The sequence below is a fragment of the Allobosea sp. CCNWLY174 genome, from assembly GCF_037120455.1.
GTDB classification, from domain to species: domain Bacteria; phylum Pseudomonadota; class Alphaproteobacteria; order Rhizobiales; family Beijerinckiaceae; genus Allobosea; species Allobosea lupini.
Genome location: NZ_JBBBBQ010000012.1, coordinates 114,028 through 169,355, shown reverse-complemented (window position 1 = coordinate 169,355; position 55,328 = coordinate 114,028). Strand labels below are relative to the sequence as shown.

Sequence of the window (55,328 nt, the reverse complement as noted above, 5' to 3'; positions counted from 1 at the left end):
GCGCCAACGACTGCTGCGCCGATGAGCGATCCGACGACCAAATATCCCAAGCCGCCCTTCCAGAAGCAGTCCCAGCCCTGGCCGGGCCTCGCCAGCAAGATGGAGCCCCGGCCGGATCATGGCGAGACGAGCTACAAAGGTTCCGGTCGGCTGGCAGGCAAGAAGGCCCTGATCACTGGCGGCGATTCCGGCATGGGACGGGCGGCCGCCATCGCCTATGCCCGCGAAGGCGCCGACGTCGCGATCAACTACCATCCCGATGAGGAGCCCGATGCGCGCGAGGTGGTCGCACTGATCAAAGCGGCGGGCCGCAAGGCGGTGGCACTGCCGGGCGATCTGAGGGATCCGGCCTTCTGCGCGAAGCTCGTTACTGACGCTGTCGCAGGGCTTGGCGGGCTGGATATCGTCGTCAACAACGCGGCCCGCCAGCAGACCAACGCCTCGATCCTCGACATCACAAACGACGAGTTTGACTGGACGATCAAGACGAACATCTACGCGCCGTTCTGGATCATCAAAGCCGCGCTGCCCCATCTGAAGCCAGGCGCTGTGATCATCGGCACGACCTCCGAGCAGGCGACGAATCCGTCGGCTGACCTCTACGACTATGCGCAGACCAAGGCCGCAACGACGAACTATGTGCTCTCTCTCGCCAAGCAGCTCGGCAAGAAGGGCATCCGCGTGAATGGCGTCGCGCCCGGCCCGATCTGGACGCCATTACAGGTCAGCGGTGGTGCGACGGATGAGAAGCTCGAAAAATTCGGGGGGATGACGGCTCTCGGAAGGCCGGGCCAGCCAGCCGAATTGGCTTCGATCTATGTTCAGCTTGCGGCGGAAGACGCCAGCTTCACGACCGGCGGGATCTACAATGCCCATGGTGGTGGCACGGTGAGCTGACAAATCCTCAATTGGGCCAGCCGCGCGGAATCCGTTGCGCTGCGCTCTCTAATCAGTGTTGCCGGCGGCGGCCGCAGCCCGGAGCTTTTCAACCAGGAGGCTGGCAGGAAGCGACAATCCCCTGTTCCTTATCGAGATGACAAATTGGCGGCAGGCCCAGGAGTCGGTTAGCGGGACAACCGTCAGACCCAGCGCCCGCTGAACGGCGCGCGCTTCCTCGCCGGGGACGATGGCGACAGCCAGTCCAGCGGCGACGATCCGGTAGGCAGCATCCACTGTCGACACCTGGATCCGGTGGATCAGCTGCTTTCCGGCAGCTCCTGCAGCACTCCGTTGTCTCTGCTGCAAGATGCTGCGAGCCAGGATATCGACGTGCTCGTAGTCCAGAGTCTCGATGAAGGCGACCGCGTCGCGGCTAGCAAGCGGGTGCCCCTCGGGTACCACGACGGCGAGGTGATCCCGGTGATAGGGAAAGACGGTCAGATCCCGGAAATCCACCGCATCCCAGCAAACGCCGATATCGGCTCGTCCCTCTTCGACGCCCCTTACAACCTCCCAGATTTCCCGCTCCTCCATGCTCACTCGGACGTCGCGGTAAATCTTGGCGAAGCGGCCGATGTCATTGGGTAGGAACTGGGCGAGCGCCGACTTGCTGCCGAAAACGCGAACCTGGCCCTGCACGCCCTGCGCAAAGGCGCCGAGCTCCGATTTGATCCGGTCCAGCATCTGCAGCGACTCCCGCGCATAGCGCCAGAGCGCCTCGCCCGCGGCCGTGACCGTCACGCCTCGACGACCACGCTCAAACAATCTGACGCCGGCTTCGCTTTCCATCTGGGCGAGGCGCTTGCTTACCGCCGAGGGCACGATCGCTTCCCTCTGGGCGGCGGCCGCGATGTTGCCCTCCTCGCAGACAGCGACGAACAGGCGCAAGGATACGGGGTCGAAACTGCGCATGAAGCCTCCCGCGGAGTTTTACAGACATCTCCAAATGGAACGGCTGTGATGAATAATGACCACGCCAGAGGTGGCTGATATTGCCTTCGGCTCGCTCTATCGTCCCGTCAACCAAAAACGGGAAGGCAACGATGGCGAAACTGGCTCTTGGCATGTTGCTGGCGACGGCGATCGCGACGCCAGCTGCGGCGCAGAATTATCCATCACGGCCGATCACGATGATCGTTCCCTTTGCCGCTGGGGGGCCGACCGACACGGTCGCTCGTGTGACCGCGGAAACAATGGGCCGCATTCTCGGCCAGAACATCATCGTCGAAAATGTGGCCGGCGCCGGCGGCACGACCGGCAGTCATCGCGCCGTCCGCTCCGATCCCGACGGCCACACCATCCTGCTCAATCATCTCGGACTGGCGACGGCCGTCACGCTCTATCGCAAGCTGCCTTTCGATCCGACGGCCGATCTCAGGCCCGTCGGGGTCGTCTCGGATGCCAGCATGGCGATCATCGCCCGGCCGGGATACCAGCCTGAATCGCTCGCGGATCTGATCAAGGACGTCAAAACGCGCGGGCAGGATGTGACCTTTGCCCATTCGGGCCTGGGCGCCTCCTCGCAACTCTGCGGACTGCTGTTCATGGCGGCCGTGGACAAAAAGCTCACTCAGGTGCCTTTCCGGGGCGGCGGGCCGGTGCTGCAGGCGCTGCTGGCGAACCAGGTCGACCTTGGCTGCGAGCAGGCCACCACTGCCGCGCCCCAGCTGCAGTCGAAGAGCATCAAGGGCTATGCTGTCACGAGCACGCACCGCATCCCTGCGCTTCCCGATGTGCCCACCGTCGGCGAAGGCGGTCTTCCCAACATGGACATCAGCGTGTGGCACGGCCTTTTCGTACCTGCGAAGACCCCTGACTCCGTAATTCAGACGTTGTCGGCAGCGTTGGCGAAGGCTCTGCAGGACCCCACGCTCGCCAGACGCTTCATTGACATCAGCACCGTACCGACGCCGGAAAAAGCCACCCCGCACTCCCTGGCGCAGACCCTGAAAAGCGACATTGGCCGCTGGCGTCCGCTGATCCAGGCCGCCGGTCAGTTCGCCGACTGAACCCAGCCGATCTCCTCCCATAGGAAGCCATTTTAATGCGTATCGTCGACATCCGGGAGCGCACGGCTCCGATCGCCTCGCCCATCGCCAATGCCTTCATCGACTTCTCGAAGATGACGCTGAGCCTGGTTGCCGTCGTCACCGACGCCGTCCGCGACGGCAGGCCGGTGATCGGCTACGGCTTCAACTCGAACGGGCGCTATGGCCAGGGCGGGCTGATCCGCGAGCGCTTCGCGCCGCGTATCCTCGAGGCGGCGCCCGAGAGCCTGCTCGATGCCGAGGGCGGCAATCTCGACCCCGGCAAGGTCTGGGCCGCGATGTTCACCAATGAGAAGCCGGGCGGCCATGGCGAGCGCTCCGTCGCGATGGGCACGATCGACATGGCGGTCTGGGATGCCGTCGCTAAGATCGCCGGCAAGCCGCTCTTCCGTCTGCTGGCGGAGCGTGCCGGCGTTAGCGCCGATCCGAAGGTCTTCGTTTATGCCGCCGGCGGCTACTATTATCCCGGCAAGGGGCTGGAAGGGCTGGCGGCCGAGATGCAGGGCTATCTCGACCGCGGCTACACGGTGGTGAAAATGAAGATCGGCGGCGCTTCGCTGGCCGACGACTGCAAGCGCATCGAGACCGTGCTGAAGATGCTGCCAACCGGCTGCAGGCTCGCGGTCGATGCCAATGGCCGCTTCGATCTCGACACCGCCATCGCTTATGCCAAGGCGCTGCGGCAATACGATCTGTTCTGGTACGAGGAGGCCGGCGATCCGCTCGACTACGACCTTCAAGCTCGGCTCGCCGAGCATTATCCCGGCCCGATGGCGACCGGCGAGAACTTGTTCTCGATGCAGGACGCGCGCAACCTGATCCGCTATGGCGGCATGCGCCCGGACCGCGACTGGCTGCAGTTCGACTGCGCGCTGAGCTACGGCCTCGTCGAATATCTGCGCACGCTGGAGATGCTGAGGCAGAATGGCTGGTCCTGGCGCCGCTGCATCCCCCATGGCGGCCACCAGATGTCGCTGAACATCGCAGCGGGCCTCGGGCTCGGCGGCAATGAATCCTACCCCGACCTGTTCCAGCCCTATGGCGGCTTCCCCGACGGCGTGCGCGTCGAGGCCGGCCACATCGTCATGCCGGAGCTGCCGGGCATTGGCTTCGAGGGCAAAGCCGACCTTATCGCGGAGATGCGTAGCCTCGCCGCGTGAGGCTATGGCTTCGTTATCTGACCAACGCGCCGTCCTTACTGTGCCAGAAGAGGCGGCCCATATGACGAAGGGCGCGCAACAGTGCGGCCCGCAATCACGCTGAGGATCTGCTCTCGGTCGCATGAGCAGCCCCCCGCAAAATCTGGAGCGGACGCCGGTTCGTCACGCCCGTCGCGAGAAGGACGGAGCGGGCCGACCACGATGCATCAAGTCATCGCGCCGTGAACCCCGAGGGCGTTCGTCTGATGTCGTCGATCCGCCCCTCGATCAGGTCGGCGCCATACCGGCGCGCGTGCTCCCTCATTCGCGCCAGGAGGTCCTGGCCAGATATCCCATCCGGGAAACCCGGCACGTTAAGGCTTTTGGGGATCAGGAGGGCGCGGCTTCCACCCTCGTCCACGACCGACACATGCAGGTGGAAGCGAGCAAGGTAGATCGCTGCCGTGAGACCCGCCGGCCCGCCGCCAACGATGAGGCAGTCCAGTTGCCGCATGATTATTCACGCCACTCTTCCAGGATCCGGGCCGTCTCTGCGGTGAATATCTGCTGGCAGAACCGTTGCTTGAAAAGGTCGAGAAGCGCGTCGTGTCCGGCATCGGAAAAACTGCAGACCGCGTCCGTCGCAATGAGGCATGGAGTCCATGATCTACCGCGCCCAGCGCCGAGCATAGCACGCAGATGTCGGTCTCGGCTCCCGTCAGGAATGACCGTGTCGACGTCACGATGCTGCTGATGGGCGACAAGTTTCCGCCCTGCGAAGGCTGAATAGACCGGTTTATCGAAGACCAGCGCGGGGGGCACGAAGGATGCGAGCTCCGGGACGAGCTCCAGCAATGCCGGGTCTATCCGTGCGCGCGTGGTTCGGGCCAGCGGCGATAGAACTCCTTCCAGGCTCCCTCGGCCGTCCGCGCTGACCGGTGTGACGAAGCGCGTGATCGTCGCCTCCGGCCGGTACCGCGCCAGGGCCACGCACTGCGGCACCACCTTGAGGAGCCAGGGTGTCGACCAGGGGCCATCGTGCGAGAACAGCCGTTGCATGTCGACGCAGACGTGAGCGGTGCGGGAGGTCAAACGAGGTACCACCTGGTCCATCGCCCATCCTTTTTGGCTGCGACCATGCCGCGGCAAAAGGCCCCCGGATTTCTCCGGAGGCCTGGGTGTTCGTAGGCGTGGTAGGTCAGACGACTGGCGGCGTCATGCGGCCGGAAGCGGTCGCCTGGCGATCGTAGGGATCCGCGTTCTCGTCGAAGCGGGTCCAACCTTCCTGACGATACTGCGCCGTGCGCTCGGCGCGATCGAGCGGTGTCGCACCGTCGAGGATGGCCTCCACCGCCGCCTCCTGCGTGGGCTCGGCGCGAACCGAGACCACCGATCCGCCGCGCCGAACCGTCTCGGCGTAGTAGTGGGCCTCGTCCTCGTCATGGCCCTCCTTGACGAAGGAGCCGACCAGGCCGCCAGCCGCTGCGCCGGCGACTGCGCCGGCAGCTGTCGATGCTAGCCAGCCTGCCGCGACGACCGGGCCGATGCCCGGAATGGCCAGCATGCCCAGACCGGCAAGCAGGCCGGCTGCGCCACCGACGCCCGCGCCGATCCCGGCGCCTTCCTCGGCGTTGGTCTCGCCGTCGCCGTTGCGGCCGACGATGCTGACGTTGCTGCTTGAAATTCCGGCTTCCTCAAGCCTCTCGACAACCGAGCGGGCGGTTTCGTAGTCGCCGTAGGAACGGGTGATCGTGCGGGTCATGTTGGTCTCCAAAGGTCGTGGTGAGAGGGACCTCAATCAGTTGCGGGTGATGTTGCCGCGGTAATCGACCGAGACGTTGACCTGGGCGCCGGCGTTGGTGGCCTTGCCCTTCCAGACGCCGTTGTCGTCCTTCTTCAGGTCCGTGACGTTGGTGTAGCCGTTGGCTTCGAGCCGGCTCTTGGCTTGGCCTTCGGTGAAGCTGTTGGCGCCTGGCAGCGGGGCGTTCGCGTCGGCAGGGGCAGGCGTCGGGGCCGGCGACGTAGTGGACGTCTGGGCCATGGCGCCGCAGGAGGTCGCCGTGGCGATCAGGGAAGCTATGATCAGCTTTTTCATGGTGGTCTCCCGATGGATTGCGGCTGTGCCGCGATGCCCAGGAAAACGGCGAGTTGCCTAAGTTAGTTCCATTCCAAATCACGGATGCGTGAGGAACAGGAACGGTTCTCCCTCGTTGACCGGATATTCCAGTCAGCCACTAGGAGAAGCACCATGGCGACCGAACCCAAAGTCCTCGACGACATGTTCCACGACATGCTCAAGGACGTCTATTACGCCGAGAAGCAAATCCTGAAGGCCCTGCCGAAGATGGCCAAGGCGGCCAGGTCGCCCGAACTGAAGAAGGCCTTCGAGACCCACCGTACCGAAACCGAGGGCCATATCGAGCGTCTCGGCGACATCTTCGAGGCGATCGGCAAGGCGCCCCGTGGCAAGACCTGCGACGCCATCCTCGGCATTCTGGAGGAAGGCAAGGCGGTCATGGAGGATTACGCCGACAGCCCGGCCCTCGACGCCGGTCTGGTCGCCTCGGCGCAGGCGGTCGAGCACTACGAGATGACTCGATACGGCACCCTTAAGGCCTGGGCACAGCAGCTCGGCCACAAGGAGGCGGTGACGCTCCTAGAGGCCACGCTGACGGAAGAGACCAAGACGGACCATCTGCTGACCAAGATCAGCACGTCGACCAATTCCGCGGCGGTGGCAAAGGCCAAGACCGCCTGATTGCCATGCAGCGAAGAGCCCGTCGAGTGTCAACTCGGCGGGCTTGTGCCGACAAGCGGACGTTCTGCGGAGGAACAGTCAGCCTCGAACGCCGAAACCTTACTGCTATTCGACGAGGGACCGGATATACGCCTTCAACGAGGTCGGACCCTTCTCTGTTTCGCTTTCGGGCGTCACCGGTCCGTCAATGGCCATTGCCGTCATGCGAGCATAAGCATCGGCAGCGGGCTCGGAAAAACCTTGTGACCTGAAGGCTTCTACCCAACGATCGCGCGGCGTGGTCACGGCGCGGACTTCGGCCCTGAGCGCTTCGGCGAAGGCATCAGCGACATCACTGAACGTCGGGCGTGTCGGGCCTTCGATCGATACGATGCCGACATCGTCAAAGCCTGAAGTCAGGCGACGCACAGCGACCTCGCCAAGATCGTCGGGCGCCACCATCGGCAGTCGAAAGTCTGCCGGGAACATCGTTCGGAGTTCGCCTGTCTCGCGCATCTGGCCAATCTGCATCGCGAAGTTCGACAGGTAATAGGCGCCACGGTTGATCGAGGTGGGAATCGGCAGCGAGAAGAGCCCCTGCTCGAATTCGTACAGCACGCTTGAATCTCCGGTGCGAGGCAGGAGCGCGGGACCCGCAGCGGCGCCCATTGTCGAAGCCGCGACAACTTTCTCCAGTCCCGAACCGTCGAGCGCCTGCAGGATGGCTCGAACGGTGTAGGTCTCCTCGGCGTCTGTGTCCGTCGAGGGCGCAGCTGGAGGGTTGAGCAGGAAAGCCCGGCGACCGCGCTTGAATGCGGCTCTCAGGGCGCCGGGATCGCGTGCGTCGACGACAAAGGTCTTCGCTCCCTTGCTCTCCAGCCCGGCCGCCTTCTCCGGCGAATGGAGAAGAGCGAGGACAGCTTTCTTTTTAACAAGCAGGCCCTCTACTATGACCGAGCCAAGATGACCGCTCGCGCCCATCACCACGAACATAGACAGCCTCCTGATTCTCCCTAAGGAACGGGCTGGGCAGCGGCATGGTTCCGGCAAAAGGTACGCTTAAACGTCGTTAACCGCAGCTAGCCGCGGTCTGCGCCAGCTGAACTTGCCACGATCGTTCCCAGGGCGCTTGAGTGTCGCTTACCGCGCTGCGCCATAAGCGGACTCCAGCTCCCTGCCCGAAAGCGGACCCATTTTGCCCGCGCAATGGCGACCGAAACCGACGCTTAGCTAACCGTCCCTCCACTTTCAGAAGCTAATGGCGAGGTTTGCCTTACGTGGTCCTGTGCGTCTTCGGCGAGCTGCGCGATGTCTGAGCGCAACATTTCCCGCGAGCCCCTGTTCCACCAAAAGGAGGCAATCTGGAATGCACAGCTTGCCCACATCGAATTGGAACTTCGCTGACACCTCCGAAACAGCGAGCGTCGGATCCGTCTTCACAACGGCGGCTGCCATCGCAGTGAAATGGAGGCAGCAAACGGCCGCGCCAAATAGCGTTGCGGCGATCAATCTGTGCCGACGCCTGTTGGCGAGATGTTCTATGAAGATGGCGGCGCTGAGCAGCAGGACAGCGGAGCTCACGGAGAGCGCGACCAGAGCAGGTTCCCAAGCGAACGTACCCGCGAACACCAGTGCTCGCATGCCGGTGAAGTGCATGGCAGCAATAGCCGCGCTGAGTACGATAGCGCCGACGAGTGCGCATGGGAGAGCCGTTGACATCAAGAGGGGCATTGCGCTGCCGGCGATCACGACGCTCAGTAGCGCGGAGGTAACCGTCAACGTGATATCGTAGCTGACGGCACTCGCGGGAGCAAAGCCGAGCATCGCGAAAAATGGGTGGACCATATCCCGCCGCCAGCCACGCAAGCAGCTATGAGCGACCAGCCGTGCCGCGGTCCGCCTTGTTGCGCGCGGGCGTGGTTGAGAATCGCACAAACGGTGAATCCAGATATGAGCGAGACGAGAACCGCCAGAAGAACGAGTTGGGGATCATGGTCCGTTCGTATGCAATCCAAAATCCGGATGAACATGCGCAGCCTTGCCGTTAAAGCAGTTGACCCCAAGAATCGGCGCCCGGCCTTTCGGCTCGATTTGAAGCTTGACGATGCGGTATCACAGCGCAGCTAAAAGTTGTTGATCAATGAAATATTGCAGGAAAACGTACAAGATATTTACCGGTAACTTCATGCTGAGTTTGAGATTTACCAGAAAATCAGAAACCGTTTTTCTTGTGGATCAAACGCCCTCAGAGGAGACCCTGACGGCGACAGCATTGCAGGTCTACCGACTGGCTCGGCAATGCGCCAACTCCTGCGTGACGCCTGGCCAAGAAGCGAATATTTGTGTTGGCATCGCTTAGGTGTGCGCGCTCCCGAGGCAGGGCACCCGGCGGCCCGCCTCGGCCACTCATTCAGGTCACATCAACGACAAAACTTTAACTTCTGCATGCGACCAATTTTCCGGGGGCTGGTGGAGGCGTGGATCGAAACAATGACGGCGCGCAACGGCGCCAGCGATAAGGGGCGGCTGGGCGTCCTATTGCAGCGTTACCATCTGTGGATTGGCCAAAAACTCGGCCTGCCAGACCTCGACGAAACCGAGGCGGGATTGCTGCGGCGCCTGCAGTCTGAAGTTTTCTCGGCAATCTTGCCACCTGTTCTCATCTCCAACATCGCGGCCGCCGTAGTCACGGCGGCGGTAGCGATTTGGCACGGCTGGGTTCTAGCAGCGGTCGGTTGGTTCACTTGCGTCGTTGTAATCGGCATTGCCGGCTTGCGCCGAACTCGAGCGCTTGAGACACGCCAGCGTGCGGAACCGCCCTCAGAGCGTTTCACACGGCGCACGATAGTTGACTCCGCCATACTGGCTTTGCCGTGGCTCATCGCTGGGCTCTGGCTTAATCCGTCCCTCGTGCCGGAAATGGAAACGCTCGTTGCAACGATCCTGGCTGGATTGATCTTCGCGGGTATCTTTACCATGGCGAGCATGCCGGCCGCTGCACTGACCTTTTCAGGCATGATAATGATCGGCCGCCTAGCTCAGGTCATCTATACACCGCTCAATCAGGCAATAAGCAACCTCGCGCTGCTAATTATTTACAGCATCATACTTTTGGTGTCGTTGCGCGCTTTTGCGCGACTTTATATTGACCGTATCCGTTCCGCGCTTGTTGCTTCCAGACTACGGGAAGAGGCGCTTTCACGCGCTGCCCGCGAGGAGGACCGCAGGGAGGCGGCCGAAGCACAGGCGCGCGGCTTCCGCGATGAGGTAGGCGACATCATGAACACCTTCATGAACTCGGCGGAACGCATGACCGAGGCAGCGATAATGCTGCGTACCATTGCAGGTGCGACGCATAGTTCTCTGACCAGAGCCGTCTCGCGAGTTGCTTACGCCAGCGACGATATCTTGTCGGTCGAGATTTGCTCCCGCCGGCTCACAGATAGTGTCGGGCAGATTCGTCGGGAAACCGACACAACGAGCGACCTTGTCGGCGCCGCGGCGGCGGATATCGAAGCGGCCATTGCCATCCGCGCCGAGCTCACCGATGCGGTTCGCGACATCGGCGAGGTCTCGGAGGTGATCCGGGGTATTGCCACGCAAACTAATCTACTCGCCCTCAACGCCACAATAGAGGCAGCCCGAGCCGGCGCTGCCGGGCGAGGCTTTGCGGTCGTTGCAGGAGAGGTGAAGGATCTGGCCGCCCGCACTGCGATCGCAACGCAAGTAATCGGAGCTAGGATCGGGGAGGTGCGAACCGCCACAGAACGGTCTCTGGCCGCCATGCGGAATATCGGTCAGTCGACGGAAGCGATAGTCAACGCGACCAGTGGGATCGTACGCGCCGTCGACGAACAAGCCAGCACAATAGACACGATTGCATCGCTGTTGGCACGCGCGATCGCTCAGGCCGAGGAGGCAACTGGCGCGATGAAGCAAGTGGCTTTCGATGCGGAACGCACATTGAGCAGTGGCGAAGAGATCGCGGATGCCGCAGCGGTGGTCGATGGGGAGGTCACGCGTCTTGGGCAAACCGTGATCCGCTTTTCAGGCCAGATGGCAAGCTAGGCTGGTCGGCTTGCGCCATTGGCGGACAGTTCTCGCCAACCAACCCGGCTGTCAGCCTAGCGCCACAAGCGGACTCTAGCGTACTGCCCGAAAGCCGACCCAACCGAGCTTGGGTCTTGCGCATGACGGAGTGTTTGCCTGGCGCCGCGTAACGCGAGCCTTACATTGTTGCCTTCGTGGCCAACTCTCTCTGAAACCCAGCGGCGAGATGATCGATCAACGCCCGGACCGCCGGTGGCAGACCGCGCCGGGTCGTGAAGACCAAATGCACGATGCCTTTGAGCCCGTGCCACGCTGGCAGTACGCGGACGAGACGCCCGTCGGAAAGCGCCTCACGGCAGACATGATCAGGCAGGATCGCGACGCCCAGCCCGTCGATAGCGGCCTGGCGAACCGCCATCATATCAGCGCAACCCATCCGTGGCGTGATACGGACGGCGCGAGTGCCGCCGTCTTCAGATTCCAGCTGCCATTCCAGATCGTCTGCATCGTCACTGGTCGCGAGGGTGGGCAGCGCGGCCAGCTGCGCAACGTCGGCCACCTGGCTCGCGAGCCGTGGCGCGGCGACGAGAATGCGTGTCGAGAGCCCGAGCGTGCGCATCGTCAGGGCGGCGTCGCTCGTCAGGGCCGCGCGAACCCGCAGCGCCAGATCGATCCGCTCCGCGATCAGATCGACGGGCCGGTCAGTCGCAGCGAGTTGCAGACGCACCTTGGGATATTTGGCCAGGAAGGATGATATCAGGCCCGAGATCGGCTCCAACATGCCGGTGGGACAGCTGAAGCGGATGCGGCCATGCGGTTCCGACTGAGCCTGCATGACCAGCGCTTCGGCCTGCTCCGCCTCCGCCATGATCGCCCGGCAGCGATCGTAAAAGGCAAGGCCCGTATCGGTCACGCGGAAGCGCCGGCTCGATCGTTCGATCAGCCGCAGCCCGAGCCGCTCCTCCAGCGCTGCAATGCGCCGGCTGAGCTTCGATTTGGGTTCGCGCAGAGCCCGGCCGGCCGGGGCGAAGCCACCGTGAGCCACGACCTCGGCGAAATAGGCGTAGTCGTTCAAGTCGATCTTCATCATCGTTCCGTCTGTGGAACGATGAGTGCCATATTCGGCGACTACACGCATCATCGTTCTTGTCCCATTTGAAACGGGCGGCGGCGCTTCGTCGCTTGGTTTCAAGGAGACGAACAATGACGAGCAAGTTCGACGACAAGGTCGTGGTGGTGACGGGCGGGACGAGCGGCATCGGACTCGCAACGGCGAAAGCTTTCGCCACCGAGGGCGCATCGGTGTTCATCACCGGCCGCCGGCAGGACGCGCTCGACGCCGCGGTGAAGCAGATCGGCGGCAAGGTCACCGGCGTCCGCGGTGACATGTCGATGCTCGCCGACATCGATCGGCTTTACGATGCCATCCAGCAGAAGCACGCGCAGATCGACGTGGTCTTCGCCAATGCGGGCGGTGGCGAAATGGCGCCTCTCGGCGCGATCACCGAGGAGCATTACCAGCGCACCTTCGACACCAATGTGAAGGGTGTGCTCTTCACCGTCCAGAAGGCGCTGCCGCTACTGAAGGACGGGGCTTCGGTTATCCTGACCAGCTCGACCACCAGCATTTCCGGCACGCCGGCCTTCAGCGTCTATTCCGCCACCAAGGCCGCGGTACGCAACTTCGCCCGGAACTGGATTCTGGATCTCAAGGATCGGCACATCCGCGTCAACGCGATTAGCCCCGGCGTGACCGATACGGCAGGGCTCGACGAGCTCTTCGGTGGTGGCGAGCAGGCGAAGGGCACCAAGGATTATCTCGCCAGCCTGATACCTGCGGGCAGGGTCGGGCAGCCCGAGGAAATCGCGAAGGCCGTTCTGTTCCTTGCTTCAGATGAAGCGAGCTTTGTCAACGGCATCGAGCTCTTCGTCGATGGTGGCCAGGTTCAGATCTGAGTTGCAGACCATCATTGGATGACCGCAGCCGGCGGCAGCCCTTTCCCTTCACAGACCAGATTCAACAGGTGTTTCCAGTGATGCTGACCAATGAAGACATCATCCGCAGCCTGTATGCCCTTGCAGAGGCTTCGTCCAAGGACACGGACAAGTTCATCTCGCTGTTCGCCGAGGACGGCTATTTCTACGACGTGCCGGGCGGCAGGAAATACTATGGCAAGGAGATCGGCCTGCCCGTCGACGCGATGGTCGCGGCGTTTCCCGACATGCATCGCGAACTGTACGACATCTACGTCAAAGACGACGTGGTGATCGTGGAGTTGGCCCTGCAGGGCACGCATAAGGGCGATTTCTACATGGCCGACGGGATCTTGCCCGCAACCGGCGAGAGGATGGATGCGCCGTGCTGCGACGTGTTCCACCTGAAAGACGGCAAGGTCACCTCCTTCCATTGCTACAACCTGCCGTCGGTCATCCTTCAGCAGCTCGGTGTTCTCGAAAACCTGGGTGCTGCGCTGAAGCGCGGATGAGCGAACTCCAATCAGAAATCCGCGGGCGCAGCGTCTCGGATGTAGGGGACGACGATCGTAACCTGTACAATCGTCCGTCATTCCTTCCAGGGGAATGACGGACTGCTTTGGTCTCTTTTGTCAGCCAGCATTCGCTGCAGCTTCTGCAATGATACCGGGTGTGAACACCGCATCCAAACCTCGCCGGCAAATGCCAATGCCGCTAGGATCTCGCTAGCACTCAGCGCCAGAAGCCGACCTTCGCGCCTTGCCCGAAAGCGGACGCAAGCGGTTCTGGAGCAAGATGTCGGCTCTCACACCCTTGCCGACAAGTCGCCGGCGGTTCGGCAAGGGGGGTGAGGCGGAAGCCTAGCCGAGCCGGTCTCGCCAGTCGCGCAGCGCTTCCAGGAGCTGGCGAATGAAGCCGGCGGTCGCCTCATCGGTGAGCTTGCCGGCCTCGTCGAACTTGGTTTGAGCGGCGCCGATCATCACCTCCGGTTTGTTGAGCGGGAAGGCGTTGAGGAAGATCAGCATCTGCCGCAACTGATATTGCGCCCTTGCCGTGCCGAAGATGCCGCCGCTCGCCCCCATGATCGCCACGGGCTTGTTGTCGAAAGGCTGGCTCGGTGGGCGCGAGGCCCAGTCGATCGCGTTCTTGAGCACGCCCGGAATCGAGTAATTGTACTCCGGCGTCACGAACAGTATCGCATCAGCGGCAGCAAGCTGGTCGCGAAAGCGCTGAGCCTGAGGCGGGTAGCCGGCGATGCGGACATCGTCATTGTAGAGCGGCAGGTCGCCGATCTCGGCAACGTCGATCGTCATTCCCTCCGGCGCCAGCGCGATGGCAGCCCTCAGCGCCGCGGTGTTGTAGGACCCGGCCCGCAGGCTGCCCGAAATCCCCACGACCCGGATCGGGCGGCTGTCTTTCGTCATGTCTTCTCTCCTGAAACGCTCGGTCGGATGTCGGACTCAGCCCTGGCGCCTGATGAAGCCGGTGATCGCGATGCGCTCCCAGATGCCGGCGGTGTGGAACGGATCGGCGGCATTGAAGCGCTCCACGGTTGCAAGGTCCACAGCCTCCACGAGGAAGAGGCTGCCGATCATGGTCGAGCCGTCCTCGGCGACCAGGGGGCCGGACATCACGATCTTCACATTCAGCGCGGAGGTATCTGAGAGAAAGGCTTTGTGTGCGTCGTAGTTGGCGAGGCGGGCGTCGAGCCCGCCCGGCTTGTCGAGGGCGTGGATCACGAACAGCATGCGATGGGCTCCTATCGCGGCCGGGATGACTCCCCGGCCGCCGCGATGGCTGGGATTCAGTTTGGCTTGCTGGCCAGGGCCGCCGCCTCGCTCCAGCTTGGGCAGCTGCGCGATTCCAGCGGGCTGTCATAGGGCTGGAAGTTCGAGGCGTTCACCACGGTCGGCTTCAGCACCACCTCGGTAACGATAGGCTCGTTGCGCAAGGCCCGGATCGCGACCAGCGTGCCGATGCAGCCTTGCAGGAAGCCGTTATAATCGCCCGAGGCGAGCAGCTTGCCGGCCTTGATGGCGTCGACCGCCTCCTTGGTACCGTTGATGCCGACGACCTTGGCCTTGCGGTTGGCGCCGTCGAGGGCCTCGATCACGCCGATCGCCATCGCGTCATTGGCGGCCAGCACGCCGTCGATCTGCGGATGGGACTGCATCAGGTTCTCCATGACCTGGAGGCCCTGCAGGCGCTGGTAGTTGGCCGGCTGGCTGGCGAGCAGCTTGACGTCCTTGAACTCCTTGATCGCGTCGTTGAAGCCGCGCACCCGGTCGATATTGGTCAGCGAGCCCTTGACGCCCTCGAGGATGACGACATTGCCCTTGCCGCCGATCTCCTTGAGCAGGAAGCGTGCCGTCTCCAGGCCGAGGCTGTAGTCGTCAGCCCCGACGAAGGCGAGGAACTTGCCGCCGGCGCTGCGGTCGGTGACGTTGACGATCGGGATCTTGGCATCGTTGATCTGCTCGACGCCCGGCACCATCGCCTTGTAGTCGACGGGGACGAAGACGATGGCGCTCGGCTTCTTGACGATGACGTCCTCGACCTGGCTGAGCTGCTCGGGGATCGAATCCGGCTTGGTCGGGATATAGTGCACCGCCTTGGCGCCGAGCGATTTCGCCGCGACCTCGGCGCCAACCCGCACCGTCTGGAAATAGGGGTTGGTCTGATTCTTGGTGAAGACCGCGATCGTCTCGCCGGCGGCGAGCGCGCCGGTGGAGATCAGGATCGCAGGCAGCGCAGCGACGAAAAGCTTCGCGTTCAATTTCGCTTTGGACATGGTTCTTCCCTCCCTTGGTTTCGTTGCTTGGTTCAGGTGCGCCGGCGGCCGACCATGTCGAACCAGACGGCGAGTATGACGATCAGCCCCGTCACCAGCGGCTGCCAGTTGGCGTTGACGGCGAGCAGGTTCATGCCGTTCAGCACCAGCGTCAGGATCAACGCGCCGATGAAGGTGCCGAAGACGCTGCCGACGCCGCCGAACAGCGAGGCTCCGCCGATCAGCGCCGCCGCGATGGCCGGCAGTGTCATCGCCTCGCCGATGTCGCCCTCGGCCGAGTTCAGCCGGGCGAGAAAGACGATCGAGGCGACGCCCGCCATGGCGCCGGAGAAGGCGTAGACCAGGATCAGGCGACGATCGACCGGGATGCCGGTGAGGCGGGCCGCGACCGGATTGGCGCCGATGGCGTAGATCTGCTGCCCCCAGATCGTGCGCTGGGCGAAGATCGTGCCGGCCAGCAGGAAGGCCAGCATCAGATAGACCGGGATCGGCACGCCGAGGAAATAGCCCGAGCCGATCTGGCGGAAGCCGGGCGGGAAGCCATGGATAGTCTCGCCGGCCATGTAGTAATAGGTGATGCCGTGCAGCACCCAGAGCATGCCGTAGGTGGCGATGAAGGACGGGATGCGTAGCTTGGCCACCATCAGCCCGTTGCAGATGCCGATGGCGAGCCCAGTAGCGAGCCCCGTCAGCGTCCCGAGCACCGGCGAGCCGGTCGCCTTGATCACCGTCGCCGCGAAGCAGGCTGAAAGGCCGATATTGGCGCCGACCGAGAGGTCGAGGCCGCCGGTCAGGATCACTAGCGTCAGCCCTGACGCCAGGAAGAACAGCAGGCTCGCCTGCCGGAGCACGTTGAGGATGTTGTTGGCGGTGAAGAAGGCCTCGGTCGCGACGCTCAGGGCAAGGCAAAGCAGCGCCACCGCGAGCAGGCGATAGGTGAGCTGCTGCGTCTCGCGCGAAAGATGGAGGCCGGCCGGTCGGGAAGCGGCGTCGCTGGCGATGCTCATGACTTTGTGCTCCGTAGGCTGTCGACGAGAAGGGCGGCGATGACGAGGGCGCCGATGCAGGCGACCTGGACGGAGGAGGGAACGGCCATCAGGTTGAGGCCGTTGCGCAGCACGCCGACGGTGAGCACGCCGAGCAGCGTGCCGAAGAGCCAGCCATTGCCCTTGTCGAAGGAGGTTCCGCCCAGCGCCACCGCGGCGATGGCGTCGAACTCCAGGCCGATCGCCGCTGTCGGGTGGCCGGCATTGATGCGGGCGGTCATCAGCAGGGCCGCGACCCCCGCCATCGCGCCGCCGAGCATGTAGACCGCGACGAGCAAGCGCTTCCAGGCGACGCCGGCGAGCGTCAGCGCATCGCGGTTGCCACCGAGCGCGCAGACATAGGCGCCGAAGCGGGTGTGGTAGAGCAGGACGTGGAAGAGCGCGTAGAAGCCGGCACCGATCAGGATCGGCGTCGGAATGCCGAAGGTCTCGCCGGAATAGACCAGTCGAACGAAGCGCGGGATGCCGACGACGCTCTGGCCGTCGCTGACCACGAGCGCGAGCCCTTGCGCCGCGCCGAGCGTGCCCAGCGTCGCGACGAAAGGCGGGATCGACAAGCCCGCAATCAGCCAGCCATTGATGAGGCCGAAGGCGAGCCCGACCGCGAGCGCGCCGATGAGACCGAGCGCCAGCGACTGCGTCGCCACCACGATCAGCGCCAGCACCAGCGAGGCCAGCGTCAGTACCGCGCCCATCGAGAGGTCGAGCCCCTCGGTCATGATGATCAGCGTCATCGGCAGGGCGAGCAGCAGCAGGATGACCGACTGCACCAGCACATTGGAGAGGTTGCCGGCGGTGAGGAAACCGGGGCTCGCCAACGCAAAGAGCAGCGAGAGCCCGGCCAGCGCGACGGCCACACCCGGCACGGCCGGGAGGCGCAGCGAAGGAGAGGAGATCGCCTGATCAGTCATGGTGCATCCCCATTCGGACGATGTTCTCTTCGGAGAGTTCGGAGCGGGAGAGTTCGCCGACGATGCGCTTGCCGCGCATGACATAGGCGCGGTCGCAGACATGGACGATCTCGGCCTGCTCGGAGGAGATCATCAGCACCGCGGCGCCATCGGCGACGAGCTGGTCGATCAGCGCGAAGATCTCGGATTTGGCGCCGACATCGATGCCGCGTGTCGGCTCGTCGAAGATGAACAGCCGCGTGCCGGCGGCGAGCCATTTGCCGATCACCACCTTCTGCTGGTTGCCGCCGGAAAGCAGCGCGACGCTCTGGTTCGGCGACGGCGTCACGATCCGCAACCGCTTGATCAGCTCCTCGGCCGAGCGCCTCGCCTGAGCGGGCGAGAACAGCTTGTTCGGGAAGAGCTTGGGCAGGCCGGCGACGGCGAGGTTGTCGGCGACCGTGCGGATCAGCGCGAGACCTTCGGTCTTGCGGCTTTCCGGGATCAGGCCGACGCCGGCCATGGTCGCGGCGTCCGGCCCTCCCCGCCTGGGCTTTCCGAAGATGCTGATCTCGCCGGCGGTGACCTCGTCGGCACCGAAGATGGCGCGCGCGACCTCGCTTCGGCCGGAGCCGACGAGGCCGCAGAGGCCGACGATCTCGCCGGCGCGTACGGTGAGGTCGATGTCGCGGATGCCGTTCTTCGACGAGAGGCCTTTGACCTCCAGCGCGATCTCGCCGGGCGTCTCCGCGAAATTGCGCGGATAGCTCATATCGACGGTGCGGCCGACCATCATGCGCACGAGCTCGTCCGGCGTGGTCTGCCCCGGCCGCGCCCGGCCGACGAGCTTGCCGTCGCGCAGCACGGTGATGCGGTCGCCGAGCGCGAACACCTCCGCCATCCGGTGCGAGATGTAGACGATGGCCACGCCCTTGGCCTGGAGCTGGCGCATCACCTCGAAGAGGCGCTCGGTCTCGCGGTCGGAGAGCGCGGCGGTCGGCTCGTCCATGACAAGGATGCGCGCGTTCTGCGACAGGGCCTTGCCGATCTCCACCATCTGCTGCTGGGCGACGCCGAGCGTGTGGACCTTGGTCCTGGGGTCGATGTCGAGGCCGATCAGGTCGAGCACGGCCTGCGCCTCGCGGTAGAGCCGCCGGCGATCGACGATCCCGGGAATGCGCGAGGGGAATTCGCGGCCGAGGAAGATGTTCTGCGCCACGTCGAGATAGGGGACGAGCGAGAACTCCTGGAAGATCACGGCAATGCCGAGCTTGCGGGCATCGGCGGGGTTACGGATCTCGACCTTCTCGCCCTTGTGAAAATATTCGCCGGCATCGGCCTGATAGGCGCCGCAGAGCACCTTCATCAGCGAGGATTTGCCCGCTCCGTTCTCGCCGAGGAGCATGTGCACCTCGCCCGGCCAGACAGCGAAGGAGACATCGTCCAGCGCCTTCACGCCGGGAAAGGACTTCGCGATGCCCTTGAGCTCCAGAAGGGGCTTGCTCTCAACCGAGCGCAGCGGCGGCGGCTCGGCGTCGAGGCGGGGCTTGGTTGCGGCCGTCGCGGTCATGCTACGCCTCCCATGGCCGGCGCGGTACGGAAGATCTTGCCCGGGTTCATGATTCCGAGCGGGTCGAGCGCCTGCTTCACCAGGCGCATCGCATCGACGGTCTCGCCCAGCTCCAGCGCGAGGAAATCCATCTTGCCGAAGCCGACGCCGTGTTCGCCGGTACAGGTGCCGTCGAGTTGGATCGCCCGCCGGACGAGGCGCTCGTTGAACGCCTTCACCCGCGCCAGTTCCTCGGCGCTGTCGGGATCGTGCAGGACGAGAAGGTGGAAATTGCCGTCGCCGACATGGCCGACGACCGGGGCGATCAGGTCGCTCTCAGCGATATCGGCGGCGGTGGCGACGAGGCATTCGGCCAGGCGTGAGATCGGCACGCAGACATCGGTGACGAGAGCGCGCGCGCCCGGCCGCAGAGCGAGCCCGGCATAGAGCGTGTTGTCGCGGGCCTGCCAGAGGCGGCTGCGCTCTTCCGGGGAGGTCGCCCAGGCGAAATCCTGCCCGCCGAACTCGCCGGCCAGCGCCTGCGCAGTCTCTGCCTGCTCGGCGACATAACTCTTCGAGCCGTGGAACTCGAAGAAGAGATGCGGCGCTTCAGCCAGACCAAGCTTGGCGTGCAGGTTGATGCCGCGCATCATCACCGCATCGAGCAGCTCGATGCGCGCGACCGGAACGCCCGACTGGATCACCGCGATCGCCGTGTCGACCGCAGCCTTCAGATTGGAGAAGGCGCAGACGGCCGAGGAAATTGCCTCGGGTTGGGGATGGAGCTTCAGCGTCACCTCGGTGATGACGCCGAGCGTCCCCTCCGCGCCGACGAGCAGGCGCGTCATGTCGTAGCCGGCGGCGGATTTGCGGGCGCGCCGGGCCGTGCGGATCACGCGGCCATCGGCGAGTACCACCTCGAGCGCCAGCACATTGTCCTTCATCGTGCCGTAGCGCACGGCCATGGTGCCCGAGGCGCGCGTCGAGGCCATCCCGCCGATCGAGGCGTCGGCGCCCGGATCGATCGGGAAGAACAGGCCGGTGTCGCGCAATTGCGCGTTGAGCTGCTTGCGCGTGATACCGGGCTGGACGCGCACATCCATGTCCTCCGGGCTGGCCGCCAGCACCTTGTCCATGCGCGACATGTCGAGGCAGACACCGCCCAGCGGTGCCGAGGCGTTACCCTCGAGCGAGGTACCGGCGCCAAACGGAATGACCGGCAGCCGGAGATCGCGGCAGATCGTGACGATGCCACGCACCTCCTCGGTGGTTTCCGGGAACACCACGAGATCGGGCGGCGAGGCCGCGTGATAGGCCTCGCTGCGGCCATGGTCGGCGAGGACACCGGCGGCGCGGCTGACGCGTGAGCCGAGCATCGGCGCGAGCCGCGTCAAAGCCGTGTCCGTGGCGCCGCCATCCGGGGATGGTCTGGTCAACATGTCTTCTCCCTCCGCGATGGCCCGCTGGCCGGGCTCTCTCGATTGCGGTCGATGGTCAGCGCCTCAGGCGGCGCGGTGCGCAGCCTCCGAGGCCGGATTGAGCTGGAAGTCGTAGGTCAGGCGGCACCAGGGCCGGTCGAGCGCCCGGCCATCCGGCGCGATGCCCGCCGGCTGCTCGGTGAAGTGGCTGATCAGCGAATCCTTCACGCCGAAGACGGCGTCGGAATCGAGGTATTGGTCACCGGCGACGAAAACATGGGTCACGAGTTTTTCGTGGCCCGGCGCGGCGATCATGAAGTGGACATGGGCCGGCCGCCAGGGATGGCGCCCCTGCGCCTCGAGCATCTTGCCGACCGGTCCGTCATGCGGGATCGGATAGGCCGCCGGCTTGATCGACCAGAAATGGAAGCGTCCCTGCGCATCGGTCCGGAAGCGCGCCCGGGCGACGAGATCGGCGGCGTCCTCCGAATGCTGGACGTCGTAATAGCCGTCCTCGTCGGAATGCCAGACATCGACGATCGCCCCGGCGAGCGGGCTGCCATCGGCCGCAGCGACCGAACCGGAAACATACATCGGTTCGCCCGGCAGATCGCCCGAGATGTCGCTGCCCAGTGCTGCTTCCGGCGGTCCTTCGACATAGAAGGGGCCGAGCACGGTGCTCTCGGTGACCGCGCCTTGATGGTCGTGGTTGATCGCATCGACGAGCATGGAGACGCCGAGCGTATCGGAGAGCAGGATGAATTCCTGCCGCGCCCCGGTGCACATCTGGCCAGTATCGGTCAGGAAGGCGACGCCCTTGGCCCATTCCTCCTGAGTTGGGCGGACCTCGCGGACGAAATCGTGGAGATGGCGGACCAGGGCCTCGCTGATCTGCTTTGTACGCGCGTCCGGAGCGGCGGCGACGCGCTCCAGCACCGCCTCGGTGATGCTGTTCTGGTCGAAGTTCCTCATCCGAGCCTCCCTTCCTTCTTGTCGAGATCGGGCTCGCCGAGGCCGGCGAGCCATTCGGCGAGGCGCACCGTCGAGATGAAATCGGCCTCGCCCTCGCCGCGCCCGATCAGGGCGCCATAGGTCTCACGCGTCAGGCTCGCCAATGGCAGCGCCATCTCGGCGGCCTGGCCAGCGCCTATGATCAGATCGAGATCCTTGGCCATCTGCCGGCAGGAGAAGGTCGGCGAGAAGTCGCGCGTCTCCAGGCTCCTGGCCTTGTAGTGGACCATGGGCGAGCCGACCGCGCTGTTGGTCAGCACATCGAGAATGTCCTGCCAAGCGAGATTGCCCTTGCGGGCGAGCACGATGCTCTCGCCCATCATCGCCGCGGAGACTGCGATCATCAGGTTGACGGCGAGCTTGGCGAAGCGCGCCTCCTCGGCCTCGCCGAGATATTTCTGGGCGCGGGTGAAGTCCTGCGCGATCGGCAGGACCGCGTCGAAGGCGGCGCGCGGCCCCGAGACGAAGCAGGTCAGGTTGCCGGTATGGGCGATGGCGGCGTTACCGGAGACCGGCGCGCGCAGATAGGCAACGCTTCGCTGCGCGGCCGCCCGCGCCACCTCGGCCGAGATGGTGGGGCTGACGGTCGAGGTCTCGACGAGCATCGCGCCCTCGCGCATCGCATCGAAAAGCCCGCCGGACAGCGCGACGGCGGCGAGCACCTTGTCGTCCGGCAGCGAGGTGAAGACGATGTCGCGTCCCGCCGCGTCGGCAAGCGTGGCGGCAGGTTTCACTCCGCCTTTCACAGCCTCGGCGATGCGCCGTTGGTCGCGGTCGAAGCCGGCGACATCGTGTCCGGCCGCTGCAAGCCGGCTCGCGATGGGCAGCCCCATCTTGCCGAGCCCGATCCAGCCGATGGTTTGCGTGTGCATCATCTCGTTGTCCTCAAGCCGCGTGTTGCCTGCCGCGGAGCTCCTCGACGATCCGCGAGCCGGAGGCCGCGAGGCGGGCGAGCTTCCCCTCCAGTCCATCGGCCAGCAGGCGACCGTCCTGCTTCACGAAGCGGCCGGCAATCATCACGGCTTCGATGTCGCCGCGCCCGGCCTGCATGATGACCGTAGCGGCTGGGTCATGCACCGGCTGCAGATGCAGCGCGCGGGCGTCGACCAGAGTGATGTCGGCCTGCTTGCCAGGCGCAAGCGAGCCGATGCGATGGTCGAGCGCGAGCATGCGCGCACCCTCGATGGTGATCCAGGACAGCGCCTGCCGGACGGGAATCGTCGATGTCGGGGGAATTGCGCCGGTCCGGCGGCGGCTCTCGGCATTGTCGAGCGCGCGCTGCATGCCGAGCGCGATCCGCGCGACGCCCATCATGTCGCCGGCCAGCACGGATTCGAGATCGACCCCGAGCGAGGGTGCCACGCCCCGCGCCAGCAGCCGGCCGGTGATCGGAAAGCCATGGCCCTGCGTCATCTCGTTCTCCGGCGTCACCGAGAAAGAGGCGCCGAGATCGACCAACTGCCCGAACAGCTCGTCCGAAAGGTCGTTGCCATGCACGATGTTGATGCCGGGCCCGACCAGCCCCTCAGTCATCAGCTTTTCCCAGCCACCCGGCGTTTTCGCCGCACCACCGCCCTGATGCATCGAGGCGACCAGGCCGAATTCGCGCGCGAGGCGGAAATCGGCGCGCGCGACCTCCATCGTCGCATAGTGCGGACCGAGGATGGCGAGGCCGAGCGTCAACAGGCCGTTATCGCTAGCAAAGCGGCCGCGTCGCAGGCGCTCAACCTCGGCGCGCGGATGCGGCATTTCCGAGAAATGCGGCTCGCCGGGCTTGGGATCGGGCTTGGGCGAGCCGTGGAAGAAGGCGGCGCGAATGCCGCTCTCGGCCAGCGCCGCGACGGCGGCGTCGGTATGCTCTGGTGTCGGATTGTTGTGGCACCAGTCGACCAGCGTCGTGGTGCCGGCATCGATCTGTCCGAGCGCGCCGATCAGCGTCGCGATGCCGATGTCATCAGGGTTGAACAGCGTCGCGAGCCCGGCATGGACCCAGCGGAAATATTCGAGCAGTGTCCAGTCGGACGCGAGCCCGCGCAGACCCGTCTGCCAACTGTGCATATGGGCGTTGACGAAGCCCGGGACGGCGATCCGGCCGGCCGCATCAACCTGTTCGGCATCCCCGGCCTCGATGCGCGGCGCGATCGCGACGATCTTCCCGTCGGCGACGAGGATGTCGCCACGAGACAGATCGCCGGTGGCGGCGTCCATCGAGAGGATGGTGGCACCCGAGATGAGGATACGGCGCGCCATGGCTCAAGCCGCCTCGTCTTCGGCCACGGCCGCGCGGGGCCGCTCGCCGGCATGGGCCTTGGCGATCAGGTCGCGGATGCCGTCGCGCGTGACCGGGCGCGGATTCCAATAAGGGTTCTCGACGGCGATGTCCGCCGCCTTGTCGATACCGTGTTCGGGCATGCCTAGCTGCGCCAGCGACAGCGGCACGCCGAGCGCCCGCACCAGATCGTAGAGGCCCTGCGCCGCATCGGGCGCGCCGAGCGCCCGGCTGATCGCGGCCATCGCCTCCGGCGCGGCCGGCGCGTTGTAGGCGACGGCATGTGGCAGTACGACGGTGTGCGTCTCGGCATGGGGCAGGTCGAAGGAGCCGCCGAGCGTGTGGCAGAGCTTGTGATGCAGCGCCATCCCGACCGCACCGAGGCAGCATCCGCAGAGCCAGGCGCCGTAGAGCGCATTCGAGCGCGCCTCGATATTGGCCGGCTCGTGGACCAGGATCGGCAGCGCGGAGGACAAGGTCCGGATGCCGTCCTGCGCCATCAGCGAGATGATCGGGTTGCGATCTCTGGCGTAGAGCGCCTCGACTGCATGGGCCATCGCGTTGACGCCTGATGTCGCCGACAGCATCGGCGGCAGGCTCAGCGTCAGCTCGACATCATAGAGCACCGTTTCGGGGAGCACATCGAGCGAGCGGATCGTCGTTTTCCGGCCGGCTTCGGTCTGGCCGAGGATCGGCGTCATCTCCGAGCCGGCATAGGTCGTCGGGACCACGACCTGCGACACGCCGGTGCGCAGCGCCAGCGCTTTGCCGAGCCCGGTGGTGGAACCGCCGCCCAGCGCCACGACGCAGTCGGCCCCTGTCTCGCGCAGGGTTTCGAGCGCCCTCTCCGTAACCTCGACCGGCGTGTGCATCGTGGCGTCGTTGAAATATCCGGCCAAGGCGGAGCCGAGCAGGGCACCGAGGCGTTCTCCCGCAGCCGTCTGCTGTGGCGTGGTCAGGACCAGCGCCCGCTTTGCGCCGAGCCGTTCGACCTCAACGGCGACCTCCTTGATCGTACCGCGACCGAAGCGGACCCGTGATGGCAGGGCCTCATAGGCGAAGGTCTCGATCATCGAAGGCTCCTTTGCGGATGAGGCGTTGATCGGACGGCGCCGGCTCACTCGCCGGCCACGGCTTCGCGAAGGCGGTGCAGACCGCTTCCCGAGACGGCGAGAGCGTCGTTGTCGGCGAGATAATCGACCTGGAAGCGCGCGATCCTGAGATCGGAGAGCTCCTGCCGGACCCTCAGATGCTCGGGATGGCTGCCATAGGCTTCGAGCGCAGCCCGGTCGGCGAACTCGCTGACCAGCACGACGTCGCAGGCATAGTCGACGCCGCTGATATCGCTGCCGATCTCGATATGGGTGAGGCCGTCGATGCGGTCCCGGAGCCCCTCGAAGGCGGCCTTGACCTTGGCGCGGGCATCGGCGCGTTCCTTCGGCGTATCGCCGCGCAAGCGCCACATCACGATGTGGCGGATCGGACCGGGCATGGCGTTTCCTCGACCTTCGGCCATCTTGGGCCGTCTTTGAGGGGGGCGAGTTAAGACTTGCGAAAGTCGGAAATAAAGCCGAGCTTCAGGAAGTCTCTTTTACGCAAATCGGAAAAATGGATCGCTTCACCCAGATCGAGGTTTTCGTGAAGACGGCGGAGTTGCGGAGCCTGTCACGCGCCGCCGAGGCGCTCGGCATGTCGAACGCTGCCGCCAGCCGACACCTCGCCGCCCTGGAGGAGCGCCTCTCTACCCGGCTCGTGGAGCGCAACACGCGCCGTCTCTGGCTGACCGAGGCGGGGGAACAATTCTACCAGCGCAGCGGCGCGCTGCTGACCGACCTCGGCGAAGCCGAGGATGCCGTCAATGCTCACACGCTGGCACCACAAGGGGTGCTGCGCGTCACGAGTTCGCTCTCCTTCGCAGCGATCTATCTGGCACCGATGTTGCCGGCCTTGCGCCGGCTCTATCCCAAGCTGAGCGTCCACATCGCCGTCGCCAACCGTTATCTCGACTTCATCGAGGCGGGCATCGACGTCGCCATCCGCACGCGCCTGCACGAGCCCGACAGCAACATCGTGGTGCGGCGGCTCGGGCGCATGCGCCGCGTCCTCGCTGCCTCGCCGGCCTATCTGGCGGAGCGCGGCCTCCCCGCGACCCCGGCCGACCTCGCCCAGCACGATATGCTGGTCTACAACCTCGCCGCCGACCCGTTCTCGCTGCGCCTGACCAAGGGCGATACGGAGCGGATCGTGCGGATCAGCGCAGCGCTCGACTGCAATGACGGGCAGGTGATCCGCCAGGCTGCGATCGCCGGGCTCGGCATCCTCATCCAGCCGCTCTACATCGTGCAGGCCGATATCGAGGCAGGGCGCCTGATGCCGGTTCTGCTCGATTGGCAGCTACCGATGCTGACGATGAACATCGCCTATCAGAACCGCGATCACCTACCTGCCAAGATCCGGGTGTTCAACGAGTTTCTCGTCAATCACGTACGATCCACGTCGAACAGCCAGATCTGGTCAGCTTGACCGCCCCTGGCGGTACCTCGACTATCAGCAGACATCCCGTCTTCCCGCCAGAACGCCCGCGACCGAAATTCTTCCGCGACCTCGTAAGGGGTGGCCAAGGTGAGGAGTCGATTTGCGCTCCACCCCGGGAACGGCACGAGAAGCGCCATCTGCGGACATTCCGTCCTTGCCAAGAACCAGACATTCCCGGCGTCGCAAACTGACGTCTGTTGGCCACCTGACAATCGGCGAGCCGTGGTGGCAGTTTCGACCAGATCTCTCTCGGACGACAATCGGGCGCCTTCAGAACCTCATGGCGAGTTTCGCCTTGAAGGCGTGGTTCTGGGCGCCCTGGCTGAGCTGGCCTGTGTAGGAGATATCGAACGTCGTGGCATTGCCGATGGCGACATCGAGGTCGGCCTCGACCGCGCCGAAAGCGAGCCTGTCGGTCTGCAGCGTTATACCAGGCGATCAGGCAGTTTGCGGCGGTAGTGAGCGAACCGCCTTCGGCAACGCGCAGGTCGCCGCGGCCCGCCGTGACGACATTGAGATCATCGCCGATGGTCAGCGCCGATCCCGCCCCCGTCACCGCGACCGAGCCGGAGGCGCCGGCCTGGGCGCCGATCGGCAGATGCGTGCCGGTGGAGACCTTGCCGCCATTCGTGACCGTGAGCGTCCCCGTCCCGCCGCTCCGGCGAGGAGGAAGCCGCCGACCTGCCATTGCGCGCCATCAATGGTCATGCCGCCGGCCGTGCCGGCCGCAGAACCTACGACGCCCCAGCCGCTGCTGAGCGAGCCGCTATCGGCGAGCACGGCCTGTCCGACCTTGACCGGACCGGTCAGCCGCAACTCGCCGCTATCGAGCTTGCGCAGATGCCCATCCACGGTGGTCGGCAAGGAGAGCTCCGCCGAGACGGAGGGATCGACGCGGATTGCCGCGCCGGTGCCGGCCGGCAGGCCGAGAGGCAGGTCGGCTGCCGCACCCGTGAGCCGCACCGCCGGCACCCGCGGTCAGTACATAGCCGACGACCAAGTTGACCTGTCTGTCGACGCCGGTCTGGACCTGGTAATCGGCCCGCGGCGCGGCGTGGCGCTTACTAAGCTGTGCAGCGCGATGATCAGTATCCTGCTCCCGACCGGACAGGCTCAGGTCGACGATGATATCCTCTTTTGACGCGATCACGTCATCGGCAGCGCTCTGCGCTTCAGCCGGCGGTCCAGCCGCCGTCGACCAGCAACGCGCTGCCGGTCACCAGGCTGGACGCGTCCGAGGCCAGATAGAGCACGGCGCCCATCACCTCCTCGACCGTTCCGGTCCGTCCGAGTTTGATCTTCTCTTCAAGCCAGGCGAGCCGCTCGGGGCGCTCGAACGTCTGCTCGGTCAGGGGCGTGCGAATGAAGGTTGGGCACAGCGTGTTGACGCGAATGCCGTTCCGCCCCCATTCGATTGCCATCGACTTGGTGAAGCCCTCGACCGCGAATTTCGTAGCGCAATAGACGGCGCGGTCGAGCCCGCCGACATGGCCCATCTGCGAAGAGACGTTGATCAGCGAGCCGGGTCGGCCGGCGGTGATCAAGCCGCGTGCGACAGCACGCGTCAGGAAGAATGCCGCTCGCAGATTGACTGCGACCACCGCGTCGAAATCCTCAGCCTTGGTATCGAGCGCCGGCCCGTGACGGGCGAGGCCGGCGCTGTTGATCAGAATGTCGAAGGGGCCGGATCTTCCGATGATGTCCTCGACAGCCGCGACGTCTGTGATGTCCAGCTCAAGGGGTTCAACGCTTCGTCCCTGAGCGCGCATCGCCTGCGCGACTTCGTCGAGCTGGACCTTGCGCCGTGCGGCCATGGTGACGTCGGCACCTGCCTCCGCCAGAGCACAGGCGCAGGCCAGGCCAATGCCGGAGGAGGCGCCCGTCACGAGCGCCTTCTTGCCGTCGAGCCGGAAGGACGGCGTGCGAGGCAGGGCGATCATTCGGCCGCGTCGTCGAGCGCGAGGGCCGGCTGGCCATAGCCGACATTGCGACCACCATAGCGCCGCACCCGCATGTTCGCCTGCTCGGCATGGCCGACGAAGCCTTCCAACATGCACAGCCGCGAGCAGTATTCGCCGATGCTGGCGGCGGCCTGGTCTGTCACCACCTTCTGGTAGCTGTGGGTCTTGAGGAACTTCCCGACCCAAAGCCCGCCGGTGTAGCGGCCGGCCCGCTTGGTTGGCAGCGTATGGTTGGTCCCGATCACCTTGTCCCCATTGGCGACATTGGTACGCGGGCCGAGGAACAGCGCGCCATAGGAGGTCATGTTGGCGAGGAACCAGTCGTCGCGGTCGGTCATCACCTGGACATGCTCGGACGCGATCTCGTCGGCCACGGCGAGCATCTCCTCGTAGCTGTCGCAGAGAATGATCTCGCCGTAATCCTCCCAGCTCCTGCGCGCCGTTTCCGCTGTCGGCAGGATCTGCAGCAGCCGGTCGATCTCCGCCATCGTGCCGTCCGCGAGCCTGCGCGAATTGGTCACGAGTACGGCCGGGGAGTTATAGCCGTGCTCGGCCTGGCCGAGCAGGTCGGTGGCGCAGAGCTCGGCATCGACAGTTTCGTCGGCGATCACCATCGTTTCCGTAGGCCCGGCGAAGAGATCGATGCCGACACGGCCGTAGAGCTGGCGCTTGGCCTCGGCGACATAGGCGTTGCCGGGGCCGACCAGCATGTGGACAGGCTCGATGGTTTCCGTGCCGAGCGCCATGGCGCCGACCGCCTGAATGCCGCCTAGCACATAGATCTCATGCGCGCCGCCCTCGTGCATCGCGGCGACGATCGCCGGATGAGGCTCTCCCTTCACCGGGGGCGCCGAGGCGACGATGCGCGGAACGCCCGCGACGGAGGCCGTGAGCACGGACATATGGGCGGAGGCTACCATCGGGAACTTGCCGCCCGGCACGTAGCAGCCGACCGACTGCACCGGGATGTTGCGGTGGCCGAGAATGACGCCGGGCAAGGTCTCGACTTCGACATCGGTCATCGAGGCCCGCTGCACCTCGGCGAAGCGCCTGATCTGGGCCTGGGCGAAGCGGATATCGGCCATGTCACGGGTCGAGACCTGGTTTTTCGCCGCCTCGATCTCGGACGCTGTCAGGCGGAACGCCTGCGGCGCGTAATTGTCGAACTTCTGCGAAAGGTCGCGGACCGCAGCGTCGCCGCGCTCTCCGATATCCTTCAGGATAGCCTCGACATTCTGCCTGACCTTGGCGTCGTCATCGGCGCGCTCGGCCTCGGTCTTCCCACGCTTGAGATATTCGACGGCCATTGGCGGCCCCTCCCATGTCCCGGTTGTCCAGCCGCAGCCGGCATCACGGTGCGCCTGCAGGGCGGGCGCACCGTCTCTGGATCATCCTACGGGCGGCGATCTCCGCCGCCCACCGTTCATTCCGCTGCGGCTGGCAGATAGCCGAAGTTGAACGGCTCGGGTTCGCCGCGCTCGGTCCGCATGCGGGCGCGCAGACTCTTGCTGGCCGCCTCGTCAACCGAGCCGTCGGCGAGCACGACCACGCCGTAATCGCTACGCGCCTTCTCGGGGGAAACCAGGTCGGAGGCGACGTCTTGCGCGACTAGAGCCGGGGCGCGCTCCAGCGGATCGCCCCAGCCGCCGGAGCCGGCGGTGATGAAATGTACCGTGTCGCCTGGGCCGACCAGCAGGTTGTCGATCTTGGAGGGGATGCGCTCGCGCTCGCTTGCGCCGGCCCTCGTCAGCCATTTGCTCGACGTTCCGCCATAGAGGCCGCCATTGATGCCCCAGGGCGGCACGACCTCGCGGTCGTCATGGATCGAGACCTTGCCCGGCTCCAGCAGGCGGTAGACCTTCTCGATGCCGGCGCCGCCGCGATGGAGCCCGGCGCCGCCCGAATCCATTACCGGGCGGTAGCTCTCGACGAGCACCGGGTAATAGTTCTCGATGTACTCGATCGGGGTCGCCGAAAAGAGCGGCCACCAGGCATGTCCGTCGAGCCCGTCGCCGCGTGGGCGGCCTGGAACGCCGCCGAACAGCAGCTCCATCAACTGGAAGTATTTGTTGTCTTTGTCGTGGCCGGTGAAGATGAAATGCGGGCTGGTGCCGTAGCCCGCCGCCATCGACAGATGCGGCGCACGCTGGCCGAGCGCGCCGGCCTGACAGTCGAAGAACCGCGTATGGGTGTTGAGCCGGTTCGAGAGCGCGGCAGGGAAGCGCGGATTGAGCAGGCTGCCCTCCGGCAGCACGACCTCGAACAGGTCGTAGAACCCCTCGTTGAACAGTACCGAGGGATCGAACGCCATGATCATGTAGACGCCGAAGAAGAGCTTGCAGAGCCCTTCGTGGATATGAAAATTGATCGGCCCCTCCGCCTGATCGTCCGTGCCGGTCCAGTCGAAGACGGCCTTTTCGCCCTTGCGGTAGATCGAGAGCTTCATCTTGAACGGACCGTTGCCGAGTCCATCGTCGTCGACGTAGTCGGTGAACTCGACCGGCTCCTCCGAGATGTACTTGTCGATCAGGATCTTCATCGCTTCTCGGGTCCGGTCGAGAAGCATGTCGCAGGACGCCATGTAGACATCGCGGCCGAAGCGGTCGCAGAGCTCGCCCACCCGCTGGCCGGCGATGCGGCAGCCGGCGACCAGAGCCATCAGGTCCGCACGATTCATGTCGGGCGTGCGGGTGTTGTTAAGCATGATGTCGAGCACGCCCTTGTTGAGCACGCCTTTGTCGTAGATCCGCACCGGCGGGATGCGCAGGCCCTCTTCCCAGATCGAGCGCGCGTCCGAGGGCATCGAGCCCGGCACCTTGCCGCCGACATCGACCATGTGGCCGAAGATCGAGGAGAAGCCGACCAGCACCTGTTGGTGGAAGATCGGCATCATCACGCACCAGTCGTTGTTGTGCGATATCGAGCCCTTGCAAGCATAGGGGTCGTTCCAGACGAAGACGTCGCCTTCGTTGATGTCGCCCTCGAACTGCTCGACGATGGCGGGGATGTAGGATCCGAACTGGCCCACGACCATCTGGCCGCGCTCGTTGCAGATCATCGGGAATTCGTCGTGCTGCTCGCGGATGACCGGCGAGAGCGCGATGCGGACGACCACTCCATCCATCTCGAAGCGCGCGTTTTTCAGCGCGTTCTCGATGATGTCGAGGGTGATGGGATCAACCTTCGGCGCCATGTTCTTTCCCCTCAGTTCTTGATCGGCCAGATCAAAAGATTGCCGTGCGGATCGACCTCCGCGTAGTGCCTGGGCAACAGCACGGTCGTCGTGTCGTATTGCCGGATGATCGCCGGGCCATCGACGCGCCGGCCGAGCCCCATCTTGCTGCGGTCGTAGTGCGGCGTGCTGACCCAGGCGCCATCGAAATAGGCCTTGCTGGTCTCGATCAACGCGTCGGCGGGATCGGCGGTGGTCTCGATGGGCTGCTCGTCCACCGGTGGCGTCGCGCCGGTCGCGACGACGCGCAGCGCGACCAGCTCGACCGGTACATGGAAGCGCACGCCGTAGAGCCGTTCGTGCAGGGCATGGAAATCGACGAGCACGCTGTCGAGGCTGCCGGCCCGTTCCACCAGCTCCGGCGCGACCTCGACCGCGACCTCGAAACCCTGCTGCTCGTAGCGTAGGTCGAGCGAATAGCTGACCTTGCGGGCGGCCTGCGCGATCTCCTGCTCGTCGAGCCAACCGGTCGCCTTGGCACGCAGGTCGCGGAAGCGCGACCAGACCTGTTCGGCGTCGATGCCCTTGGTCGAGCGGATGAAGGTCTGCACGAACTCGTTCTTGAACTCGGCCTCGAGGAAGCCGAGGGCAGAGAGCACGCCGGGGTTCGACGGCACGACGACCGGATAGCAGCCGAGCAACTCCGCCATCGCATTGGCGTGCAGCGGACCGGCGCCGCCGAAGGCGACGATGCCGAACTCGCGCGGGTCGAGCCCGCGCTGCACCGTGATCACCCGCAGCGCACCGAGCATGACTTCGTTGGCGATGTCGAGAATGCCTTCGGCCGCCAGCTCGACTGGCAGGCCGATCGCCTCGCCGATGCGCCCGACGGCCGCGCGGGCGCCCTCGACATCGAGCGACATGTCGCCGCCGAGCAGGACCGGCGGCAGATAGCCGAGCACGACATTGGCGTCGCTCACCGCCGGCTCGGTGCCGCCGCGGCCATAGGAGACCGGTCCCGGCCGGGCGCCGGCTGAACGCGGCCCGACACGCAGCGATTTTGTCAGCGCCGAGACCTCTGCGATGGAGCCGCCGCCGGCGCCGACCGACCGGACGTCGAGCGTGGGAACCTTGGCCGGAAACAGCCCGACCTCGGTCGAACGCGAGATCGTCGGCTGGCCGTCGAGGATGACCGCCACGTCGGTCGAGGTGCCGCCCATATCGAAGGCCAGGAGCTTCTGCAGCCCGGTGCGGCGCGCCACCATCACAGTCGAGGTGACGCCGCCGGCCGGGCCCGACAGCACCGTGTGCACCGGCCGCTCGGAGGCAGCGGCGGCACTCATCAGACCGCCGTCGGAGCGGACGATGTGCAGCTTGGCCGAGACGCCTTCCTGTTCGAGACGCTGCTCGATGCGCGAGAGATAGCGCTTCATGATCGGGCGCACGTAGTCGTTCATCACGGTCGTGATGGCGCGATCGTACTCGCGGAACTCCGGCAGGATGTCGGACGAAAGCGAGACCGGAATATGCGGATGGCGCGCCGTCACGATGTCGCGCAGGGCACGCTCGTGCTCCGGGTTTGCATAGGAATGCATCAGGGAAATCGTGAGAGCTTCGATGCCCGAGGAGCAGAGGTCGTCGATCAGCCGCGTGGCCGCTTCGACATCGAGTTCACGGACGATCTTGCCCCGGGCGTTCATACGCTCGGGGATGCCACGAGTGTCTGCAAGCGAGGCCAAGGGGTCGGGCTTGTCCATGACGATCCAGCCAAAGAGCGGGCCCGGCGTCCATGATTTTGCCAGATGGAGTGTGTATTCGAAGCCTTCGGTAAGCAAAAGTCCGACGCGAGCGCCTTTGCCTTCGAGGACTGCATTGGTCGCGACCGTCGTTCCGTGCAGGATCAACGATATATCTGACGGTCTGATGCCGGCTTTCTCGCAAATGAGCCGGACTCCGTTGGCAACTCCGATGGATTGATCTTCAGGCGTCGAAGGCGTCTTGGCCTGATAGGTCCGGCCCGCGTGCTCGTCGTGAAGCAGCAGATCGGTGAAGGTTCCACCGACGTCCACACCCAGTCTCATTTCGATCCCCTTGGCTCATGATCGCGCCTGCAGCGGAAACGCTATTGCATGCGCATTCAAATCAACATAGTTTGCATCAACAGCGCACTGCAAGCGATTTTTGGACGAGGCTCCAGCGGGAGCTTGCTCACTGGAAGGAACGGCGCATGGCTGGCCGGACACTCTACGACAAGGTCTGGGACACGCATGTCGTGCGCGATTATCCCGACGGCACCAGTCTTCTCTATATCGACCGCCATCTCGTGCAGGAGGTTTCGAGCCCTCAGGCCTTCGAGGGCCTCAAGGCGCGCGGTGGCAGATTTCGCAGGCCGTTCGCGCATATCGCCGTCGCCGACCATGCCGTACCTACATTGCATCGCGAGCGCCCGCTCGCGCCCGGGCTGGCGGCAAACCAGGTCAAGCGGCTGCGGGAGAATGTCGAAGAGTTCGGGATCTCCTACATTCCGATGCGCGATCGCCGCCACGGGATCGTTCACGTGATCGGCCCGGAGCTAGGCTTCACCTTGCCCGGCGCGACACTGGTCTGCGGCGACAGTCACACCTGCACGCATGGCGCCTTCGGCGCGCTCGCCTTCGGTATCGGTTCCAGCGAATGCGAAAGCGTGTTCGCGACGCAAGCCCTGAGGCAGCGCAAGCAGAAGCGCATGCGCGTGCTGTTCCACGGCGAGCTGCGCCCTGGTGTCGGCGTCAAGGATATGATCCTGGCGCTGATTGCCCGGATCGGCACGAGCGGCGGCGGCGGCCATGCCATGGAATATGCCGGTCCGACCATTGCTCGGCTGTCTCAGGAGGAGCGCATGACGCTCTGCAACATGTCGATCGAGGCTGGCAGCCGGGTCGGCATGGTCGCGCCGGACGAGACGACATTCGCTTATATAAAGGGGTCGCCGCTGGCCCCGAAAGGCGCGCTCTGGGAGCAGGCTTTGCGTGACTGGCGCACACTTGCCAGCGATGCGGATGCCGTCTTCGACCGCGAGGTGGTGATCGATGTCGGCGAGCTCGAGCCGCATATTTCCTGGGGTACCACGCCTGAGGAGACGTTGCCGATCTCCGGTTCCGTGCCCGATCCGTCGCGCGAAAAGGATGCTGTCCGGCGCAGCCGGATGGAGCGCAGCATTGCCTATATGGGCCTGGTGCCCGGTACGCCGCTGAAGGAGATCGCGATCGATCGCGTCTTCATCGGCTCCTGTACCAATGGACGGATCGAGGATCTGCGGCGCGCCGCGGCGGTGGTCAGGGGCCGCAAGGTAGCTGCCTCGGTCACGGCGATCGTCGTGCCGGGCTCGGCCGCGGTGCGGCTTCGGGCCGAAGGCGAGGGGCTGGATCTCATCTTCCGCGAGGCCGGCTTCGAATGGCGCGATTCCGGCTGCTCGATGTGTGTGGCGATGAACGACGACCGCCTCTCGCCCGGGCAACGTTGCGCCTCGACCTCGAACCGCAATTTCGAGGGGCGGCAGGGCGTCGGCGGCCGCACGCATCTGATGAGTCCCGAAATGGCGGCAGCCGCAGCCATTTCTGGACGACTGGCCGACAGCAGGGAGTTGCATTGAGCATGCAGCAGTTCACCGCCTTGACGAGCGTCGCCGCGCCGCTCCCTGAATCCGATGTCGATACGGACATCATCTTTCCGGCCCGCTTCCTGCTGCTGCTCGATCGCAAGGGGCTGGGCGAGCATCTGTTCCACGAGCGCCGCCACGCCCAGAACGGCGCTGACTTCGTGCTGAACCGGCAACCCTGGAACAGGGCAGAGATCCTAGTTGCGGGCTCTAATTTCGGCTGCGGCTCGAGCCGGGAACATGCCGTATGGGCGCTGGTCGATTTCGGCATACGCTGTGTCATCGCCCGCAGCTTCGGCGAAATCTTCTTTGCGAATTGCTTCAAGAACGGCACGCTGCCGATGGTGCTGGATGGCGATGAGCATGCTGCCGTCATGGCGGAAGCCCAGGCGGGCCGTGCCATAACCGTCGATCTCGAGGCGCAGACGGTCGAACTGATCAGCGGCCGCAGCATTGTTTTCGAGATCGAGCCGCATCGCAAGCGTGCCTTGCTGCTCGGGCTAGACGAGATCGGTGCCATCCTCGCCGAGGACGAGCCGCTGATCACGCAGTTCGAAGGCCGTCATTGGCGAGACCGGCCGTGGCTGAAGCTCGGCCGCGAGCAGCACGCACACTTCGCCGACGTGCCCAAAGAAGCCGTCTGAGCCCGGCCGAGCATCGGCAATTGAGAAACCCCGAGGAAAACAGCCTATGAGCAAGCCCAGCCTTCGTGCTGCGATCGAATCCGGACGCTTCGTTGCCGCGCCGGGCATCCACGACATGATCGCAGCGGTCATTGCCAACAAGGTTGAGTTCGATTTCGTCTATGCGTCCGGCTACTGGATGACGGCCTCGGCCTACGGCCTACCGGATGCCGGCATCGCGAGCTATACGCAGATGCTCGACCGGGTCGCGACGCTGGTTCGTTCAACCAAGGCCGGCGTCATCGCCGATGCCGATACCGGCTATGGCGGGTTGCTGAACGTGCACCACACCGTGCGCGGCTATGAGGAGGCCGGCGTCGTCGCGATCCAGATCGAGGATCAGGTCTTTCCGAAGAAGTGCGGCCATACGCCGTTCAAGCGCGTAACACCACTGATCGACATGGTCGAGAAGATCAAGGTCGCCTGCGCGGCACGGCACAGCAACGAGATGCTCGTTATCGCCCGTACGGATTCGCGCCAGACTGGCGGCTACGAGGAAGCGGTGCGCCGCGGGATCGCCTTCGGCGAAGCCGGCGCCGACATCGTCTTCGTCGAGGCACTCGAAAGCGAGGCGGAGATGCGCGACGCCTGCCGGCGGGTGCGTCATCCGATGATCGCCAACATGGCCGACGGCGGCAAGACGCCGATCCGGTCCGCGAAGGAACTCGCCGAGATCGGCTATGCAATGGCGATCTATCCGGCAATGACCGGGCTGGCGGCTGCGCATGCGGTCGAAAACGCGCTTCGGATCTTGAAGCAGCAGGGTACCTCCAACGCACCCGAGCTGCCGCTGTTCAGCTTCGGCAAGTTCAACGAGCTGATCGGCTTCCCCGAGATCTGGGAATTCGAGAAGAAATGGGCGCGCGACGACGCGCAGGAGCAGCCATGATCGCTTCGGTCGCCTGCATCGGGGCGGGCCAGGTCGGGCGCGCCTGGGCGGTCGCCTTTGCGCGCGCCGGCTATGATGTTCGACTGCATGACCGTGACAGCGATCTCGTCAGCGCGGTCGCGCTTCCGAGCATTGCCGGTACGCTCGCCGACCTGGACGCAGCCGGCACACTGGTCGAGCCGGCTGCCGTCATTGCCGCACGCGTTCGGTCCGCGACAACGATCGCAGAGGCCGTCGCGGACGTCGCACATGTCCAGGAAAGCGTGCGCGAGGATCTGGCGATCAAGCGTGCGGTCTTCACGGAGATCGCGACGCATGCTCCGGCGACTGCCCGGCTCTGCTCATCGACATCGGCCCTGCGCGGCTCCGAGTTCCTCCGCCATGTCGCCGCGCCGGAGCGCGCCATGGTGGCGCACCCGGTCAATCCTCCCTCGCATATTCCCCTGGTCGAGCTCTGCGGCAGCGGGCTGACGACCGAGGCCGAGTTGGCGGCCGGCCGTGCTTTCTTCGAGGAGATCGGCATGCGGCCGATCCTGCTCAACAAGGAGATCGACGGCTTCATCCTGAACCGATTGCAATACACGTTGATCGCGGAGGCACTGCATCTGGTTGGCGAGGGCTATTGCAGCGCCGCCGATATCGACCGGGTGATGACGGATGGTCTGGCGCTCCGCTGGGCGTCGCTTGGCCCGTTCGCCGTAGCTCATCTCAACGCAGCCAACGGCTTTCGCGGCTTTGTCGATCAGCTCGGGCCGATGATGCGGCGGATGGGCAGCGATGCCCGGACCGACTATCCCTGGACCGACGCGACGATCAATGCGATCCATGCAGAGCTCTGCGAGATCATGCCGGTCGAGAAAATCCCGCAGCATCAGGCGAGGCGCGACCAGCGCATCCTCGCGGTGCGCAAGTTGCAGGAGAGCTGAAGCGGGCGGCGATGCCGGCCGGAGCGTGCTCCTAGTTTGCCGTGGACGGGCGCACAGTCTCGCGCCAGATCAGGCGCACCGGTACGATCCGGTCGATGCCCGGCTCGATCGCCTGGTCGGCATCATCGAGATGCAGGATCTTGAGTGTCTCCTCTACCATCTCCTCGACCGGCTGGCTGACCGTCGTCAATCGGTAGGGCCAGCGGCGGGCGTCTGGGATGTCGTCGAATCCCGCGACCATGAGCTCTTCCGGAATGCGGACAGAAAAGCGCTGACGGAGCGCATCGATTACCGCCATTGCCATGATGTCGTTGACCGCAAAGATGGCATCAGGCAGTGGACGCTCGCCGAACGCCGCCGATACTGCTCCGTGGGCGCCGTCATACGTCGAATTGCCTTCGATAACACGGATAGCGGCGCGCGGTATTCCCGACTCCACCAACGCATCGGAGAAACCCCGGGCGCGGTCAGCGCTCGTCGTTCCGCGGGTATCGCCAAGGATCAGCGCGAAGCTGTTTGCGCCTGCGGCAAGAAATGCTTCGGCGATCATGCGCCCGCCGCCGACATTGTCACAGCGTACGCCCGAAGCGTCGGTGCCCGGGATATATCGATTGAACAGTACGATCGGGATGCCGCGATCGTGGCAGATCGAGGTCATTCGTGTCGAAAGCTGCGCAGATGTCAGGATGATGCCGTCGACCTGATAGCGCAATACGCGCATCAACGCTTCGTCGGCTTCGGCCTGATGGTCTATCGTGAACGTCAGGGCCTGGCGACCGTTATCCTGCAGGCGCTTGACCAGAGTCGAGAGAACCGTCACGTAAAACGGATTGGCGAGATGGCCGAGAACGACGGCAACGATATTCGACCGTCTCGTAGTAAGGCTCGACGCAATGGAATTGGGAACGTAATTAAGCTTCCGGGCGGCTTCGATTATCTTCTGACGCTTCGATTCGGAAATGCTCGATCCGGGCGAAAACGCTCGCGATACGGCGGATTGCGAGACGCCCGCCAGGGCCGCGACATCGAACGACGTGAAGCGGGTCAGTTTCCTGTTCATGTCCTATCCCGCCTCGACAATTTTTCAATGATCCGGGACAACGACTCCTCCGTTAAAGCGGGAAGCGGCATCGATATAGGCTTTGGCATGCGCTCGCTCATGATTTACCGAACCCCGATCGTCAAGCCGCACGCGTGTCACTTACGTCTCTACACTGCGGCGCACGCGACGAGGCGGGAGGCGTTCTTGCCGGCGAGCCGTCCGAGCGTCGTCGCCATGCAGAGCCCGGCTGCGGGCAGGTATCCCCACACGCCCGGGCCGGAGATGCTTCGCGCCGCTCCGCCGCCGGCGAACAGGTTGGGGAGCAGGCGGCCGTCGTCCCGCTTCACCTGCGCGCGATCGTCGACGACGAGGCCGCCCTGGGTATGGAACAGCGCTCCCCGCACCTTGACGGCGTAGAAGGGGCCGGAGAGTTGCTGGTCCGGCCTGAAACGGCGGCCGAAGACATCGGCTTCGCCCGAAGCGGCCAGGGCCGTGACCTGCGCCAACGTTTTGCTCAATGCTGCTTCGTCGATGCCGATGCGGGCGGCGAGGCCGCCGATCGTGTCGGCGCTGCGCACCGCGCCGAGCCGGGTCAGATCCACGAACTCTGGCAGGCCTGTCACGCTGGCGCGCTGGTTTTCGCCGAAGATCGCCCAGGCGGTGTTGTCCGTCTGGGCGATGACTTTCTCGGCCTGTCCGGAAATATCCGCCAGCTCGTCGGAGAAGCGCTGGCCCGCTAGGTTGACGCAGAAGCCGCCGTTCATGATCAAATCGTAATTCAGCACGATGCCGTGGTCGGTCAGCCCGCCATAGCCCTGATAGGCCGCCATGTCGCCGAGCGCGCCGCCGAGTTCCCGCCCCCAGACGATGCCGTCACCATGATTGCCCTCGTGCCCGAAATACAGCGCGTTCGCCATATGGGTGATGTGCTCCGACACCATCGCGCGATTGGCGCCAAAGCCGCAGGTGGCGAGCACCACCGCATCGCATGCGATGGTCTCGCGCCGCCCGTCCGGCCGGAGCAAGGCGAGGCCCTTCACCGCGTCGTTCTCGTCGGCATAGAGATCGACCACTCGCGCGCCCATACAGCTGAAGACGCCGATCGCCTCGGCCGCTGCCTCCAGCGACGCGAGCAGCTCGGTCCCAGTCTTGCCCGGCATGCCGTGCATCCGCGGCCGGGAATGACCAAAGGCGACCCAGCCCGGATTGACGTCGAAGGGGATGCCGTGGCTCTCGCTGAGCCAGTCGATCGTGGGGCCCGCCTGCTCTGCGATCAGCCTTGCCAGCGCAGGGTCGGTCTGCCCTTTGGTCTTGCACATGATGTCCTGGAAGAACAGCTCCGGGCTGTCGTCGATGCCGAGCTCGCGCTGGATTCTGCTGCCGCCGGCGCAGACATAGCCCTGCGACATCGCGGTGCTGCCATGGGGACGCTCGTCGCGCTCGATCAGCATCACCTCGGCTCCGCCCTCGGCAGCCGCGATCGCCGCAGTGAAGCCGCAAGCGCCGGCGCCCACGACCGCGACCTGCGTGGCGGCATCGAAGCTGATGTCGTAGTCCCTGATGATCGGCATCGCCTGTCCTTTGCGCAGCGGGCATCTAGTAACTATGCAGGCCGCCGGCGCTGTGGCGGCTGCGCGTGTCAGAAATCGTTCAACAGGCGGCCGAAGCCGTCGATCTGATCGACGATCCCATTGCTGCGCAGCGCGTGCCAGTAAGTGGCTGTGTTGATCGCGATCACCGGCTTGCCCAGCCAAAATTCCGCAGCAGCGGCGAGACGAACCATCGAGAGATTCGTGCCAACCTGGACGATTGCGTCGACATCGTCGCCGTCGAGCCTGCGCAGCGCGCCCCGCAGCGTCTCGGTCGTCACCGCTGCGATCCCGGTCCAGGATGGGCATTGCAGCGCGATGTCACGCACCACCTCGAAACCCATGTCGCCGAAATAGCGTGCAACCTCGGTGTTCATCACCGGCCAGTAGGGCGAGAGCACCGCGAGCCGCTTTACTCCGCCATAGGCATTCAGCGCCGCGGTGCAGGCATGGCTGCCGACCGTGACGCCAATGCCCGAGGCGTCCTCGACCTTGGCAATGAAGGCATCGGCCCCTTTGGCGCCGTCGAAGAACGTGACGGCCGACATGCCCATGACCAGATGGGCGGGTGAGCAGGTCATCACGCTCTTCACCGCATCGAGCACATTGCCGGCTATGGTCTCGGCTCCGGCGCGAAAGCTCTCGTTGCTCACCGCATCTGCGTCGGGTGTAAAGATCCGGCTGTAGTGGTTCGTCACGCCGCGCGGGCGCATGTCGTCGAAATCCGGCTGGACGATCGTGTTGGTCGAAGGCCCCATGACGCCGAACTTCATACGCCCGCCCAATGCATCGGCCATGCGCCCCTCCTATCGTCGATCTAGGATGCTTGCTCGGCCAGCGCGGGGCTGACCGCGCTGCCGCGACGATGCCGCGCGCGCGGAACCGAGGCGAGCAGGCGTTGCGTATAGGCATGCTGCGGATCGGTCAGGACCCGGGCAGGGTCGCCCTGTTCGACGATGGTCCCAGCCGACATCACCGCGACATGCGAGCAGATGTGATGCACCAGCGCCAGATCGTGGCTGATGAAGACCATGCTCAGACCGAGGCGCTGGTTCAGGTCCATCAGCAGGCGCATGATCTGCGCTTGCAGCGAGACGTCGAGGGACGAGACCGGCTCGTCCGCGACGAGCAGATCCGGCCCCATGGCAAGCGCGCGGGCAATGGCCATGCGCTGCTTCTGGCCTCCGGAAAGCTCGTGCGGATAGCGCCCGAGCAGGTTCGCAGGCAGGCCGACCTGATCAAGCAGGGCTTCCGATCGCGCAAGGCGTTCGGCACGGGGTGTTCCGACCTGAGCCAAGGCCTCGCCGAGAAGGTGCTGCACCGTCTTGCGTGGATTGAGTGAGGAATTCGCATCCTGGAAAACCATCTGGATGCGTCGGCGGTAGGGGCGCATCTCGTGGCGCGACATGTGCGTCAGGTCGGCGCCGTCGAAGATCACGCGTCCGGTCGTAGCCTGTTCGAGGCGCAGGATGATCTTGGCCAGGGTGGACTTGCCGCAGCCGCTCTCGCCGACGAGCCCGAGCACCGAGCCGCGCTCAACCTCCAGCGTGACGCCCTTCACTGCCTGGTGCTCGGGTTTGCGCCAGGGCATCAACCCGCCGCGTCCGCCATAGATCTTCGTAACATCCTCCAGCTTCAGCAACGCGCTCATGCCGCTGCCTTCCAGCAGGCGATGCGGTGGCCGCCGCGCCGCAGCTCGGGCGGCCGCTCGGTTTCGCAGCGGTCATCCGCCAGGGCGCAGCGCGCCACGAACGGACAACCCTGGCCGGCACGCGCCAGCGAGAAAGCAGCCCCTTCGATAGGCTTCAGGTCGCCGGGTCGATCCTCCAGGCGCGGTACGCAATCGAGCAACGCCTTGCTGTAGGGATGTTCAGGCCGGCCGAACAGCATGTCGACCGGCGAATCCTCCATCATCATGCCACCATAGAGCACGACGGAACGGCTGCAGATCTCACTCATGAGGTCGAGATTGTGCGTGATGAACAGGAGAGCCAGGCCGAGCTTCTCGCGCAGGTCCCGCAGCAATTCGACGATCTGGGCCTGTACGGTGACGTCGAGCGCCGTCGTCGGCTCGTCGGCGATCAGCAGCTTCGGACGACAGGCCACCGCCATCGCGATCAGCACGCGCTGGCGCATGCCGCCGGAGAACTCGTGCGGATAGGCATCCAGGCGCTTGCCGGCGTCCTTGATCCCCACGAGCTCGAGCATCTCGACGGCGATGTTGCGCGCGTCCCGCTGCGAAACGGTACGATGGGCGCGGATGACGTCGCTGATCTGGACGCCGATGGGGAAGACGGGGTTCAGGCCGGAGAGGGCATCCTGGAACACGATCGAGACCGTGCCACCACGCAGGCGTCGCATCTCCCGCTCGTCGAGTCTGCCGATATCATGTCCATCGAGCCTGATAGAGCCGCGGGTGATCCGCCCCGGGGCGCGCAGCAGCCGCATGATCGCAAGTGCCGTCTGGCTCTTGCCCGAGCCGCTTTCGCCGACCAGACCCACCGCCTCGCCGGTCTCGACGGAGAGGCTCAGTCCGCGCACCACTTCGGCCATCCCGGCGGCGGTCGGAAAGCCGATCCCGAGATTGTCGATTTCGAGTAATGCCATCAGATCATCATCCTACCGCCCGAGACCTTGCGGGGGTCGAGCACATCGCGCAGGGCATCGCCGAGCAGGTTGAAGCCGATGACCGTGATCGAGATCGCCGCACCCGGGAAGACATAGGTCCACCACTCGCCGGAGAAGATCGAACGGCGCGCATCGGCCAGCATTCCGCCCCAGCTCGGATGCGGCGGCTCGACGCCGAGGCCGACGAAGCTGAGCGAGGCCTCGACGACGATGCCGACGGCGATCAGCAGCGTCGCCTGCACGATCACCGGCGAAAGGCAGTTCGGCAGCACGTCGCCAAACATGATCGGCGTCGTGGCGGCGCCCTGCAGCCGGCGGGCCTGCACGTAGTCGGCCCGCGCCTCCAGAAGGGCGCCGCCATAGGTGACGCGGGCCAGCGGCGGCATGTAGAGCAGGCCGATCAGCACGATGAGCTTGGCTTCGTTGGGGAAGGTACACGGACCGATCTTGACCGGGCCGATACCGATGATGCCGACGATGGCGATCGCCCAGATCAGCAGCGGGATCGCGGCGAGCCCGTCCATGGCGCGCATCGCAACCTGCTCCCACCAGCCGCGCAGTATCGCCGAAGTCAGCCCGATCAGGACCCCGCCGAGCGTGCCGATCAGCACGGCGATGAAGCCGACCGCAAGAGAGGGGCGGGCGCCCCAGATCACCCGGCTGAGAATGTCGCGGCCGGTCGGGTCGGTCCCGAACCAATGCAGCGCGCTTGGAGCCTGCAGCTTGCGCTGCAGATCGACGGCCAGCGGGTCGTAGGGCGCCACCCAAGGGGCGAGTAGTGAGATGACGATCACGAGCACGACGACACAGAGACCGGCCGCGCCGGCAGGCCGGCCGGCCAGCGCCTTGAGCGCCGATGTTCGTGAAACTGACTGGATACTGATGGCGCTCATGCCGATACCCGTGGATCGAGAAGACGGTACAGCAAGTCGGCGATCAGGTTTGCTATCAGGAATATCGCGGTGATCACCAGCACCACGTCGAGGATGACGAAGTAGTCGCGGCGGAAGATCGCGTTCAGCAACGCACGCGACATTCCGGGAATGTTGAAGACCTGCTCGATGATCAGGGCCCACCCGAACATGTAGCCGAAGGACATCGCCGAGACGGTCACGACCGGTGTCATCGCATTGCGCAAAACGTAGACCAGGATTCGACGCCGCGGCAGCCCCATGGCGCGCGCGACGCGCACATGATCGGCCAAGAGCACGTCGCCGACGCTGGACCGGGTCATGCGGCTGATGATCGCGACGTAGTAGAGGCCGAGCGAGACCGCAGGCAGGACGAGCGAGAGCAGGTGGGGGCCCACTCCGCCCGACCAGGGCACATAGCCGCCTGCAGGAAACCAGCCGAGCCCGACCGCCCCCCAGGCGATCAGCATGAGGCCGAGCCAGAAGGTTGGGATCGAAACGCCGAGCGTGGCGATCGCGCGCGAAACATGGTCGATCCAACTGTCTTCGCGCAGGGCCGAGATGATGCCGAGCGGGATCGCCAGGCAAAGCGCCAGAAGGAAGGCCCACAGCACGAGTTCGAGCGTCACGGGAAGCGTCATCGCGATCGTGCGCGAGATGGAGCTGTCATCCACAAAGGATTGCCCGAAATCGCCACGCAGGGCCTTGCCCGCCCAGGTGACATATTGCCGGAGCACGGGCTGATCGAGCCCGCGCTCCGCTTCGAAGGCTGCGATGTCCTCATCAGCCGCATCCGCGCCGAGAACGACGCGACCGGGCGAAACCGGGTTAGACTGCACGAGCGCGAACAGCACGACGCTGACTGCGAAGAGCACACCGATGGACCCTGCGACCCGGCTGATGATCCGCAACATGAACGATACCGTCACTCAGCTCGTCTTGACGTCCCGGACCCACATCGAGAGGCCCGTATTCGGCTTGAAACCAGTGACCTCCTCGCGCCAGGCATTGGCCACACCCACGAAGCCGAGGAAGATGTTGGGCTGATCCTCGACCAAAATCGCTTGGATCTTCTTGAGGACCGGGTCGAGCCGCTTGGAGTCCGGGTATTTGTAGCTCTCTTGGATTGCCGCATCGAGTTCAGGGTTGGTGTAACCAGACGACTTCGACATCAGCTGGTTTGCAGTGAAGGTGATCTGGATGATGAAGGTCGGATCGGCTGGAGCCATCAAAGGCATCAGCGACGCGACCTGCGCCCCGGCCAGCGCACGCGTTAGAATCTGCGGCTGCTCCATTGGCGTGATTTTCATGGTGATTCCGGCGCGTGCCAATTGTGCCTGCATCACCACTGCCGCGTCCTTGGCGTCGAACAGATACGGGATGGAAGGCACGAGCATCTCGAACTCTGGCTTGTCGGCGTATTTCGACTTCGCGAGATAGGCCTTGGCCCTGTCGAGATCGAATCCAGCGGCTTTGTCGGCATCGGGGTTGTAGTATGAGACGCCGGTCGGCGCCGGGGTCGCGGAGGCATCCAGCAACCCATAGAACACGTCCTTCGCGATCGCCTTGCGATCGATCGCGCTCGACACGGCTTTGCGGAAGTTCACATCGTCGAACGGCGCACGCTTGGTATTCGTCTGGATGAACCACATCCCGCCGATCGCGACCTTACTGCCGGTCTTGATGCCGGGTGCCGTTTTGAGGCGATCAAAGTCGCGCGGCGGCGGCGAACTGATGATCTGGGCCTGGCCGGTCATCAGATATGCCATGCGGGAGGCGTCGTCGGGCACGATCTTCGCGACGACGCGCTGCCAGGCCGGCACGCCCTTGCGCCAGTAGTTCGGATTGCGCCGCATGACGATCTGGGTATCCGGCTGCCACTCGACGAAGATGCCGGGTCCGGTGCCGAGCTCGGCCGGGGCGTTCTTGAAGGCGTCGTCGCCTTTCGCCTCGCGGCTGCCCTTCGGGAAGATGCCCATGAATTTGGTCATGTACTGCAGCCAGGGCCGATAGGGTTGGCTCAGGTTGAACACCACCCGGGTGGGGCTCTCGATGACGATCTCCTTGATCGGCGAGAACAGCGTGCGGCGGATCGACTTGTTCTTCGGATCGAGCATGTACTCGTAGCTGTACTTCACGTCCTCGGCAGTGAATTTCTGACCGTTCTGAAAGACGACGTCGTCGCGCAGATCGAACGCGAAGCGGGTTGCATCGTCGTTGATCTCCGGCAGCTTGTGCGCCAGCGACGGCACGATGTTGCCGTCGACATCCACCTCGAGCAGGTTCTCGAAGATGGCATTGGAGATGGCCATCGCATCGTGGTTCGAGATCTGGATCGGGTCCAGCGTCGACGGGTTGTTCGGCAGCGCGATGGTCAACGTGCCATCGGCGGCAAAGGCCGGGGTTCTCAGCAGGCTGATGCCGGCGCCGGCGGCGACGGTCTTGAGCAGTGTGCGGCGGTCGATCGTCATGTCCTATCCCCTTTTTTTAAGCTTCGGCGTAGTCGATGATCTCCGTCGGGGCCTTGGTGGCCTCCGGTGTGCAACGGATCTGGCGCCCGTCGCCGATGCGCTGCAGCGGCTGTGGCTCGCGCCGGCAGCTTTCCAGTGCCTGCGGGCATCGGCCTGCCAGATAGCAACCGGCAGGAAGATCGATTGGGCTTGGAATTTCGCCGCTGAGCTGCGCCTTCGGCGGGTTGTCCACGCGCCGACGCGACAGGTTCGGAGCAAGATGCGCCGAAAGCAGGGCACGCGCATAAGGATGCCGCGGCGTATCGAAGACCTGCTCGCGCGTGCCGACCTCGACGATCTGACCGAGATACATCACCGCCACACGGTGGCTGAGGCGCTCGACTGTGTTCAGGTCGTGCGAGATAAACAGGTATGAGGTGCCTAGGCGCTCCTGCAGGTCGCGGAGCAGCTTGACGATCTCGACGCGGGCCAGCGGCGTCAGCGCCGAGGTGGGCTCGTCGAGAACGATGAGCGCCGGATCGGGCGCAATGGCGCGCGCGATGCCGACACGTTGCTGCGCGCCGGCGCTCAGACTGCGAGGCTTCAGCGCGGCGATCGCCGGGTCCAGGCCTACCAGCCTCAGGAGCTCAGCGATCCGTTCGGGCGTGGGTTTGTCGAGAGCCTCTCCGATGATGGAGGAGACGGTCCAGCGCGGATCGAGCGAGTCGAGCGGGTCCTGGAAGACGATCTGCACCTTGCGCCGCAGCTTGCGCATCTCGGCTGCGGCCGCGCTTCTCAGGTCGCGACCTTCGAACAGGATCGTGCCGGAGTCGGGCTCGACCAGTCGCAGCAGGCAGCGCCCGGCAGTTGTCTTGCCGGAGCCGCTCTCGCCGACGAGGCCGAGCGTCTCGCCGCGCCGGATTTCGAGCTCGACTGAATCGACGGCCTGCAGCGTCTTGCCGGAGCTGCGCAGCCGGAACTGCTTGCTCAGGCCGGTGACATGGAGCAGTGGCGCGGGATCGGTCAGCTGCTTGGGCGGCGGTGCGCGCTCCAGGGACAGCAACGTCTGGCTGTAGTCGTCCTGCGGGTTGGCGAAGAACTCCCGCACGTCGCCCTGCGCGACGATGGCGCCCTTGTCCATCACCATGACACGGTCGCAGTAATTCGCGATGATGCCGAGGTCCTGGGTGATCAGCAGAACCGCTGATCCGGCATTGCGAGCGGCCTTCCAGAGCTCATCGAGGAACTGCGCCTGAATCGTGACGTCGAGCCCGCTGGTCGGCTCGTCGGCGACGAGCAGACGCGGCCCGGCTCCGAGCGCCATGGCGATCAGCACGCGCTGCGCCATGCCGCCGCTGATCTCATGCGGATAGGCGTTGGCGCGGCGCTCCGGGTCGTTGAGGCCGAGATTGCGCAGCAGATCGACGGAGCGCCCGCGCGCGTCTTCGCGGGTGATCGGGAGATGCGCGCGCAGCACGTTGCCGATCTGGCTGCCGACCGTATGCAGCGGGCTGAGCGAACCGCGCGGGTTCTGCACGATCAGGCCGATCTGGCGGCCGCGAACCTCGCGCCGTTCTTCCTCGCTCATGGCGAGGACATCGCGGCCCTCGAGCAGGACGGAGCCGGAGACGATCTCGCCCGGCGGCCGTGCCAGCCCCAACAGAGCCAGCCCGAGTGTCGACTTGCCGCTGCCTGAATCGCCGGTGAGCCCGACGATCTGTCCCGGCTCGATCGCGAAGCTTGCGCCCCGCAGAGCCTTTTGCCGGCCGTAATCGACCGAGAGATCGCGGACCGAGAGCAAAGCGCGCCTGCCACCTTCACTGAGCATAGCGGCGCTCCAGTCCGTTGCCGAATGCGGCATAGCCGAACACGGTGATCGAGATGGCGAGCCCGGGGAACAGCGACGGCCACCACTCGCCCTGCACGATCTGGTCGGCGCCTGCGGCGATCATCAGCCCCCATTCCGGAGTCGGCGGTCGCACGCCTGCGCCGACGAAGCTCAGCCCCGCAGTCATCAGGATGGCGAAGCCAATCGTGACGGAGAACTGGACGAGCGCCGGTGTCATTGCATTCGGAAGGACATGCACGAGCGCGATCCATGCCTCCCGCCGGCCGAGTGCGCGGGCCGCGTCAACGAATCCGCGCTGCTTCTGGGCTAGCACCTCGGCTCGCGTCAGGCGGATGTAGATCGGGGTGTAGAGCAGGGCCAGCGTCATCATGATCGTGAGGAGGCTGCGCCCGGCCAGGGTGACCAGGATCATGCCGGTGATGAAGACCGGGAAGGCCTGGACGAGATCGGAGATGCGCATGATCAGCGTCCCCACGATCGGCCGCGCCGAACCGGCGGCCAGGCCGAGCAGGCAGCCGGCGACGAGCGAGAAAACGTTGGCCCCCAGAGCGATCGCGACATCGGCGCGCGGCGCGGCGATGACGCGGGAGAAGACATCCAGCCCCGCCGCATCGGTGCCGAACCAGTGCACAGGCTTATCGAGCCCGCCGGTCAGCGCGAGCCAGAGCAGGCCGGGCACCTCGGCAAGGGCAGGGGGCGGTTCGGCGATCAGGCCAGTCGGTCTGCCGACCTCGTAGGGCACGATCCAGGGGCCGATCACCATCATAACCAACGACAGTACGACGATCGCTGCCCCGGTGATGAAGAGGTAGTCGGACTTGCCGCGGCCGAGCGGATCGGCTGCCAGCCTCTCGACCTGGGATTCGAGCATGGCGTCGCTCATGACGTGATCCTCGGATCGAGCAGCGCATGGACGATGTCGAGCGCGAGATAGACGAAAAGCGAGATCGCGGCGATGACCAGCACGACCGCCTGGATGGCCGGATAGTCGAAAGAGAGCACGGAGCGGACGGCGTAATGGCCGATGCCGCCGAGCGAGAACACAGTCTCGATCAGCACCGCGCTGCCGAGGATGTAGCCGTAGAGCACGCCCAGCAGCGTCAGGGTCGGCGCCAGCGCGTTCTTGAGCGAGATCCAGGCGATGCGGCGTGGCCGCAGCCCGCTGCCGCGCGCATACAGCACATAGTCGGAGGAGAGCACGCGCACCATGTTCTGACGCACCATCTTCACGATCGGCCCCGACAGGACGAAGACCTTGGTCAGCACCGGCAGCATCAGGTGATGCAGGCCATTCCAGAACGTTGCGAGATTGCCGGCCAGCAGCGAGTCTACCGTGATGAAGCCGGTGATGGCTGGTGGCGGCGACGCCATCGGGTCGAGACGCCCGAGCGGCGGTGGTGCCCACCCAAGCTGGGCGAAGAACAGGTAGATGAACAGCAGCGCCCACCAGAATTCAGGCTGAGACCCAGCGAACAGGCTGTAGCCGAAGGTCGCCTTGTCGGCGACGCCCCCCGGCTTCAAGGCACAGAGCATGCCGAGGGGCACAGCGATCAGGAAGGCGATGATGAAGCTTATGGTGATCAGCTCCAGCGTGACCGGCAGATAGCGCATGATCTCGCTGCCGATCGGCTCTCCGGTGACCCAGGACCGCCCGAGATCGCCCTGCAGCAGCCCATGCGCGCCGGGGGTGAGCCCGATATAGGCGCCGAGCTGCTCGATGACGGGCTTGTCGAGACCCAGAGAGCGCTGCGACGACAGATACGCCTCACGCGACGCGTTCAATCCGACCAGCCGGGCCACTGGATCGGCCGGTAGCGCGCGGATGGCGAAGAACACCACCAGCGCAAGGCCGATCAGCTGGAGCAGGGCGGTAGCGAGCCGCGTCGCGATAAAGCGCTTCATCGGATACTCAGGGCTCGAGCTTGAGATCGAACATCCGCAGCGCGTTGTCCGGCGCCCAGGTGATGCCGCTCAGCTTGGTGCTGAAGGCCCATTGCGTGCGGGTCTCGAGCAACGGGATCCAGGCAAGTTCGGACTGCAGCGTTTCCTGGATAAACTTGGCCAGCTCCTGGCGCCGGGCCGGGTCTGCCGCCACCAGAGCTTCGGTGAACGCCTTGTCGACCTCGGCGTTGCTGTAATTCGCCATGTTGTTGACGCCGCCGGCCGCCGCCGACACGAAGAACAGCTTCGTCGCGAAGATCACGTCGGGACCGACCGGCTTCTCGATGTCGCTGATCGACATCGGCAGGTCCTTCTTGACGAGGCGACGATCGGAGATCTGGGTCTGAGGCATCGGCTCGAGCATGATCGGGATGCCGACATCCTTGAGCGCAGACTGGATCGTCGTCGCGATCGGGCCGAGATAGGATTCCCGCTCGGCCGTGAACGCGAGTTTCAGGCTGTCGGCGTATTTCTCGAGACCCTTGCCATCCGGAAAACCGGCTTCCGCAAGCAGCGCCTTGGCACGAGCCTGATCATTGGCGAACTGCGCCTGCGGTTTGACATAGCCATTGAGCACAGGGGTGAAATGCGCCTGCCAAGGGCGCGCCTGGCCGGAGTAGCCGATCTTCGAAATCGCGTCGTAAGGCATGGCGGCGGCAAAGGCTTGCCGGAGCTTGGCGTTGTCGAAAGGCGGAGTCTTCCAGTTCAGGTTCAGAAACAACGTCTCGTTGCCGAAGATGCCGGCGACCTTCACGCCACGCGCATTGCGCAGATTGTCGAACTCGCGCGACGTCAGGCGCTGCGTCAGCTGTGCCTGGCCCGACCGCAGGGTCAGGGTGCGGTTGGCGCTCTGCGGAACCTTCTTGATAACGACCCGATCGATCTGCGGCTTGCCACGGTAGTAATCGGGGTTAGCCTTAAGCACGAACTCGTCGTCCTTGACCCAGCGCTCGAGGCAATAGGCACCGAAACCAGTCGGATTCACCGTATTGGCGTAGATGTGACTCCAGGGATCCTGCTCGGTGGAGTGCTTCTTCAGCTCTTTGCTGTCGAACGGCGCCATGGCGTAGTTGGTCAGCACCATCAGGAAGAGGTTGCTCGCCTCGCCCTGGCGGATCTTAACCGTGTAGTCATCGACCTTGACCACGGCGTCGCCGAGCGACTTGTCGGCGTCCTTGGCGAAGACCTTGCGATCGAAGCCTTCAATCGCGGCGAGAGACGAAACGAACCAGCCGATAGGTGCCTGGCCGCTCACGGATTTCGCCCGGCTCAAGGTATAGATCACGTCATCGGCGCTGAACGTGTTGCCGGAGCAGCCCTTCACGCCCTTGCGCAGGTGGAGCGTCCAGGTCTTCGTCGCCGGATCGTTCTCCCAGCGCTCAACAAGCCGACCCTCGAACTTGGTGAAGTCGAGCTTTCGGACCCCGTCTTCATTGGTCTCACCAGGCGGGTAGTAGAGCATCGGCTCCATCAGATTGATGAAACCGGTCTGCGAGGTGTTCACCGAAACCGAGGGGCCGTCGTAGTTGAGTCCAGCTGGAACGTCCTCTGCGAGATAGAGCAACTGCGTCTGTGCCTGCGCGGCGGATAGGCAGATCGCACCTAGAGCCACGCCGGCAAACGCCGCGAATGCGGTTCTGATCCTGCTCATGTTCATCATCCCCTGCTTTGTCTTTTTGGTGAAGCAATCCGGACTGCAGCCCGGCCGAATGCATCAGGGCGCGAGAAGCCGTGCGACCTCCCGCATGTCCCGAACCGTCTCGAGATCGTCGACCATGGCGATCAGAGTCTCTCGTGCGTCGGCGGTCAGTGCATCTGCCGCAAACTCCCAGCAGCGGCGGAATTTCTTCAAATGCAGTTCGCGCGATAGCCGCCGTTGCGGGCTCGCGAGCATCTGCTCGCAGCGCCAGCTCAGTTCGGTGCCATTCTTCAGCCGGATCGTGACGTCAACGGGCACGAGCGCGTTCGGCTTGTCGCTGCCGTCGGACAACATGGTGATCTTGCGCGCGACCTCGTGCGTCAGCGGATCAGTCAACTCGTCGCCCCGGTAATGGGCAAGATCGATCTCCCCGCGCAGCAACACCTTGGCAGCGATATAAGACATGCAGAGCTGCGCGTAGTTCTGCTTGGGTTCCAGCATGTCCGGCCGGGCGCAGAGCCGTGCGGTCACCGGCGGGCCGACGATCGTCACCGCTTCGACATCTTCCACCGTAAAGCCGTGCTCTTCTCGCAGGCGGATGATGCCCTCCACGCCGGCATGCGTGGCCCGGCCGGCCGGATACGGCTTGTGACTAAGTTCTGCCACTCGCCAGACCTTGCCGAGATTGTCGAATACGGGGTCGAGATCCCACTCGCCCTCGAACAGGCGTAGGTAGCCATAAGGGCCCTCGAAGACATCCAGCGGACCAACGACACCGGCCCGCGCGAGATCGCAGGCCTGGACCGCGGCGCGTGAATTGAAGCCAACCTGAAGCGGCAGCGCGACGCTGCCCTCGACATGCGGCTGCAGGGTGCCGCTGGTCTGCGCATATTGCAGGCCGAACGCGCGCGCCAACCGATCTTCCGGAAGTTCCATGAGCCGGCCGAGCGCGGCGGTGGCGCCAAAGCCGCCCGCCGTTGCGGGGCGGAAGAAACGCATCGCCGATCGCGAGGCGATGCCGAGGCCCGCCGTGACATCCACCCCGACCGCAACCGCCGTCAGGAAGTCGCGGCCCGAGATTCCGCCGGCGCGCTCACAATGGGAGGTCAGCGCGGGGATGAGCGTGGTGAGCGGGTGCAGCACCGCTCCCTCATGCACGCAGTCGTATTCCTGGCAGTGCCCCTGAAAGGCGTTGATCATCGCCGCCAGCGGGGCAGGCATCCTATCCCGACGGCCCCAGACCCGCGCATCGTCTCCGCTGCCCCAGCCCTTGGCAGCGGTCAGGATTTCGGCCGCGCCGCTGGCGGTCGAGCCGGCAATGCCGACGCCGAAGCTGTCGAGGATGAAAACCTTCGCCTGGGCCACGGCATCCGCCGAAAGGTCAGGAAACGAGACGCTCAACGCGTGTCGCGCGAAGCGCTCCGCTGCGAAGCGCTCTTCCTCGGCCTGCGAATGCTCGCGTGGATCAGACAACGGTCTCTCGCTCCCCTGCGCTCGCTTGAATTCCTTCAAACCGTAACATTCGTCGCATACGCATGCAAGCGGCTTCTCCGTCTCGCTGCCTTCTCTGCGCGAGCGCCTCGGAGAATGCACGACGACGTGGTGATCTCGCAGAGGATGACGTCTGTGTTTTTGCTTGATAAGCCATCACATCTGCTTTGGTTCTGTCGAAAATATAGCCGTATTTCCGCGCGAAGAGGCGCGAGCTGCGCATCGCCTTCGCATTCGTACCGACCATGGGGAGGGCCACGACAGCAAAATGCATGCGCAGTCATCATTGACGCAGGTCGACGTGCCGCATAAGGATTCGAATGCTGCTAGCGTGGCCTTGGGGAGGCTCTGGTCGAAAGCCGCCAGCCTCCGCTCGCCGCCGGGCCGCGCATTGCACCGTAGCTCCGCCGAACTGGCGTCGAAGGACGAGGAATCGAAATGTCGGATACCGAAAGCCTTGCTGAGAATTACCGACGCGCCTACGCCAATCAGGTTGGTTTCGGGCGTAATCCTGCGCTCGTACTGATCGACTTCGCCGACGCCTATTTCGACCGGAACTGCGATCTGTACGCCGGCGTCGAGGACGCGCTCGCGTCGGCGCTGCGCGTTCGCGAAGCCGCGCACGAGGCCGGCGTCCTTGTCGTGCTGACCGAGGTGCGCTACCAGGCCGAAGGCCTCGACGGTGGACGCTTTTTCGAGAAGGCCAAGCCGCTGAAGGCCTTCCTTCCGGGCCGCAAGACGGCGGGCTTCGCCGAGGGGCTGGTTCCGCGCGACAATGAGATCGTCGTCACCAAGCAGTATCCGAGCGCCTTCTTCGGAACTTCGCTTGCTTCGACGCTGACGGCGTCCGGAGTCGACAGTGTCATCCTGACCGGGCTCACCACGTCGGGCTGCGTCCGCGCCAGCTGCGTCGACTCGATGTCCTATGGCTTTCGTACCAGCGTCGTGCGCGAGGCCTGTGGGGATCGGCACCGCGATCCGCATGAAGCCAATCTCTTCGACATGAACGCCAAATATGCCGACGTCGTCTCGGAGCAGGAGATCATCGCTTTCCTCAAGTCGCTGAGCACCCAGGAAACGGCCGGCTCTCGGGCGCGCTGAGCGCAGCGACCTCTCCGTCGTGCCCATGGGGCGCGACCATGGCGCGGGCGAAATCATGCACCGCGCCATCGCCGTCTACGCCCCTGATGGCGAGAGCACGCGGCTCAGCGCCGCCGCATCGTCGAGGGCTTCGAGTCCGTCGACGAGGGCGATCAGCTTCTCGCCCGCCGCGGCCTCGAGCCCGCCCGAGCGCCATGCGGTCCGGAATTTGGAAAGATGCTGCTCCTGCGTCAGCGGGACCTTCGGGTGCCCGAGCACGTGGTCGAGCGTCAGGTCGTGGCGCGAGCCATCCGCCAGTGTGAGCCGGAAGCGCTGCGGCGTCATCGCGTTGAGATCGGGATTGTCGTCCTCGGTGACGACCACGCGCCCGGCGATAGCGTGTGTCTCCGGATCGTCGAGCACCGCGGTGCCGAGGAAGCCGTCGACGGTGACCTCGCCACGCCTGAGATAGGTCGCGGCAACGAACGGAATGCAGAGCTTCGCGTAATTGGCGGCGGGGTTCGGCACATCCGGCCGCCCCACCTGCCGCGCGACCACCGGCGGCACGAAGCACTCGAATAGGCGCAGATCCGCCGCCGAAAAGCCCAGTCTCTCGCGCAGCAGCATCAGCGCATGGACCGCTCCATGCGTCAGGCGTCCGCTCGGAAAGGGCTTATGCGCCATCTCCTCGATCTGGAACTCGCGGCCGATCCGCTCGATCTCGCCCTCGATCTGGAATTGATCAGCCTCGAACAGACGGAAATAGCCGTGACGCCCGGTCAGAATATCGTGGGGGCCGGAGAGGCCGGCTTCGGCGAGATCGACGCTGACAATGCCGGCGCGCGCCGCGAAGCCGACCTGAAGGCCAAGGCAGGGCGAGCCCTCGACATGCGCCTGCATGGTGCCGGAGGCCTGAGAATATTGGATGCCCAGCGCGTTCGCCGTGCGCTCGTCCGAAAGCTCCGCCAGATTGGCGACTGCCGAGGCGGCCCCGAAGCCCCCGGCAGTGGAGGGCCGGAAGAAGCGCAGCGGGCCGCGCGCGGC

At 64.9% G+C, this 55,328-nt stretch carries 54 protein-coding genes (1 of these 54 running past the window's edge); 14 read left to right on the top strand and 40 right to left on the bottom strand.

Annotated elements, in window-relative coordinates; all coding sequences use genetic code 11:
- Positions 1-21: 21 nt before the first annotated feature.
- Complete coding sequence (locus V7S63_RS26075; protein WP_244543958.1) at positions 22-897, top strand: SDR family oxidoreductase; 876 nt, start codon at positions 22-24, stop codon at positions 895-897.
- Between the two features lie 48 nt (positions 898-945).
- Here V7S63_RS26075 and V7S63_RS26070 read toward each other — a convergent pair whose 3' ends face one another.
- Positions 946-1,851 carry a LysR family transcriptional regulator gene (locus V7S63_RS26070; protein ID WP_336532424.1) on the bottom strand — a complete coding sequence of 302 codons (906 nt, stop codon included), beginning with the start codon at positions 1,849-1,851 and terminating at the stop codon, positions 946-948.
- 131 nt (positions 1,852-1,982) lie between these two features.
- Here V7S63_RS26070 and V7S63_RS26065 point away from each other — a divergent pair, with 131 nt between their 5' ends.
- Both V7S63_RS26065 and V7S63_RS26060 read left to right on the top strand, forming a co-directional pair.
- Positions 1,983-2,948, top strand: coding sequence for a tripartite tricarboxylate transporter substrate-binding protein (locus V7S63_RS26065; RefSeq protein ID WP_336532423.1), 966 nt, complete (start codon positions 1,983-1,985; stop codon positions 2,946-2,948).
- 29 nt (positions 2,949-2,977) lie between these two features.
- Entirely contained in the window at positions 2,978-4,147 is a 1,170-nt protein-coding gene (locus V7S63_RS26060; RefSeq protein ID WP_336532447.1) for a mandelate racemase/muconate lactonizing enzyme family protein, read from the top strand.
- A gap of 211 nt (positions 4,148-4,358) precedes the next feature.
- On the opposite strand, the gene V7S63_RS26055 is transcribed toward V7S63_RS26060, so the two are convergent.
- The 4 genes from V7S63_RS26055 to V7S63_RS26040 form a co-directional block, all read right to left on the bottom strand.
- Complete coding sequence (locus tag V7S63_RS26055; RefSeq protein ID WP_336532422.1) at positions 4,359-4,640, bottom strand: NAD(P)/FAD-dependent oxidoreductase; 282 nt, start codon at positions 4,638-4,640, stop codon at positions 4,359-4,361.
- Positions 4,641-4,642: 2 nt separating this feature from the next.
- A complete protein-coding gene (locus tag V7S63_RS26050) occupies positions 4,643-5,239 on the bottom strand; it encodes a cysteine hydrolase family protein (RefSeq protein WP_336532421.1) in 597 nt (198 codons plus the stop codon).
- An 85-nt stretch (positions 5,240-5,324) separates the two neighbouring features.
- On the bottom strand, positions 5,325-5,888 hold the full coding sequence (locus V7S63_RS26045) for a hypothetical protein (protein ID WP_336532420.1): 564 nt from the start codon (positions 5,886-5,888) through the stop codon (positions 5,325-5,327).
- A 36-nt stretch (positions 5,889-5,924) separates the two neighbouring features.
- Positions 5,925-6,221 carry a PepSY domain-containing protein gene (locus V7S63_RS26040; RefSeq protein ID WP_336532419.1) on the bottom strand — a complete coding sequence of 99 codons (297 nt, stop codon included), beginning with the start codon at positions 6,219-6,221 and terminating at the stop codon, positions 5,925-5,927.
- Positions 6,222-6,374: 153 nt separating this feature from the next.
- Here V7S63_RS26040 and V7S63_RS26035 point away from each other — a divergent pair, with 153 nt between their 5' ends.
- Positions 6,375-6,884, top strand: a complete 510-nt coding sequence (locus tag V7S63_RS26035; protein ID WP_336532418.1) for a YciE/YciF ferroxidase family protein — start codon at positions 6,375-6,377, stop codon at positions 6,882-6,884.
- A 105-nt stretch (positions 6,885-6,989) separates the two neighbouring features.
- Here V7S63_RS26035 and V7S63_RS26030 read toward each other — a convergent pair whose 3' ends face one another.
- Both V7S63_RS26030 and V7S63_RS26025 read right to left on the bottom strand, forming a co-directional pair.
- The gene (locus V7S63_RS26030) at positions 6,990-7,856 is read right to left on the bottom strand and encodes an NAD(P)H-binding protein (protein WP_336532417.1); all 867 of its coding nucleotides are present in this window, start codon (positions 7,854-7,856) and stop codon (positions 6,990-6,992) included.
- Between the two features lie 255 nt (positions 7,857-8,111).
- Positions 8,112-8,708, bottom strand: coding sequence for an MHYT domain-containing protein (locus V7S63_RS26025; RefSeq protein ID WP_336532416.1), 597 nt, complete (start codon positions 8,706-8,708; stop codon positions 8,112-8,114).
- A 645-nt stretch (positions 8,709-9,353) separates the two neighbouring features.
- Here V7S63_RS26025 and V7S63_RS26020 point away from each other — a divergent pair.
- Positions 9,354-10,931 carry a methyl-accepting chemotaxis protein gene (locus V7S63_RS26020; protein ID WP_336532415.1) on the top strand — a complete coding sequence of 526 codons (1,578 nt, stop codon included), beginning with the start codon at positions 9,354-9,356 and terminating at the stop codon, positions 10,929-10,931.
- A gap of 160 nt (positions 10,932-11,091) precedes the next feature.
- Here V7S63_RS26020 and V7S63_RS26015 read toward each other — a convergent pair whose 3' ends face one another.
- Positions 11,092-12,000: a LysR family transcriptional regulator gene (locus V7S63_RS26015; protein ID WP_336532446.1), complete on the bottom strand. Its 909-nt coding sequence runs from the start codon at positions 11,998-12,000 to the stop codon at positions 11,092-11,094.
- A 116-nt stretch (positions 12,001-12,116) separates the two neighbouring features.
- Between V7S63_RS26015 and V7S63_RS26010 the strand changes: the two genes are divergently transcribed.
- Together V7S63_RS26010 and V7S63_RS26005 are read left to right on the top strand one after the other, a co-directional pair.
- Entirely contained in the window at positions 12,117-12,869 is a 753-nt protein-coding gene (locus V7S63_RS26010) for an SDR family NAD(P)-dependent oxidoreductase (RefSeq protein ID WP_336532414.1), read from the top strand.
- Between the two features lie 14 nt (positions 12,870-12,883).
- Positions 12,884-13,399 carry a nuclear transport factor 2 family protein gene (locus V7S63_RS26005; RefSeq protein ID WP_336532413.1) on the top strand — a complete coding sequence of 172 codons (516 nt, stop codon included), beginning with the start codon at positions 12,884-12,886 and terminating at the stop codon, positions 13,397-13,399.
- 348 nt (positions 13,400-13,747) lie between these two features.
- Here V7S63_RS26005 and V7S63_RS26000 read toward each other — a convergent pair whose 3' ends face one another.
- The 12 genes from V7S63_RS26000 to V7S63_RS25945 form a co-directional block, all read right to left on the bottom strand.
- Complete coding sequence (locus V7S63_RS26000) at positions 13,748-14,311, bottom strand: NADPH-dependent FMN reductase (RefSeq protein ID WP_336532412.1); 564 nt, start codon at positions 14,309-14,311, stop codon at positions 13,748-13,750.
- A gap of 36 nt (positions 14,312-14,347) precedes the next feature.
- Positions 14,348-14,635 carry a YciI family protein gene (locus tag V7S63_RS25995; RefSeq protein WP_336532411.1) on the bottom strand — a complete coding sequence of 96 codons (288 nt, stop codon included), beginning with the start codon at positions 14,633-14,635 and terminating at the stop codon, positions 14,348-14,350.
- A gap of 56 nt (positions 14,636-14,691) precedes the next feature.
- On the bottom strand, positions 14,692-15,678 hold the full coding sequence (locus V7S63_RS25990; protein WP_336532410.1) for a sugar ABC transporter substrate-binding protein: 987 nt from the start codon (positions 15,676-15,678) through the stop codon (positions 14,692-14,694).
- A 32-nt stretch (positions 15,679-15,710) separates the two neighbouring features.
- Positions 15,711-16,685: an ABC transporter permease gene (locus tag V7S63_RS25985; RefSeq protein ID WP_336532409.1), complete on the bottom strand. Its 975-nt coding sequence runs from the start codon at positions 16,683-16,685 to the stop codon at positions 15,711-15,713.
- Positions 16,682-17,635 carry an ABC transporter permease gene (locus tag V7S63_RS25980; protein ID WP_336532408.1) on the bottom strand — a complete coding sequence of 318 codons (954 nt, stop codon included), beginning with the start codon at positions 17,633-17,635 and terminating at the stop codon, positions 16,682-16,684. The genes V7S63_RS25985 and V7S63_RS25980 overlap by 4 nt, the downstream gene beginning before the upstream one ends.
- Positions 17,628-19,184 (bottom strand): sugar ABC transporter ATP-binding protein, encoded by a 1,557-nt coding sequence (locus tag V7S63_RS25975; RefSeq protein WP_336532407.1) that lies wholly within the window; start codon positions 19,182-19,184, stop codon positions 17,628-17,630. Before V7S63_RS25975 ends, V7S63_RS25980 begins: the two co-directional genes overlap by 8 nt.
- Entirely contained in the window at positions 19,181-20,539 is a 1,359-nt protein-coding gene (locus V7S63_RS25970; protein WP_336532445.1) for an FAD-linked oxidase C-terminal domain-containing protein, read from the bottom strand. The genes V7S63_RS25975 and V7S63_RS25970 overlap by 4 nt, the downstream gene beginning before the upstream one ends.
- A gap of 126 nt (positions 20,540-20,665) precedes the next feature.
- Positions 20,666-21,553, bottom strand: coding sequence for an intradiol ring-cleavage dioxygenase (locus tag V7S63_RS25965; protein WP_336532406.1), 888 nt, complete (start codon positions 21,551-21,553; stop codon positions 20,666-20,668).
- Entirely contained in the window at positions 21,550-22,467 is a 918-nt protein-coding gene (locus V7S63_RS25960; RefSeq protein WP_336532405.1) for an NAD(P)-dependent oxidoreductase, read from the bottom strand. Before V7S63_RS25960 ends, V7S63_RS25965 begins: the two co-directional genes overlap by 4 nt.
- 10 nt (positions 22,468-22,477) lie before the next feature.
- On the bottom strand, positions 22,478-23,842 hold the full coding sequence (locus tag V7S63_RS25955; protein ID WP_336532404.1) for an amidohydrolase family protein: 1,365 nt from the start codon (positions 23,840-23,842) through the stop codon (positions 22,478-22,480).
- A 3-nt stretch (positions 23,843-23,845) separates the two neighbouring features.
- A complete protein-coding gene (locus V7S63_RS25950) occupies positions 23,846-24,934 on the bottom strand; it encodes a maleylacetate reductase (protein ID WP_336532403.1) in 1,089 nt (362 codons plus the stop codon).
- Positions 24,935-24,978: 44 nt separating this feature from the next.
- Positions 24,979-25,353 (bottom strand): Dabb family protein, encoded by a 375-nt coding sequence (locus V7S63_RS25945; protein ID WP_336532402.1) that lies wholly within the window; start codon positions 25,351-25,353, stop codon positions 24,979-24,981.
- Positions 25,354-25,469: 116 nt separating this feature from the next.
- Between V7S63_RS25945 and V7S63_RS25940 the strand changes: the two genes are divergently transcribed.
- The gene (locus V7S63_RS25940; RefSeq protein WP_336532401.1) at positions 25,470-26,384 is read left to right on the top strand and encodes a LysR family transcriptional regulator; all 915 of its coding nucleotides are present in this window, start codon (positions 25,470-25,472) and stop codon (positions 26,382-26,384) included.
- Here V7S63_RS25940 and V7S63_RS28760 read toward each other — a convergent pair.
- Positions 26,338-26,952: a hypothetical protein gene (locus tag V7S63_RS28760; RefSeq protein WP_442896522.1), complete on the bottom strand. Its 615-nt coding sequence runs from the start codon at positions 26,950-26,952 to the stop codon at positions 26,338-26,340. The genes V7S63_RS25940 and V7S63_RS28760 overlap by 47 nt on opposite strands.
- Positions 26,949-27,359, bottom strand: coding sequence for a hypothetical protein (locus V7S63_RS25935; protein WP_336532400.1), 411 nt, complete (start codon positions 27,357-27,359; stop codon positions 26,949-26,951). The genes V7S63_RS28760 and V7S63_RS25935 overlap by 4 nt, the downstream gene beginning before the upstream one ends.
- Between V7S63_RS25935 and V7S63_RS25930 the strand changes: the two genes are divergently transcribed.
- Complete coding sequence (locus V7S63_RS25930) at positions 27,349-27,537, top strand: hypothetical protein (RefSeq protein WP_336532399.1); 189 nt, start codon at positions 27,349-27,351, stop codon at positions 27,535-27,537. The two genes, V7S63_RS25935 and V7S63_RS25930, sit on opposite strands and share 11 nt — an antisense overlap.
- A 31-nt stretch (positions 27,538-27,568) precedes the next feature.
- On the opposite strand, the gene V7S63_RS25925 is transcribed toward V7S63_RS25930, so the two are convergent.
- The 4 genes from V7S63_RS25925 to V7S63_RS25910 form a co-directional block, all read right to left on the bottom strand.
- Positions 27,569-28,336, bottom strand: coding sequence for an SDR family NAD(P)-dependent oxidoreductase (locus V7S63_RS25925; RefSeq protein WP_336532398.1), 768 nt, complete (start codon positions 28,334-28,336; stop codon positions 27,569-27,571).
- Positions 28,333-29,664 carry a histidinol dehydrogenase gene (hisD, locus tag V7S63_RS25920; RefSeq protein ID WP_336532397.1) on the bottom strand — a complete coding sequence of 444 codons (1,332 nt, stop codon included), beginning with the start codon at positions 29,662-29,664 and terminating at the stop codon, positions 28,333-28,335. The genes V7S63_RS25925 and hisD overlap by 4 nt, the downstream gene beginning before the upstream one ends.
- A gap of 116 nt (positions 29,665-29,780) precedes the next feature.
- Positions 29,781-31,550: a hydantoinase B/oxoprolinase family protein gene (locus tag V7S63_RS25915; protein ID WP_336532396.1), complete on the bottom strand. Its 1,770-nt coding sequence runs from the start codon at positions 31,548-31,550 to the stop codon at positions 29,781-29,783.
- Positions 31,551-31,561: 11 nt separating this feature from the next.
- Positions 31,562-33,610 carry a hydantoinase/oxoprolinase family protein gene (locus V7S63_RS25910; RefSeq protein ID WP_336532395.1) on the bottom strand — a complete coding sequence of 683 codons (2,049 nt, stop codon included), beginning with the start codon at positions 33,608-33,610 and terminating at the stop codon, positions 31,562-31,564.
- Positions 33,611-33,756: 146 nt separating this feature from the next.
- Here V7S63_RS25910 and leuC point away from each other — a divergent pair, with 146 nt between their 5' ends.
- From leuC to V7S63_RS25890, 4 genes are read left to right on the top strand one after another with little or no spacing between them, the layout of a single operon-like run.
- The gene (gene leuC, locus V7S63_RS25905; RefSeq protein ID WP_336532394.1) at positions 33,757-35,160 is read left to right on the top strand and encodes a 3-isopropylmalate dehydratase large subunit; all 1,404 of its coding nucleotides are present in this window, start codon (positions 33,757-33,759) and stop codon (positions 35,158-35,160) included.
- A gap of 2 nt (positions 35,161-35,162) precedes the next feature.
- The gene (leuD, locus tag V7S63_RS25900; RefSeq protein WP_336532393.1) at positions 35,163-35,810 is read left to right on the top strand and encodes a 3-isopropylmalate dehydratase small subunit; all 648 of its coding nucleotides are present in this window, start codon (positions 35,163-35,165) and stop codon (positions 35,808-35,810) included.
- A 46-nt stretch (positions 35,811-35,856) separates the two neighbouring features.
- Complete coding sequence (locus V7S63_RS25895; protein ID WP_336532392.1) at positions 35,857-36,738, top strand: isocitrate lyase/PEP mutase family protein; 882 nt, start codon at positions 35,857-35,859, stop codon at positions 36,736-36,738.
- Positions 36,735-37,664 carry a 3-hydroxyacyl-CoA dehydrogenase NAD-binding domain-containing protein gene (locus V7S63_RS25890; protein ID WP_336532391.1) on the top strand — a complete coding sequence of 310 codons (930 nt, stop codon included), beginning with the start codon at positions 36,735-36,737 and terminating at the stop codon, positions 37,662-37,664. Before V7S63_RS25895 ends, V7S63_RS25890 begins: the two co-directional genes overlap by 4 nt.
- A 31-nt stretch (positions 37,665-37,695) precedes the next feature.
- Here the strand turns inward: V7S63_RS25890 and V7S63_RS25885 are convergent, their stop codons facing one another.
- The 13 genes from V7S63_RS25885 to V7S63_RS25825 all read right to left on the bottom strand — a co-directional run bounded on the left by V7S63_RS25885 (position 37,696) and on the right by V7S63_RS25825 (position 53,186).
- Positions 37,696-38,724, bottom strand: a complete 1,029-nt coding sequence (locus tag V7S63_RS25885; RefSeq protein WP_336532390.1) for a LacI family DNA-binding transcriptional regulator — start codon at positions 38,722-38,724, stop codon at positions 37,696-37,698.
- Between the two features lie 149 nt (positions 38,725-38,873).
- Complete coding sequence (locus tag V7S63_RS25880) at positions 38,874-40,277, bottom strand: FAD-dependent oxidoreductase (protein WP_336532389.1); 1,404 nt, start codon at positions 40,275-40,277, stop codon at positions 38,874-38,876.
- Positions 40,278-40,345: 68 nt separating this feature from the next.
- Complete coding sequence (locus V7S63_RS25875) at positions 40,346-41,092, bottom strand: maleate cis-trans isomerase family protein (protein ID WP_336532388.1); 747 nt, start codon at positions 41,090-41,092, stop codon at positions 40,346-40,348.
- A gap of 20 nt (positions 41,093-41,112) precedes the next feature.
- On the bottom strand, positions 41,113-41,937 hold the full coding sequence (locus V7S63_RS25870; protein ID WP_336532387.1) for an ATP-binding cassette domain-containing protein: 825 nt from the start codon (positions 41,935-41,937) through the stop codon (positions 41,113-41,115).
- A gap of 5 nt (positions 41,938-41,942) precedes the next feature.
- Positions 41,943-42,902, bottom strand: a complete 960-nt coding sequence (locus tag V7S63_RS25865) for an ABC transporter ATP-binding protein (RefSeq protein ID WP_336532386.1) — start codon at positions 42,900-42,902, stop codon at positions 41,943-41,945.
- Positions 42,902-43,816, bottom strand: coding sequence for an ABC transporter permease (locus tag V7S63_RS25860; protein ID WP_336532385.1), 915 nt, complete (start codon positions 43,814-43,816; stop codon positions 42,902-42,904). The genes V7S63_RS25865 and V7S63_RS25860 overlap by 1 nt, the downstream gene beginning before the upstream one ends.
- Positions 43,813-44,748 carry an ABC transporter permease gene (locus tag V7S63_RS25855; protein WP_336532384.1) on the bottom strand — a complete coding sequence of 312 codons (936 nt, stop codon included), beginning with the start codon at positions 44,746-44,748 and terminating at the stop codon, positions 43,813-43,815. The genes V7S63_RS25860 and V7S63_RS25855 overlap by 4 nt, the downstream gene beginning before the upstream one ends.
- Before the next feature lie 15 nt (positions 44,749-44,763).
- Positions 44,764-46,305 (bottom strand): ABC transporter substrate-binding protein, encoded by a 1,542-nt coding sequence (locus V7S63_RS25850; protein WP_336532383.1) that lies wholly within the window; start codon positions 46,303-46,305, stop codon positions 44,764-44,766.
- A gap of 16 nt (positions 46,306-46,321) precedes the next feature.
- Positions 46,322-48,112, bottom strand: a complete 1,791-nt coding sequence (locus V7S63_RS25845) for an ABC transporter ATP-binding protein (protein ID WP_336532382.1) — start codon at positions 48,110-48,112, stop codon at positions 46,322-46,324.
- Positions 48,102-49,016 carry an ABC transporter permease gene (locus tag V7S63_RS25840; protein WP_336532381.1) on the bottom strand — a complete coding sequence of 305 codons (915 nt, stop codon included), beginning with the start codon at positions 49,014-49,016 and terminating at the stop codon, positions 48,102-48,104. The genes V7S63_RS25845 and V7S63_RS25840 overlap by 11 nt, the downstream gene beginning before the upstream one ends.
- The gene (locus tag V7S63_RS25835) at positions 49,013-50,035 is read right to left on the bottom strand and encodes an ABC transporter permease (RefSeq protein ID WP_336532380.1); all 1,023 of its coding nucleotides are present in this window, start codon (positions 50,033-50,035) and stop codon (positions 49,013-49,015) included. Before V7S63_RS25835 ends, V7S63_RS25840 begins: the two co-directional genes overlap by 4 nt.
- Positions 50,036-50,042: 7 nt before the next feature.
- Positions 50,043-51,725 carry an ABC transporter substrate-binding protein gene (locus tag V7S63_RS25830; protein ID WP_336532379.1) on the bottom strand — a complete coding sequence of 561 codons (1,683 nt, stop codon included), beginning with the start codon at positions 51,723-51,725 and terminating at the stop codon, positions 50,043-50,045.
- Between the two features lie 63 nt (positions 51,726-51,788).
- A complete protein-coding gene (locus V7S63_RS25825; protein ID WP_336532378.1) occupies positions 51,789-53,186 on the bottom strand; it encodes an MmgE/PrpD family protein in 1,398 nt (465 codons plus the stop codon).
- Positions 53,187-53,642: 456 nt separating this feature from the next.
- On the opposite strand from V7S63_RS25825, the gene V7S63_RS25820 reads away from it, so the two are divergent.
- A complete protein-coding gene (locus V7S63_RS25820; protein ID WP_336532377.1) occupies positions 53,643-54,305 on the top strand; it encodes an isochorismatase family protein in 663 nt (220 codons plus the stop codon).
- Between the two features lie 75 nt (positions 54,306-54,380).
- On the opposite strand, the gene V7S63_RS25815 is transcribed toward V7S63_RS25820, so the two are convergent.
- Positions 54,381-55,328 carry the 3' portion of an MmgE/PrpD family protein gene (locus tag V7S63_RS25815; RefSeq protein WP_336532376.1) on the bottom strand. 435 nt of this gene lie beyond the right edge of the window, so 948 of the gene's 1,383 nt are visible here — the last part of the coding sequence; its start codon lies off the right edge, out of view; its stop codon occupies positions 54,381-54,383.

Bases quoted from the DNA above. Each gene is read 5' to 3' on its own strand.
- V7S63_RS26075 (WP_244543958.1), top strand. From the start codon at position 22: ATGAGCGATCCGACGACCAAATATCCCAAGCCGCCCTTCCAGAAGCAG.
- V7S63_RS26070 (WP_336532424.1), bottom strand. From the start codon at position 1,851: ATGCGCAGTTTCGACCCCGTATCCTTGCGCCTGTTCGTCGCTGTCTGC.
- V7S63_RS26065 (WP_336532423.1), top strand. From the start codon at position 1,983: ATGGCGAAACTGGCTCTTGGCATGTTGCTGGCGACGGCGATCGCGACG.
- V7S63_RS26055 (WP_336532422.1), bottom strand. From the start codon at position 4,640: ATGCGGCAACTGGACTGCCTCATCGTTGGCGGCGGGCCGGCGGGTCTC.
- V7S63_RS26050 (WP_336532421.1), bottom strand. From the start codon at position 5,239: ATGGACCAGGTGGTACCTCGTTTGACCTCCCGCACCGCTCACGTCTGC.
- V7S63_RS26045 (WP_336532420.1), bottom strand. From the start codon at position 5,888: ATGACCCGCACGATCACCCGTTCCTACGGCGACTACGAAACCGCCCGC.
- V7S63_RS26040 (WP_336532419.1), bottom strand. From the start codon at position 6,221: ATGAAAAAGCTGATCATAGCTTCCCTGATCGCCACGGCGACCTCCTGC.
- V7S63_RS26035 (WP_336532418.1), top strand. From the start codon at position 6,375: ATGGCGACCGAACCCAAAGTCCTCGACGACATGTTCCACGACATGCTC.
- V7S63_RS26030 (WP_336532417.1), bottom strand. From the start codon at position 7,856: ATGTTCGTGGTGATGGGCGCGAGCGGTCATCTTGGCTCGGTCATAGTA.
- V7S63_RS26025 (WP_336532416.1), bottom strand. From the start codon at position 8,708: ATGGTCCACCCATTTTTCGCGATGCTCGGCTTTGCTCCCGCGAGTGCC.
- V7S63_RS26020 (WP_336532415.1), top strand. From the start codon at position 9,354: ATGACGGCGCGCAACGGCGCCAGCGATAAGGGGCGGCTGGGCGTCCTA.
- V7S63_RS26015 (WP_336532446.1), bottom strand. From the start codon at position 12,000: ATGAAGATCGACTTGAACGACTACGCCTATTTCGCCGAGGTCGTGGCT.
- V7S63_RS26010 (WP_336532414.1), top strand. From the start codon at position 12,117: ATGACGAGCAAGTTCGACGACAAGGTCGTGGTGGTGACGGGCGGGACG.
- V7S63_RS26000 (WP_336532412.1), bottom strand. From the start codon at position 14,311: ATGACGAAAGACAGCCGCCCGATCCGGGTCGTGGGGATTTCGGGCAGC.
- V7S63_RS25995 (WP_336532411.1), bottom strand. From the start codon at position 14,635: ATGCTGTTCGTGATCCACGCCCTCGACAAGCCGGGCGGGCTCGACGCC.
- V7S63_RS25990 (WP_336532410.1), bottom strand. From the start codon at position 15,678: ATGTCCAAAGCGAAATTGAACGCGAAGCTTTTCGTCGCTGCGCTGCCT.
- V7S63_RS25985 (WP_336532409.1), bottom strand. From the start codon at position 16,685: ATGAGCATCGCCAGCGACGCCGCTTCCCGACCGGCCGGCCTCCATCTT.
- V7S63_RS25980 (WP_336532408.1), bottom strand. From the start codon at position 17,635: ATGACTGATCAGGCGATCTCCTCTCCTTCGCTGCGCCTCCCGGCCGTG.
- V7S63_RS25975 (WP_336532407.1), bottom strand. From the start codon at position 19,184: ATGACCGCGACGGCCGCAACCAAGCCCCGCCTCGACGCCGAGCCGCCG.
- V7S63_RS25970 (WP_336532445.1), bottom strand. From the start codon at position 20,539: ATGCTCGGCTCACGCGTCAGCCGCGCCGCCGGTGTCCTCGCCGACCAT.
- V7S63_RS25965 (WP_336532406.1), bottom strand. From the start codon at position 21,553: ATGAGGAACTTCGACCAGAACAGCATCACCGAGGCGGTGCTGGAGCGC.
- V7S63_RS25960 (WP_336532405.1), bottom strand. From the start codon at position 22,467: ATGATGCACACGCAAACCATCGGCTGGATCGGGCTCGGCAAGATGGGG.
- V7S63_RS25955 (WP_336532404.1), bottom strand. From the start codon at position 23,842: ATGGCGCGCCGTATCCTCATCTCGGGTGCCACCATCCTCTCGATGGAC.
- V7S63_RS25950 (WP_336532403.1), bottom strand. From the start codon at position 24,934: ATGATCGAGACCTTCGCCTATGAGGCCCTGCCATCACGGGTCCGCTTC.
- V7S63_RS25945 (WP_336532402.1), bottom strand. From the start codon at position 25,353: ATGCCCGGTCCGATCCGCCACATCGTGATGTGGCGCTTGCGCGGCGAT.
- V7S63_RS25940 (WP_336532401.1), top strand. From the start codon at position 25,470: ATGGATCGCTTCACCCAGATCGAGGTTTTCGTGAAGACGGCGGAGTTG.
- V7S63_RS25925 (WP_336532398.1), bottom strand. From the start codon at position 28,336: ATGATCGCCCTGCCTCGCACGCCGTCCTTCCGGCTCGACGGCAAGAAG.
- hisD (WP_336532397.1), bottom strand. From the start codon at position 29,664: ATGGCCGTCGAATATCTCAAGCGTGGGAAGACCGAGGCCGAGCGCGCC.
- V7S63_RS25915 (WP_336532396.1), bottom strand. From the start codon at position 31,550: ATGGCGCCGAAGGTTGATCCCATCACCCTCGACATCATCGAGAACGCG.
- V7S63_RS25910 (WP_336532395.1), bottom strand. From the start codon at position 33,610: ATGAGACTGGGTGTGGACGTCGGTGGAACCTTCACCGATCTGCTGCTT.
- leuC (WP_336532394.1), top strand. From the start codon at position 33,757: ATGGCTGGCCGGACACTCTACGACAAGGTCTGGGACACGCATGTCGTG.
- leuD (WP_336532393.1), top strand. From the start codon at position 35,163: ATGCAGCAGTTCACCGCCTTGACGAGCGTCGCCGCGCCGCTCCCTGAA.
- V7S63_RS25895 (WP_336532392.1), top strand. From the start codon at position 35,857: ATGAGCAAGCCCAGCCTTCGTGCTGCGATCGAATCCGGACGCTTCGTT.
- V7S63_RS25890 (WP_336532391.1), top strand. From the start codon at position 36,735: ATGATCGCTTCGGTCGCCTGCATCGGGGCGGGCCAGGTCGGGCGCGCC.
- V7S63_RS25885 (WP_336532390.1), bottom strand. From the start codon at position 38,724: ATGAACAGGAAACTGACCCGCTTCACGTCGTTCGATGTCGCGGCCCTG.
- V7S63_RS25880 (WP_336532389.1), bottom strand. From the start codon at position 40,277: ATGCCGATCATCAGGGACTACGACATCAGCTTCGATGCCGCCACGCAG.
- V7S63_RS25875 (WP_336532388.1), bottom strand. From the start codon at position 41,092: ATGGCCGATGCATTGGGCGGGCGTATGAAGTTCGGCGTCATGGGGCCT.
- V7S63_RS25865 (WP_336532386.1), bottom strand. From the start codon at position 42,902: ATGGCATTACTCGAAATCGACAATCTCGGGATCGGCTTTCCGACCGCC.
- V7S63_RS25860 (WP_336532385.1), bottom strand. From the start codon at position 43,816: ATGAGCGCCATCAGTATCCAGTCAGTTTCACGAACATCGGCGCTCAAG.
- V7S63_RS25855 (WP_336532384.1), bottom strand. From the start codon at position 44,748: ATGTTGCGGATCATCAGCCGGGTCGCAGGGTCCATCGGTGTGCTCTTC.
- V7S63_RS25850 (WP_336532383.1), bottom strand. From the start codon at position 46,305: ATGACGATCGACCGCCGCACACTGCTCAAGACCGTCGCCGCCGGCGCC.
- V7S63_RS25845 (WP_336532382.1), bottom strand. From the start codon at position 48,112: ATGCTCAGTGAAGGTGGCAGGCGCGCTTTGCTCTCGGTCCGCGATCTC.
- V7S63_RS25840 (WP_336532381.1), bottom strand. From the start codon at position 49,016: ATGAGCGACGCCATGCTCGAATCCCAGGTCGAGAGGCTGGCAGCCGAT.
- V7S63_RS25835 (WP_336532380.1), bottom strand. From the start codon at position 50,035: ATGAAGCGCTTTATCGCGACGCGGCTCGCTACCGCCCTGCTCCAGCTG.
- V7S63_RS25830 (WP_336532379.1), bottom strand. From the start codon at position 51,725: ATGAGCAGGATCAGAACCGCATTCGCGGCGTTTGCCGGCGTGGCTCTA.
- V7S63_RS25820 (WP_336532377.1), top strand. From the start codon at position 53,643: ATGTCGGATACCGAAAGCCTTGCTGAGAATTACCGACGCGCCTACGCC.